Source organism: Rathayibacter sp. SW19, assembly GCF_030866825.1.
GTDB lineage: Bacteria > Actinomycetota > Actinomycetes > Actinomycetales > Microbacteriaceae > Rathayibacter_A > Rathayibacter_A soli.
Genome location: NZ_CP133020.1, coordinates 4,474,151 through 4,529,921, shown reverse-complemented (window position 1 = coordinate 4,529,921; position 55,771 = coordinate 4,474,151). Strand labels below are relative to the sequence as shown.

Here is a 55,771-nt window from a genome sequence, read left to right as displayed (position 1 = left end):
CCACGGAAATAGAGGTACCCCGTCGGCAGCAGGACCTCTCGCTCCTCGGTCAGCGACCAGAGCGGCGTCCAATCGGTCACAGTGTTCTCGTCGAAGTGCGCCGGAATGAAATTGAACCAGGAGTCCTGAGCGTTCAGTCGTTCAGCATCGTCCAATTGGGCGTCGCTGAAGAGCATGCACGCGTTCGGGTGAATGGCCGAATCGCCGAGACTCCTGAGCGATCCCCTGATCCGCAATTCTTCTCCCGTACTCATCCCGGAGTAGCGCTCGAGGGCCTCGCTCAGCGCACCGACCCTCGCCTGCTCAGCGGTCGTACCCTTGCCGGCGGTGGCCGCCCGCAGACTCCGCTTCAGTTGCATCAAGTTCTTCGCCGGCAGGCCGAGATTCGTACCCGAATACCAGACGTGCATGTCTGGATCCGGCGTCGGCAGCGGTTCGAGGGTGCTGGCGGCGCCCGTGATCGGGCTGACGTGGTGTCGATATCGACGGAACGTCTCGATCGCCTGAACAGTTCGGAAGCCGCCCGTGTCACTGTCGTGCGGTAGATCCGCTGCTGGCCGGATCGGAACGGCGCGGATTGGCGTCGGATCGCCGCAGGCTGGGCACTGCGGTCGACGGACCACGACGTGCTTCTGCATGTGCCAGTCGACGATATCGAGCTCGGTCAGTACGGCCGAGTCAGGCGGAGCACCATCCACCGCGGGCGTGGACAGCCCGCCGAGAATCTTCACGATCTCGAGTGCCGCAACCCGCCCGACCAGTTGGGCTGCTGCGGGGGTCGTGACGATCGGCATCACGATCGGATCGGCATCCGGAAGGGCTGCGAGGAACGTCTGGACGCGTCGGTGCGAGCGCCGGCGCGCCATCAGACACTCCCAGCACGGCCCATCGCCTGGCCGGAACAGCGGTCCGAGCCACAGCCGCCGAGCGCCGGGCCAGACCAGCAGCCACGGAACACCCGCCGCCAGGGCAGCGCGATTCACGTCGGCGAGCTCTGTGTCCATGTAATCGTCGGCGAACACCAGAAGAAGGTCCGGCTGCCCGGACGCGATCGTCGAGACTCCACCCGCGGCCCCGACCGCGGCCCCGGCCGTCAGCAGACCCGCGCGCGCGGCGTCGACGATCGCCGGGTCCACCCCCGTCGTGGCGAAGAGCTGCACCGTCCGCCGCACTCCTCGGGCGGCCGTGGCCGGGTCAGCGCCGAGTTCGAGCCACCAGGCTTGCTCGGACAGTTCGTCGTCGGAGGCTGTGTGCACGATGTACCCGCGGCGACGCATCCCCTCGATCACGAAGTAGACCTGGGCTGCCGGGAGCGCGTCGCTCAGAGCATCCACCAGGTCGTCGGACGTGCGTCGTCCGTCAATCAGCGGGGCGACGTACTCGTATGCGGCGCCCCGCAACAGTGCCGCAGTCTCACCTCGAAGTGCGTAGACCCCCTCGCCGGGGACGACTCGAAGCACGGCGCGCGGATCGAGGATCCATGCTTCGTCGGTGCTCGCGTCGGTACTCGTGTCGGTGCTTCTGCCTGCGGATACGAATCGCCGGCCTTCCGTCGGACCTGCTTCGCTGGTGATGCTCATCCGTGCTCGTTTCTTTCCAGGAGGTCTTGTGGTGGGCAGGTCAGGTCAGCTGGCGGCGCGCTTGCGACGCGAACGCACCGTCCAGCGCCATCAGTTCCTCGTATGTGCCGGCTTCGACGACCCGGCCCTGTTCGAGGTAGTAGATCCGGTCGGCGTCGATCACCGTGCTCAACCGGTGGGCGATGAGAATGCGAGTCGCCGAGACCGCTGCAAGACTCTGCGCCACGATCGCCTGCGTCGCGTTGTCGAGTGCGCTCGTCGCCTCGTCGAACAGGAGAATCCGTGGGTTGCCGGCCATGGCACGGGCAATCAGCAGGCGCTGACGCTGACCGCCGGAGAGCGTCGATCCGCCCTCGCTGATCGCGGTGTGCATCCCCATCGGCATGTCGCGGATGTCGTCGGCCAGGCCAGCGCTCGCAGCCGCGCGCCAGGCGTCGTCGATGGTGAGATCGACCGCCGAGCCGACGATATTTGTGAGGATGCTGCCCGGCAGCAGTTCAACTGATTGAAGCACGACACCCAATTGCCGTCGAACGGAACGAACGTCGAGACCGGAGAGATCCTGGTCGTCGAAGAAGACAGCGCCGCTCTCCGGCTCCTCGAAGCCGAGAAGCAACCGGCCGAGCGTCGACTTGCCTGAGCCGGACGGCCCGACGAGGGCGATCGAACCGCCAGCCGGAATGCGGATTGAGATGTCGTCCAAGACCAGCGGGCCGTCCGACTGATACCGGAACGACACGCCGCTGAATTCGACGGCGCCCGTGAGGGCGCCCGGATCGGCCTTCGCCACGTCCTCTTCGGGGGTTTCCGTCAGGATCGGGCTCAACCGCTGCAGGCCCGGAACTGCCCGCACCACGAGGTTGAGCGAATTCGCCATGACGACCACAGCCACGGCGACCTGTGCATACGCGGCGTTGGCAGCCAGGAACGCGGCGGACGACAGGGTCGGCTGCTGGTTCAGCCCGACCACGGCGAATAGCACGATCGCAGAGACGACCGGGAAGGCGGCGGTGACGACGGCGACGAAATTCTCCATGCTGCGCACGGAATTCCAGCGGCTGCGTTTGCCCGTGAAGAGCTCGGCCCACCGCTGGAACGCCTTCTCCTGAACTCCAGCCACCCGCAGCTTGCTGATGCCGCTGACAAATTCGAGAAGCATGCCGTTCATCTGGCCGGAGTACTCCTCGACCGCCTGCATGCGGCGTAGTTGGACACGTCCAGCCAGCAGGATCGTTCCGACCATAGCCACGAGCAGGATGCTCGCCGCAATACCGAGTTGCACGCTGTAGAACCAGATCAGCGCGAAGCTGAAGATGGAGAACACGCCACCGAGCACCGACGTGACGGCCGACCCACTGATCAGTTGCACCATCGATTCGCTCGACAACACGCGATGGGCGAGTTCGCCGGCGCTGTAACGCCGGAAGAACGACGTCGGAAGAGACAACAAGCGCCCCCAGATCGCCGGACCCAGATAACGATCGAGGCGACCTTGCACGCGGAGAACGGCGATTGAGGTCGTCAGCTGGAAAAGCGCGCCGGCTACAGCGGCGACAAGCAGAGCGACGGTGAGTTGCGCGAGTTCCGGTCGATTGGCCTCGGGTATGACGCTGCCGACGATCTGGCCGGTCACGAGCGGGACCGCCAGCGCGAGCAGTGCGGATGCGCAGCTGAGGGCGATCAGCCTGACCAGGTCGGCGCGGGCCTCCGTGAGCCCCGCTGCCAGCAGGGACCTGATGCTCAACGGCCCGTCCGGCAGTGGCCGATAGACCGCGACGGCTCCGGGTTCGATGCGTGCAGCAAGCACGGCATCGATGGGCCGACGTGTGGCCGACGCCGTGTCGATAAGTTGATAGCGGTTCGTGCCGACGGGGATGAGCGCAATCGGGTGATGCCCATCGACGAGGAAGCCGAGCATAGGTCCGCAGTCCTGCCGCCACCAGTCGCCGTCGAGGGTCAGGCCGCGGGTACGCAATCCGGCCGCACGAGCGAGGTTCATCAACGGGTCCTCATTGCCGGTGCCCCGCGCCGGCGTCACGGCCGACACCCCTTGGGCGCGTGCGACGACGCGGAACGCCCCTGTCAAGGCTGATTCGCCTTCCTTGGCTCGTTCTGGAGCGTCGTCGTCCGATTCAAGAAGCGAGCCGAGGGTCGAAAGGCTCTCGGCGAGTGCGCCCCGGTGGCTGTTTCGTTGCGCTCGAACCCGCGCGAGATCGTCGAGGTCGATCCGCTCCCGCTGAGCCGTGATGGCCCCGGCCAGCAGTGACTCTGCGCTCCGGGGCTTCTCATTCGGCGCGACTGTGTCGGATTCGGCCGCCGCGGACTCGCCGACGGACTCGGCCAGCTTCTCAAACCAGAGGCGTCGTGTGTGCTCGGCATCGTCGGAGTCGATCGGCGCGATCTGAACGGCAGAACCCGGTCCTCCGACAGCGAGCAGTCGGACACCCCCGATCGCCGACTCGCCGAAACCGAACAGGAGGGCGCCTTCGCTCGCCGTCAGCAGATGCAGCCGGGCCACATCCGGTGCTCCGGGTGCCGCGACCGCGAAGACTTCGACGACGCCGCTGGCCACGCGCCATGCGGTTGCGGCACCGACCAGGGGGAGCGGCCGGTCCGCGCCGAGGCGCAGAAGCTCGCGGGATTCGTGTCCGGTCATGTGCGCACGCTGCTGTCTGCGGCGAACAGTCGGCTGTATGGTCCGCCTCCGTCGATCATCTGCTCGTGCGTGCCGCGTTCGACGATGTGGCCGCGGTCCATGACTACGATCTCGTCGCAATCCCGGATGGTGCTCAGCCGGTGCGCAATGATCAGTGTGGTGCAGCCCCGCCGCCTGATGTTGCGGTCGATGAGTTCCTCGGTGCGGGGGTCCAGTGCGCTGGTCGCCTCGTCGAGGATGAGTATTCTCGGGTCTGCGACCAGCGCGCGGGCGATCTCGAGGCGCTGCGCTTCACCGCCGCTGAAGTTTGATCCGCTCTCGCGGACTCCGGTGAGGTAGCCGTCCGGGCGCTGGGCGATCTGGTCGTGGATGCCTGCATCGTGCGCGGCTTGGACCATCCGCTGCTCCGCGACGGTGTCGTCCCAGAGGGTGAGGTTGTCGCGCACGGTTCCGCTGAAGAGGGTGATGTTCTGGTCGACGAGTGCCACGGAGGCAGTGACGGTGTCGCGCGGCCACTCGTCGCGCGGCTTCCCGTCGAAGTGGATGTCGCCTGACCACGGTCGGTAGAGACCTGCGACCAGTCGGGCGATTGTGGACTTTCCGCTGCCCGATCCGCCGACGATGGCAACGCGGCTGCCCGGCCGCACCCTCAGACTCACGTTGGTGAGCAACGGCGGTTCCAGCAGGCTGTATCCGAACGTGACATCGCGGAGCTCCAGCTGACCGACCAAGCGTGCAGGACCGGATGCGCTGTGAGCTTCGTGGACAGGGTCCGCCAGATCATCCACCGGGTTTGCCAGCACGTCGTTGAGCCGCTCAAGATCGCCACTGATCTCTTGGAGAGATCCACCCAGTTGCACGAATCGACCGATCGGCTCAGACGACCGCGACATCAGCATCTGGAAGGCGATGAGCGTGCCGAGACTCATCGCGCCGTTGACGACACTCAACCCGCCCCAGCCGAGGATGGCAACCGTCGTGAGCGCGGCGAGCAGTGGCGGGATCACGAAGAGCGGCAGCGATGCCGCACCGAGCTGCTGCGTGCCGCGCACCGTCTTGGCATGCAGTCCGGCGATGCGGGTGAAGAGGTCCGACTCGCGACCGGCCGCTTTGACCGATTCGATCGTCTTCATGCCGCTCATCGCGCTACCCAGAAGCGCTCCGCGATCCTGGAGCACTCGCAGGTTGCCCTCTCGACGCCGGCGCCCGACCGACCGGAGGACGAGGACGTTGATGACGGCCGCTGCGAGCCCGACAAAGGTTAGTGCACTGTTGTAGCCGAACATGACGATGAAGTAGAAGATCACGACAACGGAGTCGATCAGTGCCGCTGCGACCTCGCTGGACAGCAGCACGGCCAGACGGTCGTTGCGTGGAACCCTCCCGGCGAGTTCGCCGCCCGAGCGCTGTGAATAGAAGCTGATCGGCAGCCGCAGAATATGCCAGAGGAAGACGCCAGAACTGTGCAGGGAGAGCTTCGTCTCGAGACGGAGCAGATAACGTGCCCGAAGTGCGGTGAGCGCGACGATCGCGGCTGCTGCGCCGATCAGAAGCCCCAGTATCGACCAGATCGCGCCTGGCTGGTCTGCGACCAGCACCTGGTCGACGAACGCCTTGGTCAGGACAGCTGCCGCGAGTCCCGGAATCACGAGGCCGAGGCCCGCCAAAACGGCGAAGAACAGTCCGCCGAGCGAATGCCTCAACCGACGCGCGAGGTCTGTCAGCACGGCGGGAGGCGATCCTTCGCGGCGGAAGTCGTCTCCCGGCTCGATGTGCAGGACGACACCCGTGAACGACCGATCGAACTCCTCATCCGTCACGGTCCGTGAACCGTGGCCCGGATCGTTAAGGAACCATCGCCCGGCTGCATAGCCCTCCACCACCAGAAAATGGTTGAAGTTCCAGAACACGATCACAGGCAGTGGGCCGGACCGAAGCTCCTCGATGTCCTGACGGAAGCCCTTTGCGTTCATGCCGTAGGTGCGAGCCGCTTTGAGAATGTTGCTCGCCTTCACGCCATCGCGGGACACTCCGCTTGCCCGACGAAGTTCATCCAGAGGCACCCAGCGACCGTAGTAGGCAAGGACCATCCGCAACGAGGCGGCGCCGCACTCTGCCGCTTCCATCTGGAGGACCGTCGGCGTACGTACTCGCCGCTTCTTCGGCGCCATGGGTGCTGCTGTGTTCGCAGGAGTCGTGCCACCCGCACTCATTGGGGTGCCCGTTGGGACGGGAACAGAAGCGTGATCGGATGCTGCACGGCGGTGATCACTGACGCATTGACCAGAGTGCCGGCAGCCAGCGGATCGGGTGGGCCCATTCCCGAGGTCCAAGCGAAGCCGGACGGTGTCGATGACGAACCCGTCAGCTTCACCTCCACCTGGACGACGGGGCCAGCTGCGATCACGATCGAAGTGATGTCGGGATTGTTCAGCAAAGCGTTGACTCCGGTTCGAGTGACCGGGAAGCTGCCGACCTTCTCGACCGTGCCGAGAAGCAGACCGTATTGCTCGGATGGAACGGTTGTCACGGAGAGCTGGACTGGCATGCCCTTCTTGATGGGTTGGCGGCCATCGACCGGGACGTAGACGAAGGCATGCAATTTCTGGTCATCCGGTTGGATCGTTGCGATCGGCGCGCCGGCCTTCAACTGATCGCTTGGATAGGCGAGCATCTCCTCGATTCGGCCGCTGTTCACAGCGGGGATTGTGATTTCTTTTCCCGCGTCCGTGTTCAGGGTCGCCAGCCGTTGACCCTTCGTCACCTCATCGCCCGAGGAGACGAAGACAGCGGTGACCTGCCCGGTCTTGGGTGTCACACTATTGAAGGTGCCGTACTGGGTGAGGAGCACCCCAGGTCCCGGAAAGGTGGTTTGCACCGTGCCGAGCAGTGTCCACGCCACGAAAACGACGAGGACGAGTCCGACCGCGCCGAGCGCGATCCAGCTGCGGGGTCGAGTGACTCTGACCAGCGTGTCCAGCTGCTCCGGGCTTGAGAGGTGAGCCATGGCGTTCGCGCGGAACTGCGGTGCTGCCACAACTCACCCCCTGTCCGATGAATATGATCCTTGAATCCGACGACCGACGGGTTACGGCTTGAATGCGCCCTCACCCGCGCTGTCGCACCCGTAGCTCACGCACGGAAAGCCGCCCGCGACAGAGTCGAGTTCCTCGTCGGAAAGTTCCGACGGGCGCGCTGGCAGCAGAACGTGCATGACGGTGTCGCTGTCCTCGACGACCTCGACCTGCTTGCCGTCCGGTACATGGAAGCCGTTGGCGGCCAAGGTAGCGGTCGGATTTGCGAGCAGCTCCGCGTGGAAGGCCGCGTCGCCCCAGCTGCGTGCCACGATTGCGGCGAAGGCCTTGTTCTGTGCGTTTTGCTCTGCCATGTTGCACTCCTACTTGAATGGGCGAGAAGGCCGGATGCCGTCTCATTGATACCACTATCTATGAGTCAATGCGCCGTCACAATAGACCTAGGTCCACACACGCCCACGGAGTTCGCTCCGTCTAAACCCCGAAATCGCGGGGCAAATCGGGGCGTGTCGATCACGTAACGCGCTGCTCTAGCGCGAACGCGTCACGTGAGCGTCGCGTGTCATTCCTCGTCCGACCAGGCGAAGCAGCTGCACGTGAAGACAAATATCCCGCCGGAAACCGCGTCCAATTGCTCGTCCGACAGCTCCGTCGGCCGTTGCGGCAGCGACATGTGGACAACCGTGTCGCTGTCTTCTTCTACCATCACGACGCTCTTGCCCGCCGGCACGTGGAATCCGTTGGCGTTCAATGTCGCGGTCGGATCGGCGAGCAGCTTCGAGCGGAAATCCGGGTCTTCCCAACTGCGCGCGACGATCGCGGCGAACGCCTTGTTCTGTGTGTCTTGTCCTGGCATATCTAGCTCCTGCCTGGTGGTCGAGAAGGCCGGTTGCCTCCTCGTATTTCCCACTATTCGCCGGCCGATTCCTGGCCACAATGGACCTAGGTCTATGCGGGCACGAGAATCGGCGCCGGGCTTGCCCCCCATAAGAGGAGTGGAGCCGACCGGATGCTCACCCCCCGTCGGCGCAAAGCGCCTACACGCCGAAGCTGCTCAATGCCCAATCTGTGGAATGCCCAATCTGTGGAATGCCCAATCTGTGGATTGCTCAGTCTGTGGAATGCTGATTCTGTGCGCACCCCGATCGCCGCTGGTGCCAACACCGCGGCCCCCGCCGCCCTCAGCCGGCGCCTGTTGCCTGCCGTGCTGGTCTCCGCATCTGCGGTTCTCCTCTTTGGGGTGCAGATTGCGGTGGCCGGCTACGCGGTGCTCGTGCTGGCGCTGCTGCTGGCCTGGTTTATCGATCGGTCGCTCTTTCGCGATCTGCTGCTGATCGCCGTGGGCCTCGGGATCATCAGCACAATCTCACTCAAAGCCAACATCGACTACCCCAACATGGTGCTCTTCGGAGCGGTGCTCTCCGCCGCCGTCGCGGTGCCATTCGTGATTCACCGACGCATTTACCGCGAACGCGTGATTCGCTTTCCGTGGCGGGGAACGTGGCCGTGGAAGCGCGCCCAGTGGATCTACATCGGCGTCATCGTAGTGGCCGCGATCGTGTTGCTGCCGTTCTACTTCATCAGCTCCGGTGCCTATCAGAACTGGCCAGTTGTGCATGAACCCGACGCCATCGCGCGGCTCTTCGTCGGCGTGAATGCGGTGGGTATCTGGGACGAACTGTTCTTCGTCTGCATCGTCTTCACGCTGCTGTGTCGTCACTTCCCAGTGTGGCTGGCGAACCTGTTGCAGGCAACCATCTTCGTGTCGTTTCTCTGGGAGCTCGGTTACCAGAGCTGGGGCCCGCTGCTGACGATCCCGTTCGCCCTCGTGCAGGGCGCGATTTTTCGCATGACCCGTTCGCTCAGCTACGTGGTGACCGTGCACCTGCTCTTCGACCTCGTCGTCTTCCTCGTCATTGTTTACGCCCACAATCCGGGCTGGTTCGGCGGCTAGGCGCGCGAGCCGGGCCGAAATCGTCCGCGAATTTCATGATGCGGGTCGACTATGCGCCGGCCGCGTCGTCTTGCGCCTGCTGCGCGGTGAGCGTCTCGACGGCGTGCTGACGCAACCCGGCGCGGGTGGGAACCAACCCGAACCGCAAGGGTGACTCTGCGCTGTAACCGACCCGCAGCTTGCGCGCCCACATGATGAACAGGATCGCGCCGATCCCTGTCGCCAGTGCGACAAGGCCACCGAACAAGATCGTCCAGCGCGGCCCCCACGCCTCACCGATCCAGCCGATGATCGGGGCGCCGATCGGGGTCGTGCCCATGAAGATCGCCATGTAAAGGGCCATCACCCGCCCGCGCATGGCCGGTTCGACGGTCATCTGCACGGTCGCGTTCGCGGCGGTCAACAACGTCAGCGCGCTGAGCCCTACCGGTATCAAGGCGATCGCGAACGCCCAGTAGGTCGGCATCAGGGCGGCGACTGAAGCGACGACCCCGAAGACGAGCGTCGACCCGAGCACCAACCTGGTTCCCGGATGCTCGCGGCGCGCCGCCAGCAGCGCCCCCGCAAGCGACCCCACGGCCATGATCGAGCCGAGCAGGCCGTATTCTGCGGCGTCCTTGTGGAAGACCAGACGCGCGATGATTGCTGTCGTCATCTGGAAATTCATGCCGAACGCCCCGACCAGCCCAACCACGACCAACAGCAGGATGATGTCCGACCGCTTGCGCACGTAGCGCATGCCGGCGCGCATCGCGCCCTTGCCCCGCTTGGGGGCTGGGGTGGTTGCGAGGTCGGCCTCACGCATCCGGGTCAGAGAGAAGACGACGGCCGCGAACGTTGCTGCGTTGATCACGAAAACCCAGCCGATGCCAACGCCGGCGATGAGCAGGCCGGCCAAGGCGGGACCGATCAAACGCGCCGTGTTGAACGATGCGCTGTTGAGTCCGACCGCGTTCGGCAGATCTTTCAGCGGAACCATCTCGGTGACGAACGTTTGCCGTGCGGGCGAATCGATCGCTGCTACCACGCCGGAGAGCAGGGCGAGCAGGTAGATCTGCCACAATTGCGCGTGGCCGCTGAGCACGAGCACTCCCATGGCGAGGCCGATGGCCCCGGCGGAAGTCTGGGTGATCATCAGCACGATCCGCTTGTTGTAGCGGTCGGAGATCACCCCCGCCAACGGCGCGAGCACGAGGATCGGGCCGAATTGCAGCCCGGTTGTGATGCCGAGCGCGATCGACGAGTTGGCGGTGAGCACGGTGAGCACAAGCCAGTCCTGGGCGACGCGCTGCATCCAGGTGCCGGTGTTGGAGACGATCGCGCCCATCGCCCAGACCCGGTAGTTGAAGAAGCGAAGCGATCGGAACGTGTACTTCACTGTTTTGCTCGGATCGGTGTAACTCGGATCATTGTGCGGAATTCACCTTCGCCATGATGCGAGCCGCCTCCGCGAGAACGGCTCGTTCCTCAGGCGTCAACTTCGCCAACCGACGGGAGAGCCACGCACTTCGACGGTGGCGGGTCTCGTTCACCAGGGCAGCCCCGGATTGGCTCAGTTCGATCAGGACCTGGCGGCCGTCGGACGGATCATCGGTCTTGGTGACATACCCCTTCGCTGCGAGGTTCGTCAGGGTGCGAGTCATCGCGGGAGGGCTGATCTGCTCATGATCGGCCAATCGGCGCGGCGTCATCGAGCCGTGGCGAGCGAGGGCAGCGAGTGCAGAGTTTTCGGCGATCGTGATCGCCTGATCGCCTCGCTCTTGACGGATGCGCCGGGCCAGTTGCAGCACGGCTGTGCGCAGGTCGACGGATAAGCCGCCGGGCGTGTGACCTGTCGCCCGCGCGTCCGCAGTGGTGAGTTGGGGAGTCGGCATGGGTCCAGTTTAAACCCATTTCAGTCAAGTCGTTAACAACGCTAATTAGCGATGTGTAAGACTTCGCGCTGCGCGGGCGCCGGAGCGGATCGCGATCCAGCCGATCCACAGTGTCACGGCGCCGAGGATCAGCCAGCTCCACGCGGCCGATCCGGTCGGCTGCGTCAGCCACAGCCAGTGGATTCCGTAGGTCGCGGGTGCCGCCGCGGTGAACGTGAACGACCAGTAGCCGATTCCGAACGGCACCCGAGCATAGCTGCGCACCAGGAAGACTTGACTGAGCAGCAGGAACAGCATCAGTCCGAGCAGGGTCTGCTGAATCCAGTCGATGTGCTCGCCGTTGATGGCGAACCACGCAATGCCCGCCACGCTCGGCGGCACCGAGAAGATGGCGAGTGTGGGGATCAATCCGGCGGGCAGCCTAGCCATCGCGACCAGCCGGGCGAGAACGACTGCGGCCAGCACCGCCCAGAAGAAGATCCCGATGCAGAAGGCGATGAGGGCGAAGGTGCGCGCGCCGACCTGGGCCAGCCCGATGGCGCCGATGAGCCCGCCAGCGAGAATCGTCAGAAAGTTTCCCGGGTGAAACACGTGTGCGTCCACGGAGCCGGTCATCCACTCGGCCAGCAACCAGGCGCTGAGAACCCCGATTGCGATGACGCCGACACCGACGAGGATGCCGGCACCGAGCGGCCAGAGCTGCGCCATGGCGCCGCCGAGCAAGATGGCGACGACGGGCGCGAGCGAGCCGAACGGACCGAGAAACGGATGCCGCAGGTCGGCCAATAGGGAACCGCCGGCGCGCATACCGCACCAGGCATATGTGCCCAGAACACTGAGCCACGCGAACGCGGCGATTGCCCAAAGCGCGAGGCCGATGCCGGATGGCACGCCGAGAGCAGGAGTTGCAAGCGTCCAGGTGCCCGCGATGCCGCTCAGGCCGAACGGAATAGCGAAATAGTTGAGTGGCAGCCTGCTGCCGGCCCGCCCTATCGTGGCAGAGCCGCGATGGTCTGGGTTGCGACCGTCTTGTTCATGCCCCCAGGCTATGCCCACACGCGTGCGTGCGGGGCGACCGGTGCTGCGCGGGGCGACACACTACATTGGAAGTCTGCCGCTCTCTGGCTTCGTCGGCGGTGCGCAGGAGCGCTGAATGACTCCGGCTACGCGCAGAGGAGGAAACCGAAAATGAGCTTCCTGATCGTGGCAGTGGTCGGGCTGCTGGCCGTCGCCGCTGCCGCAGCCTTCGCTCCGCGCATGCGCATCGCGGCGCCACTGATCTTGGTGGTCGTCGGTATCGGGGTCAGCTTTCTGCCCTTCATTCCGGCGGTCGAGGTCGATCCGGAATGGATCCTCGCGGGTGTGCTTCCGCCGCTCTTGTACTCCGCATCGGTGTCGATGCCGACGATGAATTTCCGTCGTGAGTTCACAGCGATCGGCGGCCTTTCTGTCGCGCTCGTCGTGCTCTCCTCGCTCGTGATCGGCGTGTTTTTCGCCTGGATGATCCCTGGGCTCGGTTTCTGGTGGGGAATTGCGCTCGGCGCGATCGTCAGCCCGACGGATGCCGTCGCCACTTCGATCGTGAAGAAGGTCGGCGTTTCCGGCCGCGTCGTCTCTGTGCTTGAGGGCGAGAGCCTGCTCAATGACGCAACCGCTCTCGTTCTATTGCGCACGGCGATCGCAGGCACGGCCGCCGCGGTGTCGTTCTGGGGCGTGCTCGGCACCTTCGCGTACGCGGTGGCCGTTGCGGTGGTGTTCGGCTTCATCGTCGGCCACGTCAATCTGTGGGTGCGTTCGAAGGTCACCGATTCGACGGTCAATACGGTGATCTCCTTCACGGTGCCGTTCCTGGCCTCGATCCCTGCCGAGTTGCTCGGCGCATCCGGTCTGGTTGCCGCAGTGGTCGCCGGTCTCATCACCGGGCACGGCGCGGCGCGCCGACTGTCGCCTCAACACCGGTTGTCGGACAGCCAGAACTGGCACGTCATCGAGTTGGTACTCGAGGGTGCTGTCTTTCTGATCATGGGGCTCGAACTGTTCGGCATCGTCGTCGATGTGCAGGAGGCACACAGCGGCCTCGGGCTCGCCCTTGCTGTCGCAGCAGCCGCCCTCTTGCTGATTCTGCTCGTGCGAGCCGCGTACGTGAGCCCGCTCCTTGTCGGACTTCGCCGTCGCGCACGTAGAGCCGAACGGGTCAAACCCAGGCTGGATGTCATGCAGCAGAGGCTCGAGGGCGGCAAATCGGCTTTCACCGCGCCGCTACCTGGCCGCCCGACGCCCAATCCTGAACGCATCGAGCGGGTCAAGAGCCGCACGCGCCGCACGATTGCCGACATCGAGTTTCTGTTGGCGGCTCCGCTCGGGTGGCGAGACGGCGGCATCCTGGTCTGGGCGGGGATGCGCGGTGCGGTCACGGTTGCTGCGGCGCAAACGCTGCCCGCCGAGACGCCGAACCGGTCCCTTCTAGTCTTGATCGCGTTCATCGTTGCAGCGGGGTCGCTCCTGCTGCAGGGCGGCACGCTCCGTGCGTTCGTCGCCTGGATCAGACCAGTACCGGTGAGGGACGACCTGAACAATGAGGAGCGGCGGCGCATTCTCACGCTGCTGGCCGAAATCGACCACGATGTGAGGGCCGAGGCTGGCGACATGTCGGAGGACGAGGCTCACGCGGCAGCAAAGAAACTGGACCTGGCCGTGATCGCAGCGCAGCGTACCGCGCTGCTTGACGCCCGCGACGACGGCGCGTTCACGGCGGAGACTCTGAACGGGGCATTGGTCAATCTCGATGCCGATCAGATCAGCATAGAACTCAAGGGTGCGCCGCCGGAGCTGTGAGCGCTTGTGCTCTGTAAACGCGTGTGCGTCGCGCCACTTCGTCCGCCGTGCGCCAGTTCAACCGGCGCACGTCACCGGAAGTGGCGCACAGGGCCGCCGGGCCGCACCAGAAACGCAGGGCGAGGTGCAGTCGAGCCGCCGCAGCGGCCCTGCCACTCAGAGTTCGACGCAGTCCGACCGGCATGTGCTGTCGGCGGATGCCGGCCCTGGCCTCGGCGCCGGGCGGTGCAACACCGCGCGAGACGGCGTGATCTGCAGGGCACCGTCGCTTGCGTCACCGGAGGCGTGGGCTTCGCCATCGACGATCAGCGAGTATCCGCCGTCCACGGCTGGCGGCCAAACCAGTGAGATGTTCGGATTCTGGCCTGCGTTGGTTCGTGAATGCGCGCTGGTGCCGGGGATCATGACGGCGGAGTCGCCGATGACCGGGTTCACCGCGGACGTATGAATCTGAGCGTTGTCACCGACCGTGATCAGATAGGCGAATCCGTAGCCTGCAGCCGTGTCGGCCAGCGATTCCATGTCGATTGTCTTGCCCATACTTCGAGGCTACGTCTCCGAGTGCTGCGGCGTCCAGCTATCCACTCCTACCGGCTGGCCGGAGGCCGCCAGCGCGAGCCGGTCGAGAAAGTGGTGCCAGCCGACGGCATGGCCGGCGGCGCGCTGCTCGGGCAGGTCGGTGTGCAGCAGATCTACTCGCGTTCCCGAAGCGATCGCGGTGAGCGCGAAGGTGACCCGCGAGCATCCGGGGGGCAAGTCGTCGCTGCCGGCGATGCCCCAGCTGACGGTCACCCGGTGCGGCGGCTCGACCTCGAGATACCGGCCGCGGATCGGGTAGCCGGCGATGTCGACTTCGAACCGGCCGTCCGGCTGCGCGTCGAGAACGGCGCGTTCGCCCATCCAGGTCAGCATGCCGTCTGGCGTGACGAGGTACGCGAAGACGGTCTCCGGAGTCGCATCGATGTCGATCGACGTTCGGAATTCAGCCACGGTGTTTCTCCTCCGGCGGCTCCTGAAGTTGGTCGCGCACCGATTCCAACGCGTGCGCTTCGACCGCCGACTTCAAGGCCACGAGTTGCGTCGGCCAGAAGTCGTCGAGGTAGTGTCGCACGGCAGCAAGGCCGTCACTGCGAACAACGAACAAGTGGCGCGTGCCGGCGCGTTCCTCGCTGACCAGCCCGGCGCTGCGCAAGACACGCAGGTGGTGCGAAACGGTTTGTTGCGACTGGGCGACCTGGGTCGCGATCTCGCCGACGGCCCGCGGATGCTGACGCACGGCGCGCAAGATCGCGCGCCGGTTGGTGTCCGCCAACGCTCGCAGTGCCGCGTCGACGGCCGCGTCGACCGCAGCGTCGTGGTCGAGTTCTCGTTCCTTCGGGTGGCTCGGAGTCATCGGGCGGTGCCTTTTCGGTGAGTTGGTCTGCGGTTCGGGCAAATACAAACATTCACTTGTACAAGAGAATGCTTGTGTTTTATTCTATCGTCGAGCAGTCGACAGACAACCCGCAGTGCAGGGCGGCGAACAAGTCCTCAGTGCAGAGCAGCAGAAAAGAACAGAAAGGCAGTGCGGCCATGGATTCAATACGCGCAAAAGCTATTGCAACGGCGTACATCGACACCGTCGGCAGAGGAGACCTTGCGCCCCTCGATGAGTTGCTGGCAGACGATCTCGTGGCGTCGGTCGGCGGCAACGTGTCGACCAAACAGGAGTGGATCGCGGCGCTGGGGCGCTTGCTGCCTGCGCTCGTGCGCAACGACATCCGGCATGCCTATGCCGACGGCGACAATGCCTGCGTCGTTTATGACTTCGTGACCAATACGCCAGCCGGCGCCGTCGTGTGCGTCGAGGATCTCGAAATCGACGCCGAAGGGCGCATCCGCAGAATCGAGTTGGTCTTCGACAAGGTCGCGTTCGCGCCCGTCAATGCGGCGCTGCAAGAACGCGCGGCGCGCGTGCCCTGAGCCTGTCGCACCGGACCCGAGCCGGAATACTTCGAGAGACCGGGCCGACGGGCGCGGAAGCAGGGGTCGCGCGGTTTGCGCGGATCTGTCACGATGGCGTTCATGGTTGAGGATGTGCGCAGTGCGGCGGATGCGGGGAGCGCGGTGAGCGCAGTCGTCGCGATCGACGCCCAGAGCTTCGAGCGCGCTGACCAGTGGGAAGCGTGGTTGGTTGCACACCACGCGGACTCCGACGGCGTGTGGCTGAAAATCGGCAAAAAGGGGTCGAAAAAGGTCGCGATCACGATCCGTGAAGCAGCCGATCTGGCATTGTGCTACGGCTGGATCGACAGCATCCGCCGAGGGTTAGATAATGATTACTTCCTGCAGAGGTACTCGCCTCGACGGCCACGCGGCGCGTGGTCGCGCGTGAATGTGGAGCGCGTCGAACAGCTGAGCGCCGAAGGCCGCATGCGCGAGCCCGGTCTCGCAGAAGTCGCCGCTGCCCAGGCCGACGGACGATGGGATGCCGCGTATGCGTCCCAGAGCGCCGCCATCGTTCCCGGAGACGTGACTGCTGCGCTCGCGGCAAACACGCGAGCGCGAGAACGGTTCGAACGGCTCAGCAAGACGGATAGATACCTTGCAATGCTGCCGGTGCTGAAGGCGCGAACTCCGTCGGGCCGTCAGGCGCGCATTGACCGACTGGTCGGTGAGCTGGCCGCCGGCACCTGGAGAGGGTCGCCATCAGCGGCGGGGGCGGAGTCATGAAGCTGAAGCTCGACCTGCATGAGATCTACAACAACGGCGCCGAGATCGACCGGGCACTTCGGGCGATCATCGACGAGGCCATCCAGAAGAAGGCCCCCCTTGTTGAGATCATCCCGGGCAAAGGATCCGGCGCGCTGAAGAAGCGCGTGCTGCGGTTCCTCGATCAGAAAGAGATCAAGGCGCTGTATCACCGGGTCGAAAAGGACTCGGACAACTTCGGCCGCGTGTTCGTGCACTTCCGCTGGAAGTAGCGTCGACGCGGTGCACGGCTGCCCCGCCCGGTGTCGCTCGGCCGTCTTACCGGACGGGGATCGGCGCGACTACGCGCGGGATCGCAGCGGCCGCGATCAGGCTGAGGATGCCGCACACCAACACAGCCAAGAACACCCCGGATGCCGATGCCACGATGGCCGCGCTGCTGTGCGAATTCGCGTGCGAACCGCTGATGATCGCATTGGCAATGGCACCGAAGACGGCGACGCCGACGGAACTGCCGATGGCACGCGCGAGCATGTTCGTGCCCGTGACGACGCCGCGCCGCCCCCAGTCGACAGCGGATTGTGCGGAGACGATAGCCGGGGTGGAGGCGAAGCCGAGCCCGGCGCCGACGGTGAAGCAGCATCCGGCGACGACCCACACGTTCGGCACCTCGACGCTCGCCAACAGTGCGCCCGAACCGAGGATGACAATCAGGATTCCGAGCACCGTTGTCGCGCGAAAGCCGAAGCGCATGTACACCCGGCCTGAGAATCCGGATGCGATCGGCCACCCGATCGACTGCGCAGCGACCGCGAGCCCCGCCAACAGCGGCACCGTGCCGATGGAGCCCTCGAGGTAGGTGGGGACGTAAGAGGTGAGGCCGATCAGAACGGCGCCGACTCCGAGTGAGACGAGCGTGGTGGTCAGCAGGAGCCGATGCTTGAACACCCACAGTGGCAACACGGCTTCGGCGGTGCGGCGTTCAACGACGACGAACGCGATGACGCACGCAGCGCCGAGAGCGAACCCGCCGATGCTGTACACCGAGTCCCATGCCCAGGCTTGGCCGCCTTCGAGCACAGCGAGGATCAGTAACGTCATGCCTGCGGTCAGCAGAATGGAGCCGGCGTAATCGATCTTCACCCGGTGACGTTCGACATGCTCATGGTAGGTGCGGATCAGCATGATTCCGGCGACCAGGCAGACCGGGATGTTGATGAAGAACACCCACCGCCAGGTGAGGAATTGGGAGAAGAGGCCGCCGATTGCCGGGCCGAGAACGGCCGCGATCGCCCACACGCTCGACAGATAGCCTTGCACCTTCGCGCGTTCTGCGACCGTGTAGATGTCACCGGCGATCGTGGCCGTGATGGGCTGGATCGCGCCTGCGCCTATGCCCTGTACGGCGCGGAACGCGATCAGTGCCCCCATGCTCCAGGCGAAGCCGCTCAGGATCGAGCCGAGCAGGAACAGGCTGATGCCGGCGAGGATGACCGGTTTTCGGCCGGGCGGGGTCGACTGGTGTCAGTTTATTCCGGCGCCTGAGTGCACTGTCGTGCGCCCAGAGGCGCAGCATCGCGAGGTGTACGCTTCAGCAGGAAGTGGGGGTGTTGCAATGAAAAAGGTGGGGCTGCGCTCAGTCGCGACGCTGGCGTGCGTTGGGCTCGCCGTCGTGCTGCTGTCCGGATGCGAGGCGAACGCATCCGCCGATCCGTCGGCTTCCGCGACGACGACGGCACAGAGCCCGGTCTCAGGCAATTTCGCCGGCAAGGTCTCCATCGGCAACGGCCGTGAACTGTACCTGCGCTGCGCAGGAACAGGGAGCCCGACCGTCGTGCTGGAATCCGGCATCCACGATTCGTCTGATCCTTGGACAATTGCCGAAACGCAACCGCCGTTGCCCAAAGAAGAGGCTGTCTTTCCGGCTCTCGCGAAGCGCACTCACGTGTGCATGTATGACCGGCCCGGCACAATCCGCTACGCGAGCCCCGCGGCGCTGACCACCCGGAGCACACCTGTGGCGATGCCGCGAACGCTGCCGAGCATGGTGTCTGATCTACACGCGCTGCTGACGAGTGCGAAAATTCCCGGCCCGTACGTGCTGGTCGGTCATTCCTACGGCGGAATGATCGTGCGGCTGTTCGCGCAGACGCATCCGAATGACGTTGCCGGGCTCGTCTTGGTGGATGCTTTCGGCACCAACATCGAGCAGCTGTTCGGCAGTCAGTGGGCGCGTTACACCGAGCTTCTCAACCAGCCCGGCACGGCGCTGGACAAGAAAGCCGACTTCGAAACGGTCGACGTCAATGGTGCGATCCGCGCCATCGTGCAGGGGCCGCCGTTGCCGGCCGTGCCTCTGGTCGTGCTGAGCAAGACGGAGCCGTTTGCGACGGCGGAGGGTGTTCCCTCTGACTTGACGCAGACCCTCGAGAAGGTCTGGCCCGCGGTTCAGACAGCGCTGGTCGAGCTGGAGCCGCAGACGCCGCACGTCTTCGTCACCGGTAGCGACCACTATGTGCAGATGAACGACCCCGATCTCGTTACGAGCATGGTCGAACTCGTCATCGGCCGACGCTAGGCCGCCGCAAGCGCCTGTCCCTGAGCTTGCCGAAGGGCGAGTGTATCGAGACCTCGCTGCCGGGGTCTCGATACGCTCGTTCCTCGCTACTCGACCAACGGGGAGTGTATCGTTCGGTGGTCGAGTAACGAGCGCCTGTCCCTGAGCTTGCCGAAGGGCGAGTGTATCGAGACCTGGCTGCCGGGGTCTCGATACGCTCGTTCCTCGCTACTCGACCACCGCAATCGCGCAAAGCGACGAGTTGGAAAAGCCCCTGTAGCCCCGGTACGGCAGGTCGGCTGACGGGCTCAGGTTGCGAAGATGTTCGCCCACGGCCGGATCTCCCACGATTCGACCTGGCCGCTGACGACGAAGGGATCGCGATGTGCGAAGTCTTCGGCTTGTTCGCGGGAGGTCAGGATTCCCATCGTGGTGACCGGTTGGTCGGGGTGATCGAGAAACGCCCCAGCCATGAGCAGAGCGCCGCTTCGATGCAACTCTTTCGATCGTGCCACGTGCTCGCGGAGTTGCGCCGGCGCCAGCTCGGCGACCTCAGCCATTGAGTAGAACCGCGTTGTCATCGTGACGACGAAATAGGTCGGCTGCTCACTCGTCTCGCGGGCAGTATCACTGGTTTGGAGCTCATTCATCAGGTTTCTCCTCGCTCGCCTGTTTCATCCTGACGACTCGAGCCTGAGGAGGCAACCGTTTGTTGTGCGTCCGCTGCGGCCTGATCCGCTACGGCCTGATCTGCTGCGTCCTGGTCCGGTGCTCTGGTCGCGGAGCTCAGGTGCCGGCCAGTTCGGCCACAATGCGTTCGATCCGTCGCGCACGGGTCTGCTCGGTTCGGGCGCCGGACACCGCGAGAACGTGCCGGCGCTGATTGCTGTATGAGAGGGCAGCGAAGCGCTCGGCCTGCCCTGCGCCGGCCAGCGCTATCGCGAGATCCGGCGGGATCTCGACCGTCCGTGGTGCAGCGTCGCGTTCGACGGCAACCGTGAGCAGGTCGCCCGCCGTAAGGCCCGCTGCCGCCCTGATCTCCGCGCTGACGGGTATCTTGGCAATTCCACCCATGTACGCGATTGTGCTCGGGTATCTGACGGATGCGATCGTGACGGCAACGGGGATACGGCGCTGACCGCCGAGCTTCGCCACGACATCGTCCGGAACGGTGATGCCTGTCGCGGTCTTGCCGTCACGCTGCAGCGTGGCCTTGAATTCAATGCTCATCTTGCAACCTGCTCCTGTTGTGTATCTTGCGCCATTGAGTGTCTTGCGCCGTCAGCCGGTGGAGCAACAGGGCTCGCAAGCGCGTTTATGCTACCTGCCACCGTTCCTTCTCGCGACCGTTTGAACTGTACCGACCAGTTCAGAATTGACTTGAACACTACTGGGCAGTAGCGTTCGGGTCAAGGGGGGATTTCGTGCAACGGAAGAGCGACATCATTCTGGTCCACGCCCGCGTTCTGTTCCTCGAGCGCGGATACGACGGGACAACCCTGGATGACGTCGCGGCTGCGAGCGGGGTCGCGAAGACGACCGTTTACAACAACTTCAGCGACAAGCAAAAACTCTTTTCTGCCGTGATCGATTCGATCAACGATCGTTCGGCGGAAATCACAGCCACGGTGGCGGGAATGCTGAACTCGTCAGAGCCGATCGAAACGCGACTGCATCGATTCGGTGCGGCCGTCCTCGCAGGGGTGCTGCAGCCATCCGTTGTTCAATTGCGACGGCTCGCCATCTCTGAAGCACTCCGATTTCCCGAGCTCATCGCCCGCTATTGGGAGGTCGGCCCGCTTCGGACGATCGAGATCCTCACGGATGCGCTTCGCCAGTCCGCGTACCGCGGGGAGCTTACCGTGGACGACCCGGAGGCTGCCGCAACCGGATTGGCATACGCTCTGGTTGGCCCGATGCAAGATCGGGCGCTCCTTCTCCCGCGCGCGGAGATCGCCGCGCCCGAAGTTGAACGGCACGTCGCCAGCGTGATCAGCGCATTCATTCGCGGCCACCGCCGAGGCGAGAGCGACTGACGGTGACATCTCGAATGCGCTAGCTCCGCGTTCAGCCAGCGGGAACGCCGAGGTGGTCGCGCTCGAGCGCGGTGCGGCGTGCTGACAGTGCATCGATGGCGGCGACCAGTTGGGCTGAGCTGACGGCGCCGTCGATGAGTTCGCTCGCGTAGTCGGTGAAGGTGCGTTCCGCGGCCGCGACGAGCTCAAACCCGAGCGGGGTCAGGGCCAGCAGCGACGAGCGCCGATCTGAGGGATGCGGAACCCGTCGGGACCACCCCTGGTGTTCCAGCCGATCGGCCGCCTTGCTGGTGGCGCCGACACCGATGGCGAAGGATGCCGCCACGTCGGCTACACGCGACTGCGGATTGTCCCGGAGATAGCGAAGAAACTCGAACTGCGAGGTGACGATGCCGTGCCGCTGCCTGAGCCGATCGTTGAGCGCGTTGTAGAGCCGCGTCTCACAGCGCGCCGAGCACGATCCTGTACTTCCACGGCGGTGGCAACGTGTTCGGGTCCCCTGACACGGCGATGTCGCTGACCTCCGCACTTGTTGCTCGTACGGGCATCCGGTCTCTGTCGCTCGACTATCGCCTTGCGCCGGAGCACCCGTTTCCCGCCGCCATTGACGACGGAGTCGCCGCCTTCCGCGCGTTGTTGGAGAGCGGCACCGACGCGGGCAAGATTGCGTTTGCCGGAGACTCCGCGGGCGGTGGGCTTTGAGTCACGACCTGCCTCGCGGCCCGAGCGGCCGGCTTGCCGATGCCGGCCGCGCTTGTGGCGTTCTCGCCAGCCCTGGACTACACGCGTTCTGGGGCAAGCATGGCGACCAAGGCCGGCGTTGATCCGATCTTCACGCGGGACAGTCTTGGCCGCACCTTCGCAATGTACGTCGCCGGTCAGGACCCGAATCAAGAACTCCTGACGCCGGCCACGCTAGCTGATTTGACCGGATTTCCGCCTCTGTTGCTGCAAGTCGGAGCCAACGAGCTCCTGCTCGATGACTCCACTCGCTTGGCGGAGGGCGCACTGGAAGCAGGAGTTGACGTCATTCTGGACGTCACTGCCGATGCTCCCCACGTATTCCAGTCATTCGTCGGGGTGCTCGACGAAGCCGATCAAGCCCTGGACCGCGCCGCGCTGTTTCTCATGCAGCACCTCGCCTGACGGCGACGGAACGGGGTCGGTCAGCGACAAGTGGCATCACAGTGTCCGGTTCGCAGCGTCGGGTTCGTCGTGTCAGGGTCGTCGTCTCGGGGTCGTCGTGTCGGGTTAGTCGTCTTGGCTTCGACCACTTGATGACGGTGCGGTGCGTTGCCCCAGACGCACAAACGACCGGGCCCGAAGTTGAGAGGAGTCGACCATGACCGATGCCGATGTGACAGTCATTGAGCTTCCCGCGGATAATGCAGAGGCCGTTCAATGGCTACGAGCAGAACTCCGCGCGGCCAAGCGCAGGCGTGCCGAAGATCGGCGCGACGCGATGTTCGACGCATACCGTACGCTGCCGTTCGGCGGTGTCAATGCGAATAGCCGCTGACGCGTGCTGATTCGATTTCGTCAGGGCGTCGTGACGCCGGACATGTGATCGTTGACGTGTCGCGTTGCGGTCTTGAGCAGTCGAATGGCCGTTTCGAGTTCCGCGTCATCGGATTAGCGTCGCAGCGACCGTCGCTTCCACCCCGAGCGTCTCAAGGAGTTGCGGATCGGCGAGTACCTCGAGCGCGATGATCCGGTCGTCCTCGATATCGAAGGCCATGATCGATACAACGCGATCGTGCATGATCGCCGCGACGCCGGGAAGGCCATCGATGAGGATCGGCGTTGAGTGGGCTGCGAGCCGAGCCGCCAGCACGGCCTGTTCCGCAATGGCCCGTGCACCTTCGAGGAGCTGGGTGGTGCCGGCGTAGCGGGCATGGAGCACGGCACCATCATCGAGCAACGCGAGAAGTGCGCCGATGTTGCCGTCTCGCGCTGCGGCCAACCACGCCTCGACAATGCGCCGACCCCGCTGACGGTTCGGACGCGTCGGCTCCTCGGCGCCCCGCACCCGCCGACGTGCGCGCGAGGCGAGCTGGCGGGCAGCATCCGTCGAACGCTCAAGCACGGCCGCAATCTCGTCGAAGGGCTGATCGAAGACGTCATGAAGAACGAACGCGATCCGCTCCGCCGGGCTCAGTGTCTCGAGAAGGACGAGCATGGCGATGCTGACTTGGTCGCTTTGGGCAATCAGCTCCGCAGGATCTGCGGCGACCGAGACAGGCTCATCCCACCAGGGTGCGACCTGCCAGGAACGTTCACGCGTTCGGCGCGGCGCACGCAACAGGTCGAGACTCACGCGGGACACGACGGTGGTGAGCCATGCCGGGAAGTTTTCGATGCTATCGGCATCCGCACGATCCAGTCGCAGCCAGGTCTCCTGCACCGCATCATCCGCATCGGCTGTGGAGCCGAGCAATCTCGTTGCGATGGCGAGGAGCCGGGGTCGCTCGGTCTCGAACCGTCTGGCAAGAATTCTTCGATCAGTCATGTCACATCTCCTCGATGTCGATCGTCGGGATGTTGACGAGGGAACGGCCTCGGTTGTGACATGAAAGGACGAAAATCATGAATTCACCTGTGCTTGTGACCGGTGGCACTGGGACCATCGGCAGTCGAGTGGTGTCGATGCTACGTCAAGCGGGCAGTGATGTGCGGGTTCTGTCTCGCCATCCTCGCGCGAATGAGCCCGGAATCCAGCATGTCGAGGGCGATACGCTCGCGGGGCGTGGGCTCACGGAGGCATTGGGTGGCATCGAGGTCGTGGTGCATCTCGCAGGAGCCCCGAAGGGCGACGATGTTGCAACTAAGAACGTCGCTGCTGCGTCGAAGACCGCGAATGTGCGGCACCTGATCCTCATTTCCGTGATCGGTGCCGACCGGATGCCGATTGGCTACTTCCGCGCGAAAGCGGGGGCCGAGCGCGCGCTCGCGGAGTCGGGTGTGCCGTGGAGCGTGTTGCGGGCGGCCCAATTGCACGAGTTCATGTTGCCGATTGTGCGGGGTCTGACAAAGCTCCCACTGCTGCTGCTGCCCGGTGGTCTGCGGTTCGAGCCGGTAAATGTCGATGAGGTGGCCGCTCGACTCACCGAGTTAGCGCTCGGTTCACCTGCCGGCCGAGTCGCGGATGCCGCCGGCCCGGACGTTCTCGATATCCGGCAGCTGGCATCCGCGTATGTCGGTGCGATGGGCCGACGCCGTCGACCTGGCCTGCCGGTTCGCATCCCCGGTGCGGTCGGCCGCGCTTACCGTGCCGGAGACAATCTCGCCGGGGAGTTCGTGAAACGGGGCGAGCGGGGCTGGGCGGAGTTCCTGACCGAGCTTCAGCTGAAGTCAGCTGATCGCACCAACGAACGGGGTGATGATCGCACGAGTGCCGGCTCCGCACGGTAGAAGCCAAAACCGCACTTGGCGTATTGCCGGAATCCGACTTTCTGCCCGACGGCTGACTGGTGAGGAACTGTTGACGTTTGGGGGCTGCTCGGAGGCCTCCCGGCGGCTGGCTCATCGATCGCATCGCACCCGGCCGCACCGTGGTCGTGCCGATCATGCTGCTCAACGGGGTGGGTGCCTGGGCGGTCTCCACACCGAACAATCATCGGATGGTGACGCTTACGGCGACGCCGCCCGCTCCCTGTCGTGCGGAGCGGGCGGCGTTGCGTGTGCACTCGCGCGTGGTCGCGCGATCGCGGCGTTTGGTCAGCTGAATTTGTGGCGATAGATGCTGATGGCCCAGGCATAGACGATGACCAGGATGCCGATCAGCCACGCGAGGGCGATCCAAATGTCACCGCCGACGGGCTGCCCGGCGAACAGCGCACGCACACTGTCCACGATCGAGGTCACAGGTTGGTTCTGTGCGAACCAGGCGACCGGGCCGGGCATCGAGGCTGTCGGCACAAACGCGGAGCTGATGAACGGGAGGAAGATCAGCGGGTAACTGAACGCGCTGGCCCCGTCAACGGTCTTCGCGGAGAGACCCGCGATCACGGCAAGCCAGGTCAATGCCAGCGTGTACAGGACCAGGATCCCGGCCACCGCCAACCACGCTCCAACCGACGCCCCGGTACGGAAGCCGAGCAGTAACCCGACCCCGATGACGATCGCCATCGAGACCAGATTCGCGATCACGGAGGTGAACACGTGCCCCCACAGCACACTGGATCGGGCTATCGGCATCGACCGGAACCGTTCGAAGATACCGCCCTGCAAATCCATGAACAGCCGATAGGCGGTATACGCCACCCCGGACGCAATTGTGATCAACAGAATCCCCGGCAGCATGTAATTGATGTAGGACTGGTCCGACCCGGTGTGGATCGCCCCACCCAGCACGTACACGAACAACAGCATCATCGCGACCGGGGTGATCGCTGTCGTGATGATCGTGTCCGGGCTGCGCAGGATATGCCGCATCGAACGACCGGTCAACACCGTGGTATCACTCAGAATCTGAGTACTCATCGGGACTCCTTCCTAGCCGAGACGGCAGGATCGCCGCTGGTGGTGTCGCCGACGAGGGTGAGGAAGACATCCTCCAAGGTCGGCTGCTTCTCGACATACTCGACTGTGGCCGGCGGCAGCAACGTCCTCAGCTCGGCCAAGGTCCCGCTCTGGATGATCCGACCCTGATGCAGGATCGCGATCCGGTCCGCGAGTTCCTCCGCCTCGTCCAGTGTCTGCGTCGTCAGCAACACCGTCGTACCCTGAACGGCCAATTTCTTCACGGTCTGCCACACCTCGATCCGCGACTGCGGGTCCAGCCCTGTGGTGGGCTCATCAAGGAAAATGACCGGCGGGTTCCCGATCAGGCTCATCGAAATATCCAGCCGGCGCCGCATCCCACCCGAATACGTCGCCACCCGCCGGTCTCCCGCGTCGACCAGATCGAACCGAGCCAGCAGTTCATCCGCGATCCCCCCGGGATCGACCAGATGCCGCAAGCGGGCCACCAGGATCAGATTCTCTCGACCCGTCAACACCTCATCGACCGCGGCGAACTGCCCCGTCAGGCTGATCGACTCCCGCACTTCACCCGGATTCACGGCGACATCGAAGCCGAACACGCTAGCGCTGCCCGCATCGGCCTTGAGCAAGGTCGACAGAATTCGCACCAGTGTCGTCTTACCCGCACCGTTCGACCCGAGCAACGCGAAAATGGTTCCCCGCGTCACGTCAAAATCGACCCCGCGCAACACCTCCAACTTCTTAAATGACTTCTGCACACCCCGCACCCGAATCACCGGGTCACGAGTCTGATTGGTGATCATATCCAGTTCTCCTTCTCGGTTCTCGGGTGCGTTCACGCCCGACCGTCGGCGGCCCGAGCGCCCCCGACTTGACGAGTTGCGGCTTGGTCAATGGCGTTCGTCAGGCGCTTGCGCTCCTTATCGATCCACTGCGTGCCGTCGTAGGCCTGCGCGAATGATTCCGCGAACTCCACCGGGTCCTCCCCGACAATCTCGCGCACCGGGGTGCCGTCAATCGCGGCCCGTTCCCACAGGTCGGCCAAGTCGCCGAACATCGTTACGAGTTTGTCGCCGTCGGTGACGCCCCCGTAGTAGATGAAGTACCGGTGCATGGCTTTCGCGGCCGTGCCATACGGTCCGGGCAAAGCATCAATCCTCGCCTTATCCCGCTTGTACTGTTTCTTCTGCTCCAGCGAGCCCGTGACGGTTTCAATCCAATTTGCAGCCATCTCAGTTCTTTCCTTCTGTGTTCAACTCGGAGCCGTTATCGTCGTCTTGCGAAGCTCCTGCAATCAGCATGAAGGGTTAACCCTGCGTCAAGGTCAAGCTGAATTTGACAACCACGTTTCGCCGCGGCTGGCCGCACGAGTATGTGTGACGCCGAGCCGTCGAGGGCTTAGTTGCCGACGTTACGAAGGTTGGACACGCGAACGCATCCAATTGCTTGTCGCACGGCTTAGATGTCGCGCCTGTCGGCGGGCACGCGCTCGACGCGGGTCCAACCTTTCCAGCCCCGCTCCTCGAGGATCGCTAGAAGCCGCTCGGCGACCGGTGAGGATTCGACGGTGGTGGTGTCCAGCAGGTCAACGAAGGGGTCGTCGAGATCGTTGTTACCCATATCACCTGCCTCGACGGCGCGAACCATCAGCCGCTCCAAGATGTCGGCGACTTCTGTCACTCGTGGGTCGTCGGCCGGCCAGTCGAGGGCACCGCTCAGCAGGCTGTAAAGCCGCATCATATCGGGATCGGCCAGCTCTTCGTGCTTCTTGGCGATGATGGAGTCGATCTGCTGCGGCACCTGGGCTGCGAGCATGATCCAGCTGTCCCGCTCCAACTCGATGTACCGCTCCCCGACACCGAGACCGCGCAACCGGTCGAGGTAATCGACGACGCCCTGCGGGAGCGCCAGATGCTCGCCCGCGGCGAGTCTGGCGATTCGCTTGCGATTGCCCTGAAGTCGCCGGATCTCGGCGCGCAGCTTCTTGTCGATCTCTCGTACTGAACCGGCGAACGCCTCCGGCCCGGCGTCGAGGAGCTCCTGCACCCGGGCCAGCGGCACGCCGGCATCCGCCAGGGTGCGGATGCGGATCAGTCGCACCACCGCGGCGGCGTCGTATGCGCGGTACCCGGAGCGGTCACGTTCGGGCTCCGGCAGTAGTCCGACCTGGTGGTAGTGGCGTACAGCCCGTACCGTCACTCCGGCGTATGTTGCCAACTGGCTGATGGTGAGCATGTCTCCAGACTGCCTCAACTCGTTTCGCGGTGCTATCCGGCCTTCGAAGCCCGATAGACAGCGTTCGCCAGGCGACGACGCTCCTTGTGCAGCCACTGCGAGCCGCGATGGCGCCCGTAGTGCCGCACGAAGCTCTCCGCGAGCTCCACCGGGCGCTCACCCACGAGTGCGCCGGTGACCTGCTCGATGCATCCTGTAGCGCTCATGATTACTCACCTTCTTCCTGCTCTTGCTTGTTGTTCTGTTGTTCATTGGAGTGTTCGACGAGATGGCGGAGCTGTTCGATCCGCTCTGCGAGAAAGCTCCATGTGCGCCAGAACTCGTCGAGGTACTTGCTGCCCTGTGCGTTCAGCGAGTACACCTTGCGCGGCGGCCCCTTCTCAGACGCGACCTTCTCCACGTCGACGAAGCCGCGCTGCTCGATGCGCACCAGTAGCGCGTACACAGTGCCCTCGACGATGTCGGTGAAGCCCTGCTCGCGCAGCCACGCCGTGATCTCGTAGCCATACGCCCGTCGCTCAGCTAATACGCCGAGCACGATGCCCTCCAGGATGCCCTTGAGCATCTCCGTTGTCTGCCTTCCCATCGAACATGTCCCTGCTACTCAGTACGGCTAGCTACCAGTAGATAGTAACACTGACTAGCCGTTGCGCATACTGCCGCGACACCGCATCGCCCGCCGTGACTGCCGCCAACATCGCCGACGACATTGAAATGCACTGGTGGATACCGAAACAATCCAGTTTGGTGCACCGATCCGTTCGTGAATTCTTCACGGATTTCTTAGCTCGGACCCCGCTTTCACGCGACCAGTTTGTCCCCGAACTTTTTCCGTCAGTGAGTTTTCATGATTACCCTTCGAGGGGTTGACGTCCGTGTTGGCCCATTGCTTTTGCTTTCCAACGTCTCTTTCACCGTTTCCCCGGCGACCGTGTCGCACTGATCGGCCGTAACGGTGCAGGCAAGACCACACTGCTGAACGTCGTCGCGGGGTGGCTTGAACCGGCCGTCGGCGATGTCAGTATCACGAGTTCGGTCGGCTATCTGAGCCAGGATTCGGCAGTCGCCGATGCCGGCATGACGGTTTCGGATCGCAACTTGGCGGCGCGCGGTCTCGGCTTGGCGGCGTCGCTGATGGGGCAGCCTGTCGGAACGCTTTCGGAAGGGCAGCGGAGAAGAGTCGAGCTTGCTCGGATTCTCTTTTCCGGACATGAGATGCTGTTGCTCGACGAGCCGACCAATCATCTTGATGTGGAATCGCGTGGGTGGCTCCAGAGCTTTCTCACGAACTATCGTGGCGCGCTGATCCGTCAGCGTTACGCGCTTATGCCGAGAAGATGCACGCACGCGTGTCGACAGCTGTCGCGGCCAAGAACATGAAGCGCAGGGCAGGCCGGATACTCTAGGAACTAGAGCCCGCCCGGCACCCTGAGAGCGTGGCGCGTATCCGCTTGCCCGATCCGGCTCCGAGTGGGCGGCTGCCTCTCAGCACCGTCGGATTGGCGAAAGCGTACGGAGACCGGACGGTTCTCAAGGATCTGAACCGTGCCGTCGACCGGGGCGCCCGCATTGCGGTGCTCGGCGCCAACGGCGCAGGCAAGACGACGCCGCTGAAACTGCTCGCCGGGCTCGCATACAGCGGAGCCAACGTGCTCCTCCTCGACGAACCGACGAACAATCTCGAGCTCGTGTCGCTTCCATGACCTCGGGCCGCTCGACCCCATGGGTTCACAGACCTGCGCGATCGATGAGGGCGCGCTTACGGATTCGCGAAGTGTTGCCCCATCGGGTCATCTCGCGGTCGTCGGACCGGTCAATCGCGCGTCCTGCGCGAGCAGCACCGTAAGCAAGTCCGCATGCAGTTGCCGCCGCCGCTCCTCCGGCACCGGTTGCAGCAACGCGTCGGCCAGCTGGCGCGCCATCCGGTCCAGCCGGGCGATCTCCCGCCGCCCGCTCACCGTCAGGCTCACCACCTTGCGGCGCCGGTCCGCGGGGTCGACGGCGCGGATGACCAGGCTATGAGCCTCCAGATCGTCGACCGTTGCGGTGACGTCGCTTGGATCGAGGTCGAGGCGATGACCGAGGTCGAGCTGGGTGGCTGGGGTCTCGTCCAGCACAGCCAGCACCGCCATGTGCCGCATACGCATACCGCGTGCGGCGAGCGCCTCGTCCAAGTCGCGCTTGGCGATCTTCGCCGCCTGTGAGAGCAAGTAGGTGGTCAACGCGGTTAGCCGTGGCGGACGGCTAGTAAAGTGCAACACACCACAATGGTACGATATGACCAATTATTGGTATGCACCAAGGAGTCATCTTATGGAAGGCTTGCGGAGCCTGCTGCTCGGCCACTTCACCGGTGTCGACGAACTGCATGCCAGCCCGTGGTCCGAAGCCCAAACAGCGAGGGTCGAAATGAGCTGCACCGCGGAGCTGGGCGACGCGCTGATCGTCATGCGGGTCACAGAAACCCGCCCAGCGGGCAGCTTCGACGCCCTCAACGTCTTTATGACCGACCGCGACACCGGCGAGGTGCTGCTCTACGGCTTCGACGACCTCGGATACCCACCCGAACCACCAGCGCGCGGCCGATACGCCAACGCCCAGATCGATTTGCTCCGCTCCACACCACGCGGTCACAGCCGCACCACTTTCACGCGCACCGCGACCGGGCTGCGATGGAGCAAACAATTCCGTCCTGCCGCCGATGAGGCCTGGCAGCCGGTGGTCACCGGAACCCTGCAGCGGGATGCGGCTGCCGCTGATCGATCGAGTTAGAGCCAGGCGGTTGACCGGTCTGCCACATGGGCGGTTGTGGTGTTTCGTGGGAGTCCTAAGGCTACGACGAGTGCGCAAACAACGAGTGCGGCAGCAATGAAGAAGGCGGCATGGTAGGCGCCGTCGAGCGATTCGGCGTGGCTGTTGCCGGCGACTTCGAGGCTGGCGGTACGCGCGGTGACGACGGCACTGAGGACTGCGAGTCCGACCGCTCCGCCCATTTGCTGGGTGGTGTTGAGCAGGCCGGAAGCGACGCCGGAGCGGCTCGGATCGACTGATGCCATTCCGAGGCCCGAGATGGCAGGTGCTGCGAGGCCGAAGCCGAGGCCGATCGCGAGGCTGGCTAGAAGGAACTCAACGAGGTAGGCGCCGTCGGGTCGTGTGAAGCAGAGAAGAATGAATGCGATCGAGATCAGTGCCAGCCCGATGATGAGGGTTGGTCGCTGTCCGACGCGGCCGATGAATCGGGAGGAGAGCCCGAGCGATACGGCGGCAATGACGATTGCGATTGGGACGAATGCGAGCCCGGCCTGCAGCGGGTTGAATCCGAGGACTTGTTGGAGATAGAGCGTTCCGAAGTAGAGCAGGCCGAACATGCTTGCGATCACGAGGAACTGCACGAGATTGGCCGCCGACAGCGTTCGCGACCGGAACATGCTCAGCGGCAGAAGCGGGTCGCGCGTATTGGCCTCGCGAACGAGGAATCCGGTGAGCAACAGGGCGCAAACCAAGGCAAGGGCGAGAGTCTGCGCCGAACCCCAGCCGATATTTCCTCCGTCGCTGATCGTGAAGACCGTGAGCATGATCCCCGTCGTGACCAACAGGGCGCCGAGGAAATCGGCTCTTCTGATCGATCCGCGCTCTGTTCCCTTTGGAACGACGCGGAGAGCAAGGATAATGACGGTTGCCCCAATAGGCACGTTGATCCAGAAGATCCAGTTCCAGCTGACCAGACCAGTGAGTACCCCGCCCAAGAGGGGGCCGACTGCGCCACCTCCCGCGGAGGCGAAACTGTACACGCCAATAGCCTTGGCTCGCTGCCGGCGGGCTGTGAACATTGTCGCGACCATGCCGAGGATGCATGCCGACGCGGCGGCCCCACCTACGCCCTGGATGAAGCGAAAGACGATCAGCATTGCCTTGGTCGTTGCGAACCCGCACAGAAACGACGCCACACCGAAGAGAGCGATCCCCAGGAGAAAGATCGCGCGGTGCCCGACCACGTCTCCCAGCCGGCCCGATAGCAGGAGCAGGCCGCCGAACGGAATCGCATACGCGTTGACAACCCAGACGAGACTCGCCTCTGAGAAGCCGAGGCTGTGCTGCAGTGTTGGTAAAGCCACGGTGACAATGTTCTGGTCGATCACGATCATGAGTTGGCCGGCGCAGAGCACGATCAGTGCGATCCAGCGCACCCGTGCGCGTGATTGCTCCGCTCGAATTGTCAAGGGATCTCCTTCTGAGAACTGGCAAGTAGTGTATTCTGAACTCCGAAGTTCAACTTTACTCAAAAGTTCAATTTCCGCAACCGTGGAGTATAGTGATCGAATGGCTCGAGGAGTCGTTGTTCGCGCAGATAAGGGAGAGGCAATCCTCGCTGCTGCCCTTGAGGTATTCGGACGTGACGGGTTCGGCGACGGAAAGGTCGAAGAGATCGCCAAGCTCGCTGGCGCGGCGAAGCCGACTATCTACAACCGATTTGGCGACAAGCGCAACCTGTTTACTCAAGCCGTCAATTACGGTGTCGTGCGCTCGGGCGAGCACACCATAGAGGCAATCGACTCCATCAATTTGCAGCCAGGTGACATCCGGGCCGAGCTCGAGCGTCTCGGCAATGACCTGGTGGACTGTATTGCACACGATGAAGGCGCCGCCGTGATCCGCCTGCAACTTGTAGAGCGACCGCGGTTTCCAGACATCATCGACGGCGATATCAACCGCAACCGCGCCATCGATGCCCTTGCCGGAAAACTCGCTCAGCTCTCAGCAACCGGATACCTGCGCCTCAACGACCCCCAGCGTGCGGCACGTCAATTCATTGCTTTGGTCACCGAGGACGCACTCGTCCGCAGCGGATTCGGCAGTCGTGTCCTCGCTCCCGAAGAGTTTGACGTCACGGTTCGCGACGGCGTCGATACCTTCCTCGCTGCTTTCAGCTAGCCCTGTTTGGCGATTGCTTTCGCCAAGGCACGATCACTCGAGGACTGCAAGGTCCAGTCGCTTCAGGCGTTCGGGATCGATCAAGGATTGAATTTCGAGGATTTTGCCGTTGATGACGAGGAAGCACATGACTGAGACGGGCCGTCCGTCGACGGTAACGACGACACCGGTGGAACCGTTCACCAACGCTGGATGAACGACAGCGTCGGTCCGGGAGAACATGGTCGCCCGGCTGGTGACGGCGGCGATGCCACGCAGTACCTGGGAGGCGTCCGGGCGCAGGTTGCCTCCGTCGGAACGCAGCACGACGTCGGGATGGAGTACTGCGATCAACCCCTCGAAGTCGCCAGCCCGTGCCGCGGTAAAGAAGGCAGCCACCACTTTCCGTTGCGCAGACCGATCGACATCGGGCGTCTGAACATCTGCGCCCTTGACTCGGCGTCTGGCTCTGCTGGCGAGCTGCCGTGTTGCCGCGGGTGTTCGTGCGACCAGCGGCGCAATGCCCTCGAAGGGGACATCGAAGATATCGTGCATGACGAACGCGAGCCGCTCTGCTGGGGCGAGCGTGTCGAGCACGATCTGGAGAGCCCGGCTAACCGAATCGGCCAGCAGTGCCTCGTCTTCGGGGTCGCATGCGTCCGCGCGGCTGATGACCGGTTCGGGAATGTGGAAGTCCGCGAGTAGCTCTGGGCGTGCGCGTCGTGCACGCAGCATGTTCAGGCAGACGCGGGACACGACGGTGGTCAGCCATCCGCCCAGGTTCTCCACGTCATCGGCTCCTGCACGGTTGAGGCGGAGCCAGGTGTCTTGGACGGCGTCCTCGGCTTCGACGCGCGAGCCGAGTATCCGGTAGGAGACGGCCGTCAGGCGCGGCCGGTGCTGCTCGAACTGCTCTGCCAGCCAGTCGTGCTCGGTCATTCGGTCACATCCGTTCGTCAAGAGGGGTCATAAGTAGTGACCCGGCAAAGGGCGGTGATGTGACGAGGAGACACGATGAACGCACGGCAGCAAACCGATCATGAGCACTCCTGGAGGCCACCCGAGGATAGTGTGAGCCGTGAGTCGGTTGACCACAGTGGCCAGCTGTCGCTCACGCAACTCCCGCACCGCCAATTGACGTTGCTGGCGATGTGCGTCTCCACGTTCATCATCCAACTCGACGTCACGATCGTAAACGTCGCGCTGCCCTCGATCCAGCATGGTCTGCACCTGAGCCCGGGTGACCTGGAATGGGTGATCAGCGCCTATGCCCTCAGCCTGGCCGGTCTTATCCCGCTGTGCGGAGCGCTGGGCGACCGATTCGGACGCAAACAGGTGTTCCTGATCGGAATGGCGATCTTCGCCTGCGGATCAATCGCTTGCGCGCTGTCCTCGAGCGCTGCAGCGCTTATTGCCTCCCGCGCCGCCCAGGGTGTCGGTGGGGCGGCCATGTTGGCGCTGACCCTGTCGCTCATCACCGAGGCTTTCCCCGCCAAAACCCGTGCCGGTGCCATCGGCGCGTGGGCGGCTATCGGCGGAACCGGCTTCGGTGCCGGGCCGATCGCCGGCGGGATCTTGCTGACCTTCTTCGGCTGGGCATCCGTATTCTGGGTGAACGTTCCGTTTGCCGCCATCGGGCTCGGAATCACCGTGATTGCGGTCCGCGAATCGCGCAACACGGAGTCGCCGCGCCTGGATGTACTCGGGGTGACGACCAGCGCGATCGGCTTGATCGCAGTCACGTTCGGTCTCATCCAGTCTGCTTCGCACCCATGGGACTCCTGGCCGGTCGCCGCCCCACTGGTCGGCGGCACTGTGCTTCTCGTCGTTTTCGCGCTGTGGGAGCGTCGCACGTCGCACGCGATGCTCCCGTCGGCCTTGCTGCACGCCCGCAGCTTCGTCAGCGCGTCCGGCATCTACCTGATCGGCTACGCGGCCTTCAGCGGAGCGCTGTTCTATGTGACCCTGCTCTACCAGAACGTCGAAGACTGGTCGGTGCTACGAACCGGACTGTCGTGGCTGTTCATGAATGTCCCATTCTTGCTCGCGGCCCAGCTCGCCGGCCGGTTCGACCGCCGCTTCGGCGCCGCCACCGTGGTCACCATCGGATGCCTGGCGGCCGCCGCCGGGATGCTCACCTTGAGCGCAGCGAGCACCACGACGCCGTTCGTTCTCACCGCCGTCGGGTACGCGATTTCCGGCGCCGGCTTCGGAATCCTCACCCCGGGGACCGCACACGTGGCGATGCGCGATGTTCCCGCGGGCATTTCTGGTACTGCATCAGGGATGCTCAACGCATCCCGTCAGATCGGCACCTCGGTCGGACTCGCAGTGCTCGGCACGATCGGAGTCAACGCGGCCGTCTCCGCTTGGAACACGAACATCGCCGGGTTCCCTGCGTCGATCCGCGCCGCGGCAGCCAGACAGTCTCAAAACGTGACCGGCGCACGCATCAATGCGGTCATCGGGCAGCTCGGTTCGGCCTACCGGCACCCAGCCGCAGATTCGTTCCTCCACGGCTACCAGCTCGCGGTCGGGGTCGGTGCCATATGCCTTCTACTCGCCGCGCTCCTCGCCGTCATCGGGTTTCGACGCAAAACGAGCAGCGGGTCCCGCGAATAGTGCGTACCGCTGGCGCGAAATCGCCCGCCACAGCATCCTCCGTTCAGGCGATCGCCTCAGACGAACTCTTACGAACATCACAGGTGATGGCTAGAATCGGGGACACTCAGACACGGATCTGAGTCTCATTTTGGGGGGTTAGCCATGTCATCATCAGAGCAGGATGCCGACCAAGAGCTGTCCACGGCACTCGCGAAGGCTACGGATGCCGAGCTATTCGTCGCGTTCAGGAAGACCGGCGGTATTCGGGGAATCCACACGGAACTCACGCTCAGCGAGCACGACGGTACGCTCAGCGGCACGGACATCACGCAGCTTGGGAAGCTGCTTGAGGAGGTCGACTTCTTCAACGTCACCACTGACCATCTCGGCACGCCCATCACCGACGCCTTCACGTTCGTGATCACGGCAGCACGCGGACGCCGGCACCGAACCATCAGCACCGAATCCGGCGTCGGCAACGAACTGCTGGCCAAACTCGGGCCGCTGATCGGGTGGCTGGAAGAGCGAGCCCCCGCCCAGAAGCCCGAAGTGCCCCTCAGCTGACGGTTCGGCTAGACGAGCGTTACTGTTCGGTCAGACACTGTTCGGTCAGACGCTGTTCGGTCAGACGCTGTTCAGCCGCGCAGCGCCCATGCCCACTCTGGCGGCAGCGCCGCCGTGTTCACGAACACGTAGATCAGTCCGAAGACTGCCGAGACCGTCGATCCAATTCGTTGGCCTGCCATTTCGACCCTCAGTTCTTGTTCTGTGCCGCACGACCAGCACACCGCCTGACAATTCATCAGAGTGGACTCTGATCAATTGGAGGCACTCGTGCAGGACCCTGTTTCGAACGTCGGCGCGGCGCCCCGGGCCTATCGCTCTCAGGCCCGCAGCGATGGGGCCCGACTGACTCGGCAACGCATTACGCGAGCCGCGAGCGAGCTGTTCGCCGTGCACGGATTCGCAGGGACAACGGTCTCCGGCGCGGCGCTCGACCCTGCCGTGCTCGAGTTGCGAGCGCGGGCCGATCGTTACTGTCGCGAAGGGTTGCGCGGCCTCATCGCCACCCTCGTGCAAGCGGATGCGCTCTGCGCCGGGCTCACCGAAGTGCGTGCGCTGGACCGCGCGTGGATGCTCACCGACGTCATGCTCTACCTCGATGCGACCAACGGATGCGGCTGGTCTGACGACGAATACGAGGATTGGCTCGCAGACCTGCTGCAGCAGCAGCTTCTGAGCCCATGAGGGGGCAGGTGGTCGGGATGCGCTGGATCAACGGTCTGCCGGCGCAGCCGCCGATAGTTTGCTCAATCGGCGACCCGATGACGGAGCAACCGCCTTCGATGACACGGTCGGCGGCGTCAGCGGGGTGTGGGTCACCGGGCGGGCGCCCTCCGGCGACCCGGGAATACTGATCTACATCATGGTCGAGGCCATGCACGCGTCGATCGCGGCTGTCATCGAGCACGGAGGCGAGATCGTGCTAGACGTCGGGGCCGACGCACCTGAGGTGACCGCGCGTTTCCGAGACCCGGCGGGCAATGTCATCGGCCTCTTTCAGGAACCGACGCTGGCGTCATGGGCAGCACCGCTTCAGCTGAGCCGCTTCAGCTGGGCCGCTTGGGCCGGTGTATGTTCGAGGCCGAGACCGGGTTCCCCATAGGTGTTGAGCACTTGGCCGATTACCACCCGATAGGGTCCGATCCAACGCTCGTGCTGCCTTTTGGCTTGGCGGTGCGTGTCCATCCCGACGAGCTTTTGGAGGGCGTCGAGGCTTTCCCAGTAATACACCTCCGAGTACAGCCCGGTTTCCGAGTTCTCCCACGCCTCCTCGCCAAGAAATCCCGGAATGATGCGAGCCCGTTCCGCTATCTCGTCGTTGAGGCGGTGAAAGTCGTCGTCGAGGGGCTTCGTGGCGAAGATGAATGTCGACGTGTACGTCGGGTGTTCCGTGCTCATGATCGCATTCTATTGTCCTAGGACATATGACACAATTATAAAATGATGTCGCTTGGTGGAATCGCCGGCTCCACTGCGGCGGAAATCGCATTGTCCGTTCGAGAACGAGTGGATAGCGGACTGCTTGCTCCGGGGGTGCCGCTGCCTCCGATCAGAGAGCTTGCGAGCGCCCTCGGTTTGAACCGCAACACGGTCGCCGCCGCGTATGCGCAGCTGGGTGCGGCCGGTGTCGTGGAGTCGCGGCGGCGCGCGGGAACGATCGTGCGCGGGCTGCCTCGCGTACGCGGGGAGGGTGCAACGTCGCCGACCACCACGATCAACTTGGCTGCCGGCAACCCGGATGCGTCGCTGCTGCCGCCGATCACGAGCGACTTCTTGCGCGGCTACACGCCCCTCCTCTACGGTGCCGTGCCCGTCTCACCGGCACTGAGAAATTGGGCGGCTACCCACATGTCCCCGGATGTCGTCGACTCGACGCATGACCTCATCGTCACCCACGGGGCCGTGGACGCTGTGGAACGCCTGCTCGACGCGTATCTGACACGCGGCGACCTGGTCGCCGTGGAGGATCCGTGCTTCCTGTCGAGCATCGGAACGCTGCGATTAAATGGCTACCGGTCGGCCCCGATCACCGTCGACCGTCACGGAATACGCCCGGACGCGCTTGAGGCAGCACTGGCGACCGGAGCCCGAGCGGTGATCTGCACGCCACGAGCGCACAACCCGACGGGGGCGAGCGTGACACCCCAGCGGGCACTCGAGCTCGCCGCGGTACTCGAACGATATCCGAACGTCGTGGTGATCGAGGACGATCACTTCTCGGCGATCTCCGCCAAACCATACAACCGGATCACCCCGGCCTCGACATCGCACTGGGCGCTCGTGCGCTCTGTATCCAAGTTCCTCGGACCGGATCTGCGCGTCGCCCTGGTGCTCGCCGATCCCGAGACATGCTCCCGGCTCGGCAGCCGACTGAGCTCCGCGACAACCTGGGTCAGCCACATCCTGCAACACATCGTCGCCACCATGCTCGACCACCCCGTGGTGCTCGCACTGTTGGACCAGGCTCGCGCTGCGTACACCACCCGCAGCTCCGGCCTCACCGCAGCACTGGGCGCGCGCAACATCTCCGTCAACCCCGACACGGACGGTCTGAACGTGTGGATCCCGGTAGACGTTCCGGAAGCCCGCGTTGTCACTGAGCTGAGCAGGCTCGGTTGGTGCGTGCAGCCCGGCTCCGCCTTTGCCCTCACCGACCGTGCCGCACGAGCGATCCGTGTCACCACGGCGACCATGAGCGCCGACGATGCCGTCCGCTTCGCCCACGACCTGGCAGGAATCCTCAGGCCCATCGCCAACCTAGCATCCCAGTAGCATGCAAAAGTCATGCTATGGCGAATCTGCAGATCGAGGGGCTTCCAGCTGAGATGCATGAAGCGCTCCGCCGCAAAGCACGTGCCGAGCACACGACGATGAGCCGTCTGGTGATGGACATGATCCAACGCGATCCCGCGCGTGCGCATGGACGAATGGATCGCGCGCAATCGCGCCGAAGCGCCGCATGTCGATGTCGACGTCGTTGCACTGCCCGACGAGGTCTGCGAGGAATATGATCCTCGTTGACGCAAGCGCCGTCGTGGTTACCTGACTGATGCTGCGCGGCCGAGCGTTCTGATCGGGGCTCGTCACAAGGCAGCACACATTGCGGCAAGCTGACTCGTCAGGTCAGCATCTGGTCCGGGTTTTGGTTCCTTTGCTGCCCGGAGGAACGCAGCTAGGACGTTGCCGCCGGCCTCGGCCCCTTCCTTGGCAACCTCGCCACCCGCTTCCCGGTCACGGTGCCGCGATGACGACTCTGACAGCAAGAGGCACCTTCAACGCAGGGGGACGGGCACGCCACCTAAAAGATGACGAGTACCAGTCACAACCCGACAGTCACCGTGGAAACAACAGATACGCCCATTGGCACCATATCCGTACGTGTTGTAAACTTGAGTCGACTTGGCTCAAGTTCGCAAAGCAAGGCGCTTCAACAGATGCGGCGACACCATAGGAAGGACGTTAGATGGCAAACATGCAGGGCGCGCCCTCCAGCCAGGAGGAGCAGAAGAGTGCTCTCGAACAGTACGGAATCGACCTCACGGCGTTGGCGAAAGCCGGCAAGCTCGACCCCGTGATCGGCCGCGACGCCGAGATCCGCCGCGTCAGCCAGGTGCTGACTCGGCGCACGAAGAACAACCCGGTGCTGATTGGGGAGCCCGGCGTCGGTAAGACGGCGGTGGTCGAAGGGCTCGCCCAGCGCATCGTTGCGGGCGACGTCGCTGACTCGCTCAAAGGCAAGCGACTCGTCTCACTCGACCTCAGCGCGCTCGTGGCCGGCGCGATGTACCGCGGTCAGTTCGAAGAGCGACTGAAGAGTGTGCTCAAGGAGATCAATGAGGCGAACGGTGAGATCATCACGTTCGTCGACGAACTGCACACGTTGATGGGCGCCGGTGGCGGCGAAGGATCGGTGGCGGCATCCAACATGCTCAAGCCGATGCTCGCCCGCGGTGAGCTGCGCCTGATCGGAGCCACCACGCTTAACGAGTACCGCGAATTCATCGAGAAGGATGCCGCGCTCGAGCGCCGCTTCCAGCAGGTCTACGTGGGCGAGCCATCCGTCGAAGACACCGTCGCGATTCTGCGCGGACTCAAGGGCGCCTATGAGGCGCACCACGGGGTGACGATCTCGGACGGCGCCCTGGTCGCTGCGGCGGCACTGAGCAATCGCTACATCAGCTCGCGTCAACTGCCGGACAAGGCGATCGACCTCATCGACGAAGCGATGAGCCGGTTGAAGATGGAGATCGATTCGTCTCCTGTTGAGATCGACGAACTCGATCGGCAGGTCGCCCGCATGAAGGTCGAGGAACTCGCGCTAAAAAAGGAGAAGGACGACTCTTCCAAGGAACGGCTCGCGAAACTGCGTGAAGAGCTCGCGGAAAAGAGCGAGCAGCTCGCTGTGCTCGAAGCACGGTGGGCACGGGAGAAGGCATCGCTCAACGCTGTGGGCGATCTCAAGAAACAGCTCGATGACGCAACGCGCGCGCGCGATCGTGCCATGCGCGAGGCGAACTATGCCGAGGCGTCCAAGCTCGAATACACCACCATCAAGCAGCTGCAGGAGCAACTGGCCGCCGCGGAGCAGGCGGACGCGTCGGGCAGTACGCCGGATGGTCAGCCGCGGATGGTCAACGAACAGGTCACCGAAGAAGACATCGCCGCCGTTATCGCGGCCTGGACCGGCATCCCTGTCGGCCGCCTCCTCGAGGGCGAGACCGAGAAGCTGCTGCACTTGGAGGCCGAACTCGGCAAGCGGCTGATCGGGCAAAAGCCCGCCGTGCGGGCAGTGGCGGATGCCGTTCGGCGCGCTCGTGCGGGCATCTCCGACCCGAACAGACCCACCGGTTCGTTCCTGTTCCTCGGGCCGACCGGCGTCGGCAAGACCGAGTTGGCCAAGGCGCTGGCGGAGTTCCTGTTCGACGACGAGCACGCGATGGTGCGCATTGACATGAGCGAGTACGGCGAGAAGCACACGGTGTCTCGCCTGGTCGGCGCCCCTCCCGGCTACATCGGCTTCGAGCAGGGCGGCCAGCTGACAGAGGCGGTGCGTCGGCGCCCGTATTCGGTGATCCTGCTCGATGAGGTCGAGAAGGCGCATCCGGAGGTCTTCGACGTGCTGCTCCAGGTGCTCGACGACGGGCGGCTGACCGATGGTCAGGGCCGCACCGTCGATTTCCGCAACACGATCCTGATCCTCACCTCGAATCTCGGTTCGCAGTTCCTGATTGACCCGACGCTGAGCTGGCCCGAGAAGGAAGAGGCCGTTCAGGCCATGGTGCGGCAGGCCTTCAAGCCCGAGTTCGTCAATCGGCTCGACGACATCGTCGTGTTCTCCGCGCTCACGCAGGAGGAGCTCGGCGAAATCGTCTCGCTCTACATCGACCGGCTGCAGACGCGCCTGCACGAGCGCCGCCTCGTTCTCGGCGTGACACCGGATGCCCGTGCCTGGCTCGCCGAGCGCGGCTACGACCCGATTTACGGGGCTCGCCCGCTGCGCCGCCTGATGCAGCACGAAATCGACGACCGGCTGGCGACCGCTCTGCTGGATGGACGCATCAGAGACGGGGACACGGTGCGGGTCGACTTGGCACCGGACGGTGACGGCCTGACAGTAGCTGCGCTGTAGCCGGTCGTCCGGCTGCAGCCGGCCGAGCCGCTGCAACCATGTCAGGGGCGCGACGGGAAAATGCCCTGAAGGGCGATGATGAAGGTCACGACGGTGTAGGGCGGCAGGTTGTTGTGTGGTTGGTTCGCGCCGGCGACCGAGAGGGCTTGCGGATGGAGTGCTGTGTTGGGCAGCGGAGCGTATGCGGCTTCCGGGGCTCGCCCGACGCGGGGTTCTGCCCAGCTTGCCGTTGACGGAGAACTTGTCGTTCCGGGAGCGGCAACCGCGTGAGCCAGATGATTGTGTGAGGGCAGCTGGGTTGTCAGCAGAGTGACGGCGGCAGAGCCGCCTCGCTCGCCGACATCCCGTGGTGTGAGACCAGGGCCGCTGCCACTGCCGAGCGGCATCGCCGCCTGCAGGTTCGGCAGGGCGAAATTCGTCTTTCCGTCGCCGCCGTAGCTGGTGCCGATGAGCGAGAACAGGGCAGTGTTCTGTGAGATCGGCAGAAGTTGTCCATTGCACAGTGCCCAGCCCACGGGGGCGAAGTTGCCTGCGAACATCCGGATTTCTGCAAGGAATTGATCGGCCATGGTCGACGCCTCAGTTTCGGCTCGGAAAGATGCCCTGCAGGGCGATGATGAAGTTCAATACCAGGTAGGGCGGCATGTTCTGGTGCGGCTGTGAGTGGCCAGCCGTGTCGAGTGCAGTCGGCGACATGGATGTGTTGACGCTCGTTCCGAACGCGACCTTGCCGGGTGCGGCCCAGACCGCTCCGCTCGGAGACGCCACGGTCGCCTGGCTTGCGGCCTGAGTTGCGTGCGTGTGCGAGGGCATTTCGGCGCCGGTTAAGACGTGGCCGGCCTCGCCACCGGTTTGGCCGAGCGCGTAGCTGCCGCCGACGTGCATCGCGCTCTCTGACTGCAGGTTCGGCAGCGCGAACGTGTTCACACCGTTGCCGCCGTACGTTGTGCCCAGGATGGCGAACAACGCTTGATTCTGGTTGATGGGCAAAAGCTGGCCGTTGCAGAGTGCCCAGCCCTTTGGCGGGAAGGCGAAGGAGACCATGCGGATTTCGCCGAGGTACGGAGTGGCCATGGCGAGTTCCTTTCTTGACGAAGACGGTCGACGAGTTCAGTTCTGTGTCGGGAAAACGCCGAACAACGCGATGATGAAGTTCACCGCCGTGAACGGAGGCATGTTGTCGTGTGGTTGGCCGCCGCCTGCCGATGCGACCGCGGCCGGGCTCATAGCGACCGTCGGGGCCGCAGCCGCGGCGTATGGGCTGTCTGACCATGCGGCCCAGGCCCCGCCGGCCGCAGTGGCCGTGGTCGCAGCCGCCGAGCTTGATTGGGGCACGTGGGTGTGTGACGGCAACTGGCTTGTCGCCAGCGTGACGGACTCGGCACCGCTGGCCTGGCCGATGACCGAGGTCGTGCCTCCGCCGCCTGTTCCGGCATGAACGGCGAATCGGCCGCGCAGATCGGGCAGCGCAAACGTGTTCTGGCCATCGCCGCCGTAGGTGGTGCCGATCAAGCTGAACAACGCCACATTCTGCGCGATCGACAGGATACTGCCATCACAGAACGACCAGCCCAGCGGCGCGAAGTTGCCGGCGAAGATGCGCACCTCGCCGATGAACGGTTGGGACATCGCTCAACCCTCCTGAACTGGGACTTCGGGAACAGAGACTTCGGGAACAGGGACTTCGTGAACAGAATGCGCGGCCTGGAAAATGTTGCCGCGCGCCTCGCGCCGCATGCCGAGATACCCGCCTTGCGCACCGTCATCAACGCGATGGAAGCCGTGGCGCTCGTACAGGCGTAGCGCGCCGGTGTTCTGCGCCCACACGGTTAGCGTGATCGGCGCTCCTGCAGCATCAGCGCACTCGCAGAGGTCGGTTAGCACTTGCGAGCCGATGCCGAGGCGCCGGTAAGCATCGGCGATGAGAATGTCCACCAGATGGAGGCATCCGCCGTCAATCGCGGTGATGATGCGCCCGACCGCTACACCTCCAGACTCGACCAATTCCTGCGCTGCGCCCGGGTAGCGCGTGGCATATTCACGACATTGCGCCAGGTACTGCAGCTCGAGCAGACTGTCGAGCGCGCTCGGGTCAAGCCCTGTATCCATGAATTGCGCCGCGCGATCCGTCATTATAGTCGAGCGGATGAACGGCTCGTCCGCCGCGTTCGCGAGCCGACGGGTCAGTCGCGAGTGGGTCGGCTGCGGGCGGGCGGTGCGCGGGCGGGTGGTGGGCGAGCGTGTCACGATCGCCTCACGCAACGCGATTCACGACGGCCTCAGTCGTGCGGTTGTTCGCAGGACCCACCGGAGCGATGAACAGTGTGGCGTCCCGCACACCAGCGCAAGTAAGTCTGTAGATGCCCTCGGCCGGCCGCGTTCCGGATGCCGTGAACCTCAGCGCGAACCGGTTCTCGTCGCCGGCAGCGACTGCTGGCTGCAGATCCGCTATCGCGACCAGCGTCAGAGCGTGTGTCCGCGACGCGAACTGCATCGGCGACCCTGGCGTGGATTCCGCGCGTGCCGTGAATTGTTGACCGACCGCGGCTGCGAAATCGGAGCGCAGCACCGGCATGGCTGCGGAGTCGTCGGCCGCGCCGCCTGTCAAGCGACCGGCCTGCCTGCCGACCGGTGATGCCGAGTTGCCGGCGGTTCTGCGCGCAACCGCACCAGACGCATCCGCCGGTGCGGTGCGTGCGATCACGCCTAGGAGCGCGACGCCTGTGGCGCCGAACACCACGAGGCGACGTGAAACTGGCTGCATTGTTCTCACCTCGGTCGGGGTGGATGCGCTGATACTGGAGGCAATTGTGAGCCCGGCTCGCGGTGGCCGCCACCCCCCTAAGTGGGGGCAAAATTGCCTGCTGACAGCGGGCTCAGCGTCTGTCACCATGAGCTTTGCAGTCGATCCGTCACGCAACCGACTTGTGCGTGCTCCGGCCGGTCGACAACAAGACGAGACGAGAACGCGTGCACACGAGTCGGATCGCATCGCCGTTCCCCAGCCGGAAGGCAAGGGCCACCGCATTGGGTGCGGCCGCCGCGCTGTTGCTTGCTGCGGTGCTCGTCGTGGCCCCGCCCGCGCACGCTGCAGGCACCCTGACGGTCACCTCTACAGCGGATGCCGCTGTGGCCAATTGCAGCACCACCACCGTTGCGCCGACTCCACTGACTCTCCGTGCCGCACTGTGCGTTGCGAACAACACCAGCGGCGCCGTGCAGGTGAATGTGCCGTCGGGCGGCTATCACTTAGCCGCCGGGGCGTTGGTGATCGGTACGAATACGGGTGCGGATATTACCGTGACTGGCGCTGCTGGAACGATCATAACGGGCGACGGCAGCCATCAGGTGATGACCCTCGACCCAAATCTCGTCGGTGGCGTCGCCGTCACGATCGACACCGTCACCCTGACCGGCGGGGTCGACAACCTCTATGGCGGCGGTGCGATCATCGGCGGAGCCGCGGGCGGCGCCGCAGATGCGCTCACAGTGAAGAACAGCACCATCTCGAACAACTCGGCATCGATCGACAACGGCCCGGGCGGCGGCATCCAATTCACCGGCGGCTCGCTCACGGTGACCGGCTCCACGTTTTCAGGCAACAGTTCAGGGCCAAGCAACGGCGGCGCGATTCAGTACCAGGCCCAAGGCACAGGAACCCAGGGGCTCACCATCGCCGGCTCCACGTTCTCTGGCAACAGCTCCGGCCCGTCAAACAGTGCAGCCGCAGTCGGCGGTGGTGCGATCATCGTCGACGACATCACCGGCACCAATGTGCCCATGTCGATCACCAACAGCACGTTCTCGGGTAATGCGGCGAACGGCGTCTCCGCGAACGGTGGCGTGGGCGGTGCCGTCTACCTCGGCTCGGGCTCGCTCACGATCACGGGTTCGACGTTCACCGGCAACAGCGTCACGGGCGGCTCTGGCGCAAGCGGCTCTGCGATCGCGGCAGCCAGCGGTTCGCATCTGACAGCGCAATACAACCGAATCGTCGGCAACACCGGCGCCGCAGCGATCGGTGATCAGTCAGGTGCGGCGCAGGCGACGCTCAACTGGTGGGGCTGCAACACCGGCCCCAGCACCAGCGGATGCGACGCCGTCGCCGGCATTGCGGCGCCCGCGTTCACCCCGTGGCTCGCCCTGCACGCGGCAGCCACGCCGACAACGATCATCGCACCGGCCACGACCTCGGCTCTGACCGCGGATCTGCTGACCGACTCGTCGGGTGGCGCTGTCGACCCGGCGAAGGTCAGCGCTCTCGGCGGTGCCCACGTGGCGTGGACAGCGACCGGTGCGGGCACGGTTGCACCGGCATCCGCGGGCTTCACAGCGGGCAGCGCCGCGGCAACGTTCACGAGCAGTGGCAGTGGCGCTGCAACCGTCACCGCGACGCTGGATTCCGCGAGTCTGCCACTGCAACTCGGCGTCGCAGCTGCGCCGCAATTCACCAGCGCGGATGCCGCAACCTTCCTCGTCGGCACGCTCGGCACGTTCGCAGTCACCGCCACGGGCTTTCCAGCGCCAGCGATCACGCTGGCGGGCGGCTCGAGCCTGCCGACGGGGCTGACCCTGACCGACCACGGCAGTGGCCACGCGACCATCGACGGCACTGCGCAGGCAGCCGACATCGGCGCTCACGTCGTGACGCTCGTCGCATCGACCGCCAGCCCGGTGCAATCGGTGCAACAACAGCTGACGATCACGATCGGGGTTGCTCCGGCATTCACCAGTTCGGCAATGGCCACCTTCACCGCGGGTGTCGCCGGCAGCTTCAGCGCCATCGCAACCGGATCGCCGACTCCGATGATCACCGAGACCGGCACTCTGCCGGGCGGGCTGCAGTTCGACACGGCGGTGCCCGGCACACTGGGCATTTCGGGCACGCCCACGGTCGGGTCGGGCGGCGCGTACACGCTGCACCTGACAGCGTCGAACACCGTCGGGCAGGCTTCGCAAGACCTCGTGCTCACTGTGAACGAGGCTCCGACCGTGTCGAGCCCCGACCATGTCACTTTCGTCTCCGGGCAAGCAGCGACACCGTTCACCTTCGCTGCGGCAGGCGGGTTCCCCGCCGGTCCACACATCTCGGCCGTGGCCGGCACACTGCCCTCCGGGGTGAGCGCGGTCGCCGCCGCGCCAGGCTACGTGCTGTCTGGCACGCCGCCGCTCGGAACGCACGGCGTGTTCCCGCTGGTGGTGACGGCGACGAACGGCGCAGTATCAAGCACACAGAACTTCACGCTCACCGTCGACGAGGTGCCGGTCGTGACAGTGCAGCCGCAGCCGGCGACCGTCGTGGCTGGCAGCACCGCCACGTTCAGTGCCGCAGCATCCGGATTCCCGGCGCCGAGCCTGATTTGGCAGGTGTCGACGGATGGCGGCGCAAGCTTTACGACCGTGCCGAACGAGACAGCAGCCGTATTGAGTGTCACGACGACCCAGTCGATGAACGGCAACCAGTATCGGGCGGTCTTCCACAATTCCGCCGGTGACGCGACGTCGGCGGCCGCACTCCTGACGGTCGGCACGCCGCCGGCGTTCACCAGCACCGGTTCGGCGACGTTCACGGTCGGCGGCGGCGCGCAGAACGCATCCGTCACCACAAGCGGAGTCCCCGACGCGACGATCGCGGCGGCAGGGCTGCCGGGATGGCTGCAGCTGACGCCCGTGGGCGCCGGAACGGCTGCGCTGCACGGCGCGCCAGCCGCGGGTGACGGCGGCCTGTACTCGATCGGTCTCACCGCGACCAACGGGTTCGGAATCGATGCCGCGCAGACCTTCGCGCTGACCGTCACCGAGGCGCCGACCTTCACCAGCGCGCCGACCGCGACGCTGACAGCGGGCGCGGCCGCGAACGTGCAGATCACGACATCCCACGCCTACCCGGCGCTCACCGGTATCACGCTCGCCGGTGGACTCCCGGCCGGGGTGTCGTACGTGGACGGGCTGAACGGAACGGCGACCCTGACTGGAACGCCGAGCGCGGCATCCGGCGGGGTCTATCACCTGACGTTGACTACGGTCGGCGGCGTGTCCACAGTGCAGCAGCAACTGACCGTGACGGTCAACGCTGCGCCGACGATCACGAGTGCGGCCACGGCCAGATTCACCCGCGGCGTCGCAGGCACCTTCACGATCACCACAGGCCCGGCGTACCCGACGCCGACTGTGTCGATCAGTGGCACGCTGCCGACCGGATTGACCTTCACGCCGAATGCCGACGGGACGGCCACAATATCCGGCACAAGCGCGGTTCCGGCGTCGTCGGTCAGCGTGCAGGTCACCGCGGCGAACGGCACCGCTCCGGATGCGACGCAGACACTCGTAGTGAGCGTCGCCGATGCGGCGGTGGTGCCGCTGCCGCCGATCCTACCGATCGGTCAGGCCTTGAGCGGGGTGCCCGCCCACGTGGTGCCCGGGCAGGTACTGCATGTTTCGGGTGGCGGGTTCGCAGCGTTCGCGCCGGTGACCGTTGGGTTCTACTCGACGGCGACCGTGCTGCTGACCGCGGCGGCGGATGCGTCCGGCGCGTTCACCGCAACGATCACGATCCCAGCCAACGCGAGCGGCGCACACACAATCCTCGCAGCGGGCGTGGCCCCGAACGGTGCGGCGCGTTACCTGACGGCGCCGACGACGGTCGACGTGCCGAACGCGGGCACGGCATCATCGACGGGCTCCGGCGCCGCGTCAGGAATGGCCAACACCGGCCTACCGGAGGATGTGCCGTTGTTCCTGATCTTCGGCCTCGTGGTCATCGCGGCGGGCATTGCGCTACGCGTGCGCCGGCGCAGGCACGGCGCCTGACCCCGCGCCTGACCGTGGAGGCGGTGCTGCGGCACCCGCACGCAGCGCGTACCCTCGACTCATGCGCGCAACAGTGATTCATGGTGAGCGGGATATCCGGCTCGAGGAGGTGCCCGATCCCGTATTGTCGACCGGACAGGATGCGATCGTGCGGGTGGTCGCAGCGTGTGTCTGCGGATCGGACCTATGGCCGTATCGCGGCATCACGCCGACCAGCGAGCCGCACCGGATCGGCCACGAGTTCGTCGGCGTGGTCGAAGAGGTCGGCGCGCGTGTTGAACGCATCAAACCGGGCGACTTCGTGATCGCCCCATTCTACGACTGCGACATGACCTGTGTGAATTGCCGCAACGGTGTCAGCACCTCGTGCTTGCACGGCGGTTGGTGGGGTTCGGATGACGAGGACGGTGCGTTTGCAGACGGTGGGCAGGGTGAACGCGTGCGCGTGCCGCACGCCGACGGGTCGTTGGTCGCGACCCCGTCGTATCCTGCGGACGCCATGATTCCGAGCCTGTTGACGCTCGCGGATGTGATGGGCACCGGCCATCATGCTGCAGTCTCCGCCGGAGTGACCCGCGGCAGCACTGTGGTTGTGGTCGGCGACGGTGCCGTCGGGCTGTGCGCGGTGCTCGCTTCGCATCGGCTCGGTGCTGCGCGGATCGTGGCGATGTCGCGCCACGCTGACCGGCAGGCTTTGGCTCAGGCGTTCGGCGCCACCGACGTCATCGAGGAGCGCGGTGACGAGGGTGTCGCCCGAGTGACGGCAATGTTCGGCGACATCGGCGCGGACTGCGTGCTCGAGTGTGTTGGCACCAAAGAGTCGATGGATCAGGCGATTCGTTCCGCCCGCCCCGGCGGCATGGTCGGCTATGTCGGCGCCCCGAACGGCGGACCGGAATTGCCGGTGCGGGCCCTCTTCGACGCGAATGTCGGCGTGACCGGCGGCGTCGCCCCTGTTCGTAACTACATTGACCAATTGCTGCCAGATGTGCTCTCCGGCGCGATCGACCCCGGGCGTGTGTTCGATCTGACCTTACCGTTGGCGCAGGTTGCGGATGCCTATGCCGCGATGGACGAGCGCCGCGCGATCAAGGTGCTGCTGCGTCCGTAGCGCACAAGCGATTTGGCGGTGTGCACAACGCGCTAGCCTAATCATCCGCCGGCCGGAATATCGGAAGCGTCTGTCCATCGTTGAGGTCGAGAAAGTCGACCTGCACCGGCATTTCGCACGAGATTGCGTTCGGGCTCGGGTCGACCCCGATGAGAATGCTCATGAGCCGTGGCCCCTCGTCCAGTTGCACAAGCGCGGTGACGAAGGGTACCGCTCCGCTCAATCCCGGCACCGGATTCGTGAATTGGATGCAGAACGTATAGATGCGTCCGTGCCCGGAAGCCGACCGCCATCCGATTTCGCGTGACCCGCACATCGGGCAGAGCGTGCGTGGGTAGAAGAAGTAGCGCGAGCACGCCTCGCAGAACGGCAATTGCAGCTCATGCCGCCTGGCCGCCTCCCAGAACGGTTCGGCGTCGGGGCTCGGTGAGATCGTCGGCGCAATCAACTGGTTGTCGGGTTCGACCATGCTCATATCCGTCCGAGGATCGCCGTCGCGGCACTGGAGAGATATCCGCCCATGCCGTTGACGAGCGCGACCTCCGCGTTCGGTACCTGACGGATGCCGCACTCTCCGCGTAACTGCCGCACAGCCTCGACCATCAGGAACATTCCGAACATGCCGGGATGGTTGTAGGAGAGCCCGCCACCGCTCGTGTTGAGCGGGAACTCGCCGCCGGGCGCGGTGCGCTGGCCGCTGACGAAGTCGCCGCCTTCGCCCTTGGCGCAGAAGCCGAGGTCCTCGAGCGTGACCAGCACGGTGTAGGTGAACGAGTCGTAGAGCTCGGCCACATCGATGTCGGCGGGGGTCAGCCCGGCCTGAGCGAACGCATCCGCACCGGTCTGCGTCGCCGGTGTCACGCAGAGGTCCGGCATTTGCGAGATGCCGTAGTGCGTGTGCGCAACGGAGGAGCCCAGGATCTCGACGACGGGGACCCCCAGTGTGCGCGCTCGCGCGGTCGAGGTCAGCACGACCGCACCGCCGGCGTCTGTGACGAGACAGCAGTCCAACGGGTGGAACGGGTAGACGAGCCAGGGCGAGGACATCACGTCGTCGATGGTGATCGGGTCGCGTTTGTATGCCATCGGGTTGAGGGCAGCCCAGGCTCGGGTGGCGACGGCGATCTCCGCGAGCTGTTCGCTCGTCGTACCGTACTCGTACATGTGGCGTGTGGCCGCGAGGGCGTACGCGGCCGGGGGATACTGCACGCCGTAGATGCGTTCCCACTGCCAGTCAGGAAGCCACGGATCGTCGTGGGTCGGCCGGGCGGAAACGCCGCGTTTTCGGTTCGAACGCCGTGTTTCACCGTGCGTGATCAGTGCAACGTCACACTGGCCGGATTGGATGGCGAGAGTCGCCTCGTGTAGATGCGCGACGAACGACGAGCCTCCTATGGAGTTGCTGCTCGAGTACTTCGGCTTCAGCCCCAGGTATTCTGCGACCATGAGCGACGGCATGAAGTCGACGCCGCAGGTGAACAGCGCGTCGACATCGGTGAGGCTCAGGTTCGCATTCTCCAGCGCATTCGCCGCGGCTTCCGCATGCATCTGCATGGCCGACTTGTGCGGCACGACACCGATTTCCTCCGACTCGCCTGTGCCGACGATGGCGACGCCTGTGGTCATGCGACCGGCTCGCTGCGGTACCGGTTCACGTAATCCCAGTCGAGTTCGAGGCCGAAGCCGGGGCCTTGCGGCACCGTGTACTGGCCGTTCACGAATTCGTTGCGGTTGGCGATGAGATTCCAGAAGACGGGGTCGCGGTCCGGTGAGAAGGTCTCCAGGTAGGTGCCGTGTGCGATTGCGGCTAGCAGGTGCGCCGAGATCTGCGGCTCTTCGTGGTGGGCCATTTCCACTTCGTACATGGAGGCCAGAGCAGCGGTGCGCCGCCACTCGCTCGGGCCGCCGATCCAGCTGGCATCGGCGTTGCAGACGTCCACTGCCCCAGATGCGATGAGATCGCGCAGCCCGGCGCGGGAGTCTTCGCTCTGACCGGCGGCTACCGAGAGACCAGTGGTCAGACGTACGTCCCGCATGGAGAGGTGGTCGTTGAGCCACCGGACGGGCTCTTCGAACCAGCGTAGGTTGAGATTCTCGGTCAGGCGTGCGAAGGTGATGGCTTCACGGCGGGTGAAGCCCTGATTCGCATCGACCATCAGCACGAAGTCGTCGCCTCCTGCCTGCCGGGCCAATTCCGTGCGGTGCGCATCTTCCTCTGGTGACAGACGGCCGACCTTGAATTTGCAGCCGGCGAAGCCGAGTCGCTTGTAGTCCTCGATCTGGCGGCCGACATCCGCGAGGTCGTCACTGTAGTAGCCGCCGATGGCGATCGCGGGCAGTGTGTCACGATATCCGCCCCAGAGCTGGTAAAGCGGCGTCGCCGTAGCCTTTCCCACCAGATCCCACAGGGCAGAGTCGACGCAGGCGATCGCTTGCAGCGCGAGCGATCGGTCGCGCAGGATGTCATAGGTCGGCGGCAGCATCGCCTCCCAGCAACCCTCGATGTTGAATGCGTTGCGGCCGATCAGTTGCGGGGCGATCTCGTTACGGATGATGCCGACGATCACATCCTGCTCCGCGTCGGTGTCGCCGTTGTAGACCTCGCTGACCAGGCCGTCGGAGGTGTGCACGCGCGTCACGATGGTGCACCGGCTCGTCATCGAATAGTGGCTCCCCTGGAAGCGCCGGGCGAGCGGAACACGCATCGGGATGACCTCGATTCTCTCGATTGTCATCGTGCGGGCCGTGACCTCTGTGCCGCTTTCGCTTACTTCTGTTGTCTGCATTACTGTCTCCATCAGGGGAATTGTGGTCGGGCGATCGGCGCAATAGCCGCGCGACGCCGTGACCGGTGGGTGTGTACGTGGGTGTGGGTCAGTCTTTCGAAAGCCGGATGTGCACCGCTTTCGTCTCGTAATACTGCTCGAGCCCTTCGCGGCCCAGCTCCCGGCCGATGCCGCTGGTCTTGTAGCCGCCCATCGGCATGGCGAACGGCATGCCGGCGTCGTAGTACGCGTTGATCCACACCGTTCCTGCGTGGATCTTCTTCGCGGTCTTGATCGCGGTGTCGAGGTTCGAACTCCAAACGGCCGCGGCCAGGCCATACGGCGAATCGTTCGCCAAGCGCACGGCTTCCTCAGCGGTGTCGAAGGTCGTGATCGACAGCACGGGGCCGAAGATCTCGTCGCGAAAGATCGACTCGTGCGAGGCGACTTCGTCGAAGATCGTCGGCTCGACGTAAATGCCGCGTGCGAGATCGCCGCCCATGCGCTTGCCTCCTGCGGCAAGCACGGCACCGCCGTCGGTGCCCTGCTTGATGTACTCCATCACCGTGTCGAACTGGGTCTGGTCGACCAACGGCCCGATCATCGTCTTCTCGTCCAGTGGGTCGCCCACCTTGCTCGTCTTGGTCAGCTCGACCAACGCCGTGAGGAACTCGTCGTGGATCTCACGCTGGACCAGCACTCGGCTGCCGGCCTGGCACGCCTGACCGGTATTCAGGAAGATTCCCCAGTACGCGCTGCGCACCGCCTGTTTGAGGTTGGCGTCCGCGAAGATGATGTTCGGGGACTTGCCGCCGAGTTCGAGGCTGATTTTCTTCATGTTGACGGATGCCGCCGCCATGACGGTGCGGCCGACCTCGGTCGAGCCGGTGAATGCGACCTTGTCGACATCCGGATGCTCGACCAGCGCCATCCCGACCTCGCTGCCGCTGCCCGTGATCACGTTGAACACCCCGTCTGGCACACCGGCGTCTTGAATCACACTGGCCAACTCCAGTGCAGCACCGGGGGTTGCGCTCGCCGGCTTCGCGACCATGGTGCAGCCGGCGGCGAGCGCGGGCGCGACCTTCCAGCACAGCAGCGAAAGTGGGAAGTTCCAGGGCGTGATCATCCCGACAACGCCGACTGGCTCCTTGAGCACGAGCCCCAATGCGGTGGGGGTGTGTCGCGAGATCATGTCGCTGCGCTGGTCAAGGGTGAGCGCGGCGTAGTACTCGAACACCTCTGCCGTGAGCACGACCTCGCTGCGCGCCAGGGAGATCGGCTTGCCGAGCTCCAGGCTGATCCGCCTGCCGATGCGATCAGCGCGCTCGAGCAGCAGTTCGCCGATCCTGCGCAGTAGCGCCGCGCGCTGCGGCGCGCCGAGGGTCGACCACGGCGTGTCGTCGAAGGCGCGGCGTGCGGCGGCGACGGCTCGGTCGGCATCCGGAACCGCAGCGCGCGCAAAACGGCCGATGAGGCGCCCGTCGCTCGGGCTCGTGCGCTCGATTGTGCGGCCTGTCGATGACGGCTGCCATGCGCCGTCGATGAACAGCTGGTATTCGGCGAAATCCGCCTCGGTCGCGAGGGAGGTCATTGCGTTGCTTCCTTCTGGCTTGCGGGATCGGGGTTGCGCGGAGGCGCGTAACACTCCAGCAGCGTGCACCCGTGCGCCCCGGCCGTCGCAGAATGGGGCACATCGCCGGGGATCAGGAAGGCCTCGCCCGCCACCAGGTTCATGGTCTCGGCGCCGGCGGCCAACGTGAGGGAACCGGTGATGAGCTGGCCGAACTCCTCGTTCGGGTGGCTGTGCCGCGGCACCACCGCGTGCGGCTCGAGGTGGAACAGCGTCGCGGAAAGCTGGGCACCCATGCGCGTTGCGGCGCTCACGCCCGGCAGCAGAGTTGTTTGCGTCAGCGAAGCCCAGCGGATGACCGCCGATTCAGTGGTGCTCACGATGCGGTACCGTGCTCATCCGGTGCGGGCAGCAGTTGCGTGATCTGAACGACCACGTTGTCTGGATCCACGATCAGACACACCCTCCAGCCACCCTGCGGTGTCAGGACCGATGTCGGTGTTGTCAGGAATGTCATGCCTGCTGCCGACAACTCGTCATACATCTTCTGGGTGTCATCTGTGAGAACCGCGAACCGGCTCAGGCCGCGCTGATGCTGCGAGAGCGGACCGTCCCCGGCATCCGCAGTGGCCGGGTTGTACCATTCGACAATGTCGAGCACGGTCGCGTCGGGGTTATCGCCGAGTCGCAGGTGCGCCATGCGGAAGTCGCCCGTGGGAACGAGGAAGGCATCCTTCACCACGTCATTATTGACGGGCCGGTCCACCAGCAAGGTGAAGCCGAGCTTGGTGTAGAACTCGATCGATCGGTCGAGGTTCTTGGCGTTGATCGCAACGTGGAATATACGGCTGAGCATGTTCTTTTCCTTCGTCAATCTGCGAACGGCATGAGTTGGTCTGCGAGCCTCGACACTTCGTCGAGTACGCCCTGCAGGGTGTCATGCTCGAACGAGGTGTCCGCGATCAGAAGGCTCACGCCGAGATCGTGGTAGCGCTCGATGGTCGACCGATCGAGAGTGGCCTGGGTGACCGGGCGCGCCGACAGGCTGATGTCGGCCAGCGAGCGTCCATTCTCCGCGAGATAGCCGGAGAGCTCCGTGAGTTTGGTCTCCAACTCGTCGGGGCCGATGTACAGCGGATGCCATCCGTCGGCCACTGCGGCGACGCGCTTGAGAACGCCGGTGCTCTTGCCTCCGCACCACAGCGGTATCGACGGCTTGCTGATCGGTTTCGGGTAGAACTTGAACCCCGAGTACTGGAAGTAATCGCCCTGGAAGTCGATCACATCCTCGGTCCACAGGTGGCGCAGAAGCCTCATATATTCGGTGGTGCGCGCACCCCGTTCGCTGAACGGTGCGCCGAGAATCTCGAACTGTTCCTTCATCCAGCCCGCGCCGATGGCGCAGATCGTTCGGCCGCCGTTCAGATTGTCCAGCGTGGCCAAAGCCTTGGCCGTATTGACCGGTTGATGCCAACTGGCGATCAGAACCGAGGTGCCCACACGAATCCGCTGGGTCGCCGCCGCCGCCCAAGTCAGCGTCAGAATGGTGTCGTAGTAGGGGGTCTCGGGCGGCCAGAAGAATTTGCCGTCTTCCCGGTATGGATATTTCGATTCGATGTCGACCGGCAGCGCAATGTGGTCTGTCATCCACAGTGAGTCGAAACCGAGTTCCTCGGCCTTTCTCGCAAACGCACTGATTGCCTCGGGCCCCGCGTAGGGGCCGGCACCGGGTAGGCGCAAGCCAAACTTCATTGTTTCTTCCTTCGATCTGGGCGCGCGCCGCTATCGGCGAGCGGTCTTGCTCTTCAGTCGCTTCTTCAACCGGTCGATGTCTTCTTCGAATCGCTCCAGGCTGAGATGGGCGAT

At 64.6% G+C, this 55,771-nt stretch carries 59 protein-coding genes and 2 pseudogenes (2 of these 61 cut by a window edge); 21 read left to right on the top strand and 40 right to left on the bottom strand.

The annotated features are described in order from the left end of the window. The 6 genes from QU604_RS21085 to QU604_RS21060 all read right to left on the bottom strand — a co-directional run. Positions 1-1,580, bottom strand: partial view of a TOMM precursor leader peptide-binding protein gene (locus tag QU604_RS21085; protein ID WP_308466564.1) — the 5' portion only. It extends 784 nt beyond the left edge of the window; the window shows 1,580 of its 2,364 coding nt (coding positions 1-1,580); it begins with the start codon at positions 1,578-1,580; its stop codon lies off the left edge, out of view. A gap of 40 nt (positions 1,581-1,620) precedes the next feature. Then, complete coding sequence (locus QU604_RS21080) at positions 1,621-4,236, bottom strand: NHLP bacteriocin export ABC transporter permease/ATPase subunit (protein WP_308466563.1); 2,616 nt, start codon at positions 4,234-4,236, stop codon at positions 1,621-1,623. Next, positions 4,233-6,407: an NHLP family bacteriocin export ABC transporter peptidase/permease/ATPase subunit gene (locus tag QU604_RS21075; RefSeq protein WP_308466562.1), complete on the bottom strand. Its 2,175-nt coding sequence runs from the start codon at positions 6,405-6,407 to the stop codon at positions 4,233-4,235. Before QU604_RS21075 ends, QU604_RS21080 begins: the two co-directional genes overlap by 4 nt. Before the next feature lie 38 nt (positions 6,408-6,445). Then, the gene (locus QU604_RS21070) at positions 6,446-7,273 is read right to left on the bottom strand and encodes a biotin/lipoyl-containing protein (protein ID WP_308466561.1); all 828 of its coding nucleotides are present in this window, start codon (positions 7,271-7,273) and stop codon (positions 6,446-6,448) included. 51 nt (positions 7,274-7,324) lie between these two features. Next, a complete protein-coding gene (locus QU604_RS21065) occupies positions 7,325-7,624 on the bottom strand; it encodes an NHLP leader peptide family RiPP precursor (RefSeq protein ID WP_308466560.1) in 300 nt (99 codons plus the stop codon). Positions 7,625-7,833: 209 nt separating this feature from the next. Further along, positions 7,834-8,127, bottom strand: a complete 294-nt coding sequence (locus QU604_RS21060) for an NHLP leader peptide family RiPP precursor (RefSeq protein ID WP_308466559.1) — start codon at positions 8,125-8,127, stop codon at positions 7,834-7,836. A gap of 276 nt (positions 8,128-8,403) precedes the next feature. On the opposite strand from QU604_RS21060, the gene QU604_RS21055 reads away from it, so the two are divergent. Beyond that, complete coding sequence (locus QU604_RS21055) at positions 8,404-9,225, top strand: CPBP family glutamic-type intramembrane protease (RefSeq protein WP_308466558.1); 822 nt, start codon at positions 8,404-8,406, stop codon at positions 9,223-9,225. Positions 9,226-9,274: 49 nt separating this feature from the next. Here QU604_RS21055 and QU604_RS21050 read toward each other — a convergent pair whose 3' ends face one another. The 3 genes from QU604_RS21050 to QU604_RS21040 are packed head-to-tail and all read right to left on the bottom strand — an operon-like array spanning position 9,275 to position 12,155. Then, positions 9,275-10,603 (bottom strand): MFS transporter, encoded by a 1,329-nt coding sequence (locus QU604_RS21050; protein WP_308466557.1) that lies wholly within the window; start codon positions 10,601-10,603, stop codon positions 9,275-9,277. Positions 10,604-10,631: 28 nt separating this feature from the next. Further along, positions 10,632-11,099: a MarR family winged helix-turn-helix transcriptional regulator gene (locus QU604_RS21045; RefSeq protein ID WP_308466556.1), complete on the bottom strand. Its 468-nt coding sequence runs from the start codon at positions 11,097-11,099 to the stop codon at positions 10,632-10,634. Between the two features lie 45 nt (positions 11,100-11,144). Then, complete coding sequence (locus QU604_RS21040; RefSeq protein ID WP_308466555.1) at positions 11,145-12,155, bottom strand: SLAC1 family transporter; 1,011 nt, start codon at positions 12,153-12,155, stop codon at positions 11,145-11,147. Positions 12,156-12,287: 132 nt separating this feature from the next. On the opposite strand from QU604_RS21040, the gene QU604_RS21035 reads away from it, so the two are divergent. Continuing rightward, entirely contained in the window at positions 12,288-13,934 is a 1,647-nt protein-coding gene (locus QU604_RS21035; RefSeq protein WP_308466554.1) for a cation:proton antiporter, read from the top strand. A gap of 156 nt (positions 13,935-14,090) precedes the next feature. On the opposite strand, the gene QU604_RS21030 is transcribed toward QU604_RS21035, so the two are convergent. The 3 genes from QU604_RS21030 to QU604_RS21020 are packed head-to-tail and all read right to left on the bottom strand — an operon-like array spanning position 14,091 to position 15,327. Continuing rightward, positions 14,091-14,474, bottom strand: coding sequence for a hypothetical protein (locus QU604_RS21030; RefSeq protein WP_308466553.1), 384 nt, complete (start codon positions 14,472-14,474; stop codon positions 14,091-14,093). A gap of 9 nt (positions 14,475-14,483) precedes the next feature. Beyond that, on the bottom strand, positions 14,484-14,924 hold the full coding sequence (locus QU604_RS21025) for an SRPBCC family protein (protein ID WP_308466552.1): 441 nt from the start codon (positions 14,922-14,924) through the stop codon (positions 14,484-14,486). Then, positions 14,917-15,327, bottom strand: a complete 411-nt coding sequence (locus tag QU604_RS21020) for an ArsR/SmtB family transcription factor (RefSeq protein WP_308466551.1) — start codon at positions 15,325-15,327, stop codon at positions 14,917-14,919. Before QU604_RS21020 ends, QU604_RS21025 begins: the two co-directional genes overlap by 8 nt. A gap of 179 nt (positions 15,328-15,506) precedes the next feature. On the opposite strand from QU604_RS21020, the gene QU604_RS21015 reads away from it, so the two are divergent. The 3 genes from QU604_RS21015 to QU604_RS21005 all read left to right on the top strand — a co-directional run bounded on the left by QU604_RS21015 (position 15,507) and on the right by QU604_RS21005 (position 16,897). Further along, positions 15,507-15,896: a nuclear transport factor 2 family protein gene (locus QU604_RS21015; protein ID WP_308466550.1), complete on the top strand. Its 390-nt coding sequence runs from the start codon at positions 15,507-15,509 to the stop codon at positions 15,894-15,896. Positions 15,897-15,998: 102 nt separating this feature from the next. Beyond that, positions 15,999-16,646 (top strand): YdeI/OmpD-associated family protein, encoded by a 648-nt coding sequence (locus QU604_RS21010; RefSeq protein WP_308466549.1) that lies wholly within the window; start codon positions 15,999-16,001, stop codon positions 16,644-16,646. Next, positions 16,643-16,897 carry a Smr/MutS family protein gene (locus tag QU604_RS21005; RefSeq protein WP_308466548.1) on the top strand — a complete coding sequence of 85 codons (255 nt, stop codon included), beginning with the start codon at positions 16,643-16,645 and terminating at the stop codon, positions 16,895-16,897. Before QU604_RS21010 ends, QU604_RS21005 begins: the two co-directional genes overlap by 4 nt. 46 nt (positions 16,898-16,943) lie before the next feature. On the opposite strand, the pseudogene QU604_RS21000 reads toward QU604_RS21005, so the two are convergent. Further along, a pseudogene (locus QU604_RS21000) lies at positions 16,944-18,119 on the bottom strand (MFS transporter); the annotation flags it as partial. A gap of 121 nt (positions 18,120-18,240) precedes the next feature. On the opposite strand from QU604_RS21000, the gene QU604_RS20995 reads away from it, so the two are divergent. Further along, positions 18,241-19,203 carry an alpha/beta fold hydrolase gene (locus QU604_RS20995; RefSeq protein WP_308466547.1) on the top strand — a complete coding sequence of 321 codons (963 nt, stop codon included), beginning with the start codon at positions 18,241-18,243 and terminating at the stop codon, positions 19,201-19,203. Between the two features lie 287 nt (positions 19,204-19,490). On the opposite strand, the gene QU604_RS20990 is transcribed toward QU604_RS20995, so the two are convergent. Both QU604_RS20990 and QU604_RS20985 read right to left on the bottom strand, forming a co-directional pair. Then, positions 19,491-19,832 (bottom strand): YciI family protein, encoded by a 342-nt coding sequence (locus QU604_RS20990; RefSeq protein ID WP_308466546.1) that lies wholly within the window; start codon positions 19,830-19,832, stop codon positions 19,491-19,493. 136 nt (positions 19,833-19,968) lie between these two features. Further along, positions 19,969-20,412 carry a YdeI/OmpD-associated family protein gene (locus tag QU604_RS20985; protein WP_308466545.1) on the bottom strand — a complete coding sequence of 148 codons (444 nt, stop codon included), beginning with the start codon at positions 20,410-20,412 and terminating at the stop codon, positions 19,969-19,971. 194 nt (positions 20,413-20,606) lie between these two features. Here QU604_RS20985 and QU604_RS20980 point away from each other — a divergent pair, with 194 nt between their 5' ends. Next, positions 20,607-21,218: a TetR/AcrR family transcriptional regulator gene (locus tag QU604_RS20980; protein WP_308466544.1), complete on the top strand. Its 612-nt coding sequence runs from the start codon at positions 20,607-20,609 to the stop codon at positions 21,216-21,218. A gap of 31 nt (positions 21,219-21,249) precedes the next feature. On the opposite strand, the gene QU604_RS20975 is transcribed toward QU604_RS20980, so the two are convergent. Next, positions 21,250-21,747: a MarR family winged helix-turn-helix transcriptional regulator gene (locus QU604_RS20975; protein ID WP_308466543.1), complete on the bottom strand. Its 498-nt coding sequence runs from the start codon at positions 21,745-21,747 to the stop codon at positions 21,250-21,252. On the opposite strand from QU604_RS20975, the pseudogene QU604_RS20970 reads away from it, so the two are divergent. Together QU604_RS20970 and QU604_RS20965 are read left to right on the top strand one after the other, a co-directional pair. Next, positions 21,678-22,364: pseudogene (locus tag QU604_RS20970) on the top strand (alpha/beta hydrolase). The gene QU604_RS20975 and the pseudogene QU604_RS20970 sit on opposite strands and share 70 nt — an antisense overlap. A 196-nt stretch (positions 22,365-22,560) precedes the next feature. Beyond that, entirely contained in the window at positions 22,561-22,737 is a 177-nt protein-coding gene (locus tag QU604_RS20965; protein WP_308466542.1) for a hypothetical protein, read from the top strand. A gap of 105 nt (positions 22,738-22,842) precedes the next feature. Here QU604_RS20965 and QU604_RS20960 read toward each other — a convergent pair whose 3' ends face one another. Then, positions 22,843-23,727, bottom strand: a complete 885-nt coding sequence (locus QU604_RS20960; protein WP_308466541.1) for a sigma-70 family RNA polymerase sigma factor — start codon at positions 23,725-23,727, stop codon at positions 22,843-22,845. A 77-nt stretch (positions 23,728-23,804) separates the two neighbouring features. On the opposite strand from QU604_RS20960, the gene QU604_RS20955 reads away from it, so the two are divergent. Continuing rightward, positions 23,805-24,629, top strand: a complete 825-nt coding sequence (locus QU604_RS20955) for an SDR family oxidoreductase (protein WP_308466540.1) — start codon at positions 23,805-23,807, stop codon at positions 24,627-24,629. Positions 24,630-24,935: 306 nt separating this feature from the next. On the opposite strand, the gene QU604_RS20950 is transcribed toward QU604_RS20955, so the two are convergent. The 6 genes from QU604_RS20950 to QU604_RS20925 all read right to left on the bottom strand — a co-directional run bounded on the left by QU604_RS20950 (position 24,936) and on the right by QU604_RS20925 (position 28,524). After that, a complete protein-coding gene (locus QU604_RS20950; protein ID WP_308466539.1) occupies positions 24,936-25,700 on the bottom strand; it encodes an ABC transporter permease in 765 nt (254 codons plus the stop codon). Continuing rightward, positions 25,697-26,506 carry an ABC transporter ATP-binding protein gene (locus QU604_RS20945; protein WP_308466538.1) on the bottom strand — a complete coding sequence of 270 codons (810 nt, stop codon included), beginning with the start codon at positions 26,504-26,506 and terminating at the stop codon, positions 25,697-25,699. Before QU604_RS20945 ends, QU604_RS20950 begins: the two co-directional genes overlap by 4 nt. Positions 26,507-26,538: 32 nt before the next feature. Next, positions 26,539-26,934, bottom strand: a complete 396-nt coding sequence (locus tag QU604_RS20940) for a DUF1048 domain-containing protein (protein WP_308466537.1) — start codon at positions 26,932-26,934, stop codon at positions 26,539-26,541. A gap of 227 nt (positions 26,935-27,161) precedes the next feature. Continuing rightward, positions 27,162-27,938, bottom strand: a complete 777-nt coding sequence (locus QU604_RS20935; protein WP_308466536.1) for a MerR family transcriptional regulator — start codon at positions 27,936-27,938, stop codon at positions 27,162-27,164. 32 nt (positions 27,939-27,970) lie between these two features. Then, positions 27,971-28,144: a hypothetical protein gene (locus QU604_RS20930; protein ID WP_308466535.1), complete on the bottom strand. Its 174-nt coding sequence runs from the start codon at positions 28,142-28,144 to the stop codon at positions 27,971-27,973. Between the two features lie 2 nt (positions 28,145-28,146). Then, the gene (locus QU604_RS20925; protein WP_308466534.1) at positions 28,147-28,524 is read right to left on the bottom strand and encodes a PadR family transcriptional regulator; all 378 of its coding nucleotides are present in this window, start codon (positions 28,522-28,524) and stop codon (positions 28,147-28,149) included. 299 nt (positions 28,525-28,823) lie between these two features. Here QU604_RS20925 and QU604_RS22290 point away from each other — a divergent pair, with 299 nt between their 5' ends. Both QU604_RS22290 and QU604_RS20920 read left to right on the top strand, forming a co-directional pair. Further along, a complete protein-coding gene (locus QU604_RS22290) occupies positions 28,824-29,318 on the top strand; it encodes an ATP-binding cassette domain-containing protein (RefSeq protein WP_409350045.1) in 495 nt (164 codons plus the stop codon). Positions 29,319-29,374: 56 nt separating this feature from the next. Further along, a complete protein-coding gene (locus QU604_RS20920) occupies positions 29,375-29,641 on the top strand; it encodes an ATP-binding cassette domain-containing protein (protein ID WP_308466533.1) in 267 nt (88 codons plus the stop codon). Positions 29,642-29,728: 87 nt separating this feature from the next. Here the strand turns inward: QU604_RS20920 and QU604_RS20915 are convergent, their stop codons facing one another. Continuing rightward, positions 29,729-30,160, bottom strand: a complete 432-nt coding sequence (locus QU604_RS20915) for a MarR family winged helix-turn-helix transcriptional regulator (RefSeq protein ID WP_308466532.1) — start codon at positions 30,158-30,160, stop codon at positions 29,729-29,731. A 91-nt stretch (positions 30,161-30,251) separates the two neighbouring features. Here QU604_RS20915 and QU604_RS20910 point away from each other — a divergent pair, with 91 nt between their 5' ends. Then, a complete protein-coding gene (locus tag QU604_RS20910) occupies positions 30,252-30,710 on the top strand; it encodes a hypothetical protein (RefSeq protein ID WP_308466531.1) in 459 nt (152 codons plus the stop codon). Here QU604_RS20910 and QU604_RS20905 read toward each other — a convergent pair. Further along, positions 30,707-32,158, bottom strand: a complete 1,452-nt coding sequence (locus QU604_RS20905) for an MFS transporter (protein ID WP_308466530.1) — start codon at positions 32,156-32,158, stop codon at positions 30,707-30,709. The genes QU604_RS20910 and QU604_RS20905 overlap by 4 nt on opposite strands. 28 nt (positions 32,159-32,186) lie before the next feature. On the opposite strand from QU604_RS20905, the gene QU604_RS20900 reads away from it, so the two are divergent. After that, on the top strand, positions 32,187-32,870 hold the full coding sequence (locus QU604_RS20900) for a TetR/AcrR family transcriptional regulator (protein ID WP_308466529.1): 684 nt from the start codon (positions 32,187-32,189) through the stop codon (positions 32,868-32,870). 33 nt (positions 32,871-32,903) lie between these two features. Here the strand turns inward: QU604_RS20900 and QU604_RS20895 are convergent, their stop codons facing one another. Then, positions 32,904-33,788 carry a sigma-70 family RNA polymerase sigma factor gene (locus QU604_RS20895; protein ID WP_308466528.1) on the bottom strand — a complete coding sequence of 295 codons (885 nt, stop codon included), beginning with the start codon at positions 33,786-33,788 and terminating at the stop codon, positions 32,904-32,906. Positions 33,789-33,863: 75 nt separating this feature from the next. Here QU604_RS20895 and QU604_RS20890 point away from each other — a divergent pair, with 75 nt between their 5' ends. From QU604_RS20890 to QU604_RS20880, 3 genes are all read left to right on the top strand, one after another. After that, on the top strand, positions 33,864-35,471 hold the full coding sequence (locus QU604_RS20890) for an MFS transporter (RefSeq protein ID WP_308466527.1): 1,608 nt from the start codon (positions 33,864-33,866) through the stop codon (positions 35,469-35,471). A gap of 144 nt (positions 35,472-35,615) precedes the next feature. Next, entirely contained in the window at positions 35,616-36,017 is a 402-nt protein-coding gene (locus QU604_RS20885; RefSeq protein WP_308466526.1) for a hypothetical protein, read from the top strand. Positions 36,018-36,260: 243 nt separating this feature from the next. Further along, entirely contained in the window at positions 36,261-36,701 is a 441-nt protein-coding gene (locus QU604_RS20880; RefSeq protein WP_308466525.1) for a hypothetical protein, read from the top strand. A 348-nt stretch (positions 36,702-37,049) separates the two neighbouring features. Here QU604_RS20880 and QU604_RS20875 read toward each other — a convergent pair whose 3' ends face one another. Then, positions 37,050-37,415, bottom strand: coding sequence for an antibiotic biosynthesis monooxygenase family protein (locus QU604_RS20875; protein ID WP_308466524.1), 366 nt, complete (start codon positions 37,413-37,415; stop codon positions 37,050-37,052). A gap of 42 nt (positions 37,416-37,457) precedes the next feature. On the opposite strand from QU604_RS20875, the gene QU604_RS20870 reads away from it, so the two are divergent. Both QU604_RS20870 and QU604_RS20865 read left to right on the top strand, forming a co-directional pair. Continuing rightward, positions 37,458-38,789 carry an aminotransferase class I/II-fold pyridoxal phosphate-dependent enzyme gene (locus tag QU604_RS20870; RefSeq protein WP_308466523.1) on the top strand — a complete coding sequence of 444 codons (1,332 nt, stop codon included), beginning with the start codon at positions 37,458-37,460 and terminating at the stop codon, positions 38,787-38,789. A 691-nt stretch (positions 38,790-39,480) separates the two neighbouring features. Further along, positions 39,481-41,646, top strand: coding sequence for an ATP-dependent Clp protease ATP-binding subunit (locus QU604_RS20865; RefSeq protein WP_308466522.1), 2,166 nt, complete (start codon positions 39,481-39,483; stop codon positions 41,644-41,646). A gap of 41 nt (positions 41,647-41,687) precedes the next feature. Here QU604_RS20865 and QU604_RS20860 read toward each other — a convergent pair whose 3' ends face one another. Genes QU604_RS20860 through QU604_RS20840 form a run of 5 tightly spaced genes read right to left on the bottom strand, consistent with a single transcriptional unit; the run spans position 41,688 to position 44,410 of the window. Beyond that, positions 41,688-42,215, bottom strand: a complete 528-nt coding sequence (locus QU604_RS20860; RefSeq protein WP_308466521.1) for a phage tail protein — start codon at positions 42,213-42,215, stop codon at positions 41,688-41,690. A 10-nt stretch (positions 42,216-42,225) separates the two neighbouring features. Further along, positions 42,226-42,720 (bottom strand): phage tail protein, encoded by a 495-nt coding sequence (locus tag QU604_RS20855; protein ID WP_308466520.1) that lies wholly within the window; start codon positions 42,718-42,720, stop codon positions 42,226-42,228. A 36-nt stretch (positions 42,721-42,756) separates the two neighbouring features. Continuing rightward, on the bottom strand, positions 42,757-43,275 hold the full coding sequence (locus tag QU604_RS20850; protein WP_308466519.1) for a phage tail protein: 519 nt from the start codon (positions 43,273-43,275) through the stop codon (positions 42,757-42,759). A 3-nt stretch (positions 43,276-43,278) separates the two neighbouring features. After that, positions 43,279-43,893: a GNAT family N-acetyltransferase gene (locus QU604_RS20845; protein WP_308466518.1), complete on the bottom strand. Its 615-nt coding sequence runs from the start codon at positions 43,891-43,893 to the stop codon at positions 43,279-43,281. 7 nt (positions 43,894-43,900) lie between these two features. After that, positions 43,901-44,410, bottom strand: a complete 510-nt coding sequence (locus tag QU604_RS20840) for a DUF6916 family protein (RefSeq protein WP_308466517.1) — start codon at positions 44,408-44,410, stop codon at positions 43,901-43,903. Between the two features lie 206 nt (positions 44,411-44,616). Here QU604_RS20840 and QU604_RS20835 point away from each other — a divergent pair, with 206 nt between their 5' ends. Then, positions 44,617-48,456 (top strand): beta strand repeat-containing protein, encoded by a 3,840-nt coding sequence (locus tag QU604_RS20835; protein WP_308466516.1) that lies wholly within the window; start codon positions 44,617-44,619, stop codon positions 48,454-48,456. A gap of 61 nt (positions 48,457-48,517) precedes the next feature. Next, positions 48,518-49,567, top strand: coding sequence for a zinc-dependent alcohol dehydrogenase family protein (locus QU604_RS20830; RefSeq protein WP_308466515.1), 1,050 nt, complete (start codon positions 48,518-48,520; stop codon positions 49,565-49,567). Between the two features lie 37 nt (positions 49,568-49,604). Here the strand turns inward: QU604_RS20830 and QU604_RS20825 are convergent, their stop codons facing one another. From QU604_RS20825 to QU604_RS20790, 8 genes are all read right to left on the bottom strand, one after another. Then, positions 49,605-50,036: a Zn-ribbon domain-containing OB-fold protein gene (locus tag QU604_RS20825; RefSeq protein WP_308466514.1), complete on the bottom strand. Its 432-nt coding sequence runs from the start codon at positions 50,034-50,036 to the stop codon at positions 49,605-49,607. Between the two features lie 2 nt (positions 50,037-50,038). Beyond that, positions 50,039-51,193, bottom strand: coding sequence for an acetyl-CoA acetyltransferase (locus QU604_RS20820; RefSeq protein WP_308466513.1), 1,155 nt, complete (start codon positions 51,191-51,193; stop codon positions 50,039-50,041). Continuing rightward, a complete protein-coding gene (locus QU604_RS20815) occupies positions 51,190-52,353 on the bottom strand; it encodes a mandelate racemase/muconate lactonizing enzyme family protein (RefSeq protein WP_308466512.1) in 1,164 nt (387 codons plus the stop codon). Before QU604_RS20815 ends, QU604_RS20820 begins: the two co-directional genes overlap by 4 nt. A gap of 88 nt (positions 52,354-52,441) precedes the next feature. Beyond that, the gene (locus QU604_RS20810; protein WP_308466511.1) at positions 52,442-53,926 is read right to left on the bottom strand and encodes an aldehyde dehydrogenase family protein; all 1,485 of its coding nucleotides are present in this window, start codon (positions 53,924-53,926) and stop codon (positions 52,442-52,444) included. Continuing rightward, the gene (locus QU604_RS20805; protein WP_308466510.1) at positions 53,923-54,285 is read right to left on the bottom strand and encodes a cupin domain-containing protein; all 363 of its coding nucleotides are present in this window, start codon (positions 54,283-54,285) and stop codon (positions 53,923-53,925) included. The genes QU604_RS20810 and QU604_RS20805 overlap by 4 nt, the downstream gene beginning before the upstream one ends. Continuing rightward, entirely contained in the window at positions 54,282-54,761 is a 480-nt protein-coding gene (locus QU604_RS20800; protein WP_308466509.1) for a VOC family protein, read from the bottom strand. Before QU604_RS20800 ends, QU604_RS20805 begins: the two co-directional genes overlap by 4 nt. A 14-nt stretch (positions 54,762-54,775) precedes the next feature. Then, positions 54,776-55,657: an LLM class F420-dependent oxidoreductase gene (locus tag QU604_RS20795; RefSeq protein ID WP_308466508.1), complete on the bottom strand. Its 882-nt coding sequence runs from the start codon at positions 55,655-55,657 to the stop codon at positions 54,776-54,778. Between the two features lie 30 nt (positions 55,658-55,687). Next, positions 55,688-55,771 carry the final stretch of a FadR/GntR family transcriptional regulator gene (locus QU604_RS20790; protein ID WP_308466507.1) on the bottom strand. The gene runs 756 nt beyond the window's last position, so only the last 84 of its 840 coding nucleotides appear in the window; its start codon lies off the right edge, out of view — the gene reads right to left on this strand; the stop codon is at positions 55,688-55,690.

Bases quoted from the DNA above. Each gene is read 5' to 3' on its own strand.
- QU604_RS20955 (WP_308466540.1), top strand. From the start codon at position 23,805: ATGAATTCACCTGTGCTTGTGACCGGTGGCACTGGGACCATCGGCAGT.
- QU604_RS20940 (WP_308466537.1), bottom strand. From the start codon at position 26,934: ATGGCTGCAAATTGGATTGAAACCGTCACGGGCTCGCTGGAGCAGAAG.
- QU604_RS20995 (WP_308466547.1), top strand. From the start codon at position 18,241: ATGAAAAAGGTGGGGCTGCGCTCAGTCGCGACGCTGGCGTGCGTTGGG.
- QU604_RS21010 (WP_308466549.1), top strand. From the start codon at position 15,999: ATGGTTGAGGATGTGCGCAGTGCGGCGGATGCGGGGAGCGCGGTGAGC.
- QU604_RS20985 (WP_308466545.1), bottom strand. From the start codon at position 20,412: ATGAGCATTGAATTCAAGGCCACGCTGCAGCGTGACGGCAAGACCGCG.
- QU604_RS21015 (WP_308466550.1), top strand. From the start codon at position 15,507: ATGGATTCAATACGCGCAAAAGCTATTGCAACGGCGTACATCGACACC.
- QU604_RS20875 (WP_308466524.1), bottom strand. From the start codon at position 37,415: ATGAGCACGGAACACCCGACGTACACGTCGACATTCATCTTCGCCACG.
- QU604_RS20830 (WP_308466515.1), top strand. From the start codon at position 48,518: ATGCGCGCAACAGTGATTCATGGTGAGCGGGATATCCGGCTCGAGGAG.
- QU604_RS20865 (WP_308466522.1), top strand. From the start codon at position 39,481: ATGGCAAACATGCAGGGCGCGCCCTCCAGCCAGGAGGAGCAGAAGAGT.
- QU604_RS20825 (WP_308466514.1), bottom strand. From the start codon at position 50,036: ATGGTCGAACCCGACAACCAGTTGATTGCGCCGACGATCTCACCGAGC.
- QU604_RS20935 (WP_308466536.1), bottom strand. From the start codon at position 27,938: ATGCTCACCATCAGCCAGTTGGCAACATACGCCGGAGTGACGGTACGG.
- QU604_RS20890 (WP_308466527.1), top strand. From the start codon at position 33,864: ATGAACGCACGGCAGCAAACCGATCATGAGCACTCCTGGAGGCCACCC.
- QU604_RS20815 (WP_308466512.1), bottom strand. From the start codon at position 52,353: ATGCAGACAACAGAAGTAAGCGAAAGCGGCACAGAGGTCACGGCCCGC.
- QU604_RS21075 (WP_308466562.1), bottom strand. From the start codon at position 6,407: ATGGCGCCGAAGAAGCGGCGAGTACGTACGCCGACGGTCCTCCAGATG.
- QU604_RS20820 (WP_308466513.1), bottom strand. From the start codon at position 51,193: ATGACCACAGGCGTCGCCATCGTCGGCACAGGCGAGTCGGAGGAAATC.
- QU604_RS20910 (WP_308466531.1), top strand. From the start codon at position 30,252: ATGGAAGGCTTGCGGAGCCTGCTGCTCGGCCACTTCACCGGTGTCGAC.
- QU604_RS20950 (WP_308466539.1), bottom strand. From the start codon at position 25,700: ATGAGTACTCAGATTCTGAGTGATACCACGGTGTTGACCGGTCGTTCG.
- QU604_RS20800 (WP_308466509.1), bottom strand. From the start codon at position 54,761: ATGCTCAGCCGTATATTCCACGTTGCGATCAACGCCAAGAACCTCGAC.
- QU604_RS20810 (WP_308466511.1), bottom strand. From the start codon at position 53,926: ATGACCTCCCTCGCGACCGAGGCGGATTTCGCCGAATACCAGCTGTTC.
- QU604_RS21060 (WP_308466559.1), bottom strand. From the start codon at position 8,127: ATGCCAGGACAAGACACACAGAACAAGGCGTTCGCCGCGATCGTCGCG.
- QU604_RS20870 (WP_308466523.1), top strand. From the start codon at position 37,458: ATGATGTCGCTTGGTGGAATCGCCGGCTCCACTGCGGCGGAAATCGCA.
- QU604_RS21035 (WP_308466554.1), top strand. From the start codon at position 12,288: ATGAGCTTCCTGATCGTGGCAGTGGTCGGGCTGCTGGCCGTCGCCGCT.
- QU604_RS20895 (WP_308466528.1), bottom strand. From the start codon at position 33,788: ATGACCGAGCACGACTGGCTGGCAGAGCAGTTCGAGCAGCACCGGCCG.
- QU604_RS21005 (WP_308466548.1), top strand. From the start codon at position 16,643: ATGAAGCTGAAGCTCGACCTGCATGAGATCTACAACAACGGCGCCGAG.
- QU604_RS20945 (WP_308466538.1), bottom strand. From the start codon at position 26,506: ATGATCACCAATCAGACTCGTGACCCGGTGATTCGGGTGCGGGGTGTG.
- QU604_RS20840 (WP_308466517.1), bottom strand. From the start codon at position 44,410: ATGCAGCCAGTTTCACGTCGCCTCGTGGTGTTCGGCGCCACAGGCGTC.
- QU604_RS20965 (WP_308466542.1), top strand. From the start codon at position 22,561: ATGACCGATGCCGATGTGACAGTCATTGAGCTTCCCGCGGATAATGCA.
- QU604_RS20990 (WP_308466546.1), bottom strand. From the start codon at position 19,832: ATGAATGAGCTCCAAACCAGTGATACTGCCCGCGAGACGAGTGAGCAG.
- QU604_RS20855 (WP_308466520.1), bottom strand. From the start codon at position 42,720: ATGGCCACTCCGTACCTCGGCGAAATCCGCATGGTCTCCTTCGCCTTC.
- QU604_RS20925 (WP_308466534.1), bottom strand. From the start codon at position 28,524: ATGGGAAGGCAGACAACGGAGATGCTCAAGGGCATCCTGGAGGGCATC.
- QU604_RS21020 (WP_308466551.1), bottom strand. From the start codon at position 15,327: ATGACTCCGAGCCACCCGAAGGAACGAGAACTCGACCACGACGCTGCG.
- QU604_RS21065 (WP_308466560.1), bottom strand. From the start codon at position 7,624: ATGGCAGAGCAAAACGCACAGAACAAGGCCTTCGCCGCAATCGTGGCA.
- QU604_RS20960 (WP_308466541.1), bottom strand. From the start codon at position 23,727: ATGACTGATCGAAGAATTCTTGCCAGACGGTTCGAGACCGAGCGACCC.
- QU604_RS20795 (WP_308466508.1), bottom strand. From the start codon at position 55,657: ATGAAGTTTGGCTTGCGCCTACCCGGTGCCGGCCCCTACGCGGGGCCC.
- QU604_RS21080 (WP_308466563.1), bottom strand. From the start codon at position 4,236: ATGACCGGACACGAATCCCGCGAGCTTCTGCGCCTCGGCGCGGACCGG.
- QU604_RS20930 (WP_308466535.1), bottom strand. From the start codon at position 28,144: ATGAGCGCTACAGGATGCATCGAGCAGGTCACCGGCGCACTCGTGGGT.
- QU604_RS20885 (WP_308466526.1), top strand. From the start codon at position 35,616: ATGTCATCATCAGAGCAGGATGCCGACCAAGAGCTGTCCACGGCACTC.
- QU604_RS21045 (WP_308466556.1), bottom strand. From the start codon at position 11,099: ATGCCGACTCCCCAACTCACCACTGCGGACGCGCGGGCGACAGGTCAC.
- QU604_RS21030 (WP_308466553.1), bottom strand. From the start codon at position 14,474: ATGGGCAAGACAATCGACATGGAATCGCTGGCCGACACGGCTGCAGGC.
- QU604_RS20850 (WP_308466519.1), bottom strand. From the start codon at position 43,275: ATGTCCCAACCGTTCATCGGCGAGGTGCGCATCTTCGCCGGCAACTTC.
- QU604_RS20860 (WP_308466521.1), bottom strand. From the start codon at position 42,215: ATGGCCGATCAATTCCTTGCAGAAATCCGGATGTTCGCAGGCAACTTC.